Annotated in this window: 57 protein-coding genes (2 of these 57 cut by a window edge); 25 read left to right on the top strand and 32 right to left on the bottom strand. The window is 68.5% G+C overall.

Annotation, left to right across the window (positions count from 1 at the left end; all coding sequences use genetic code 11):
• Positions 1–70, bottom strand: the start of a protein-coding gene (locus tag FZ983_RS12795) for a cytochrome b/b6 domain-containing protein (protein WP_149223913.1). It extends 629 nt beyond the left edge of the window; the window shows 70 of its 699 coding nt (coding positions 1–70); it begins with the start codon at positions 68–70; the stop codon falls past the left edge of the window.
• 241 nt (positions 71–311) lie between these two features.
• On the opposite strand from FZ983_RS12795, the gene FZ983_RS12790 reads away from it, so the two are divergent.
• Positions 312–548 (top strand): DUF4170 domain-containing protein, encoded by a 237-nt coding sequence (locus tag FZ983_RS12790; protein ID WP_085090438.1) that lies wholly within the window; start codon positions 312–314, stop codon positions 546–548.
• A gap of 76 nt (positions 549–624) precedes the next feature.
• Complete coding sequence (locus FZ983_RS12785; protein WP_149223912.1) at positions 625–1,158, top strand: metallophosphoesterase family protein; 534 nt, start codon at positions 625–627, stop codon at positions 1,156–1,158.
• Here FZ983_RS12785 and FZ983_RS12780 read toward each other — a convergent pair whose 3' ends face one another.
• The 6 genes from FZ983_RS12780 to FZ983_RS12755 all read right to left on the bottom strand — a co-directional run bounded on the left by FZ983_RS12780 (position 1,159) and on the right by FZ983_RS12755 (position 7,277).
• Positions 1,159–3,540 carry a GGDEF domain-containing phosphodiesterase gene (locus FZ983_RS12780; RefSeq protein WP_149223911.1) on the bottom strand — a complete coding sequence of 794 codons (2,382 nt, stop codon included), beginning with the start codon at positions 3,538–3,540 and terminating at the stop codon, positions 1,159–1,161.
• A gap of 302 nt (positions 3,541–3,842) precedes the next feature.
• Positions 3,843–4,628, bottom strand: a complete 786-nt coding sequence (locus FZ983_RS12775) for a hypothetical protein (protein WP_149223910.1) — start codon at positions 4,626–4,628, stop codon at positions 3,843–3,845.
• A 46-nt stretch (positions 4,629–4,674) separates the two neighbouring features.
• Complete coding sequence (locus FZ983_RS12770) at positions 4,675–4,959, bottom strand: hypothetical protein (protein ID WP_149223909.1); 285 nt, start codon at positions 4,957–4,959, stop codon at positions 4,675–4,677.
• Positions 4,952–6,505: a portal protein gene (locus tag FZ983_RS12765; RefSeq protein ID WP_247883731.1), complete on the bottom strand. Its 1,554-nt coding sequence runs from the start codon at positions 6,503–6,505 to the stop codon at positions 4,952–4,954. Before FZ983_RS12765 ends, FZ983_RS12770 begins: the two co-directional genes overlap by 8 nt.
• Entirely contained in the window at positions 6,484–6,876 is a 393-nt protein-coding gene (locus FZ983_RS12760; protein ID WP_149223908.1) for a hypothetical protein, read from the bottom strand. The genes FZ983_RS12765 and FZ983_RS12760 overlap by 22 nt, the downstream gene beginning before the upstream one ends.
• Entirely contained in the window at positions 6,873–7,277 is a 405-nt protein-coding gene (locus tag FZ983_RS12755) for a hypothetical protein (protein ID WP_149223907.1), read from the bottom strand. Before FZ983_RS12755 ends, FZ983_RS12760 begins: the two co-directional genes overlap by 4 nt.
• Before the next feature lie 162 nt (positions 7,278–7,439).
• On the opposite strand from FZ983_RS12755, the gene FZ983_RS12750 reads away from it, so the two are divergent.
• Positions 7,440–8,072 carry a helix-turn-helix transcriptional regulator gene (locus tag FZ983_RS12750; protein WP_149223906.1) on the top strand — a complete coding sequence of 211 codons (633 nt, stop codon included), beginning with the start codon at positions 7,440–7,442 and terminating at the stop codon, positions 8,070–8,072.
• Between the two features lie 219 nt (positions 8,073–8,291).
• Complete coding sequence (locus tag FZ983_RS12745; protein WP_149223905.1) at positions 8,292–8,597, top strand: hypothetical protein; 306 nt, start codon at positions 8,292–8,294, stop codon at positions 8,595–8,597.
• Here the strand turns inward: FZ983_RS12745 and FZ983_RS12740 are convergent.
• Positions 8,573–9,421, bottom strand: a complete 849-nt coding sequence (locus tag FZ983_RS12740; protein ID WP_149223904.1) for a branched-chain amino acid aminotransferase — start codon at positions 9,419–9,421, stop codon at positions 8,573–8,575. The two genes, FZ983_RS12745 and FZ983_RS12740, sit on opposite strands and share 25 nt — an antisense overlap.
• A 229-nt stretch (positions 9,422–9,650) precedes the next feature.
• Between FZ983_RS12740 and FZ983_RS12735 the strand changes: the two genes are divergently transcribed.
• Positions 9,651–9,860 (top strand): hypothetical protein, encoded by a 210-nt coding sequence (locus FZ983_RS12735; protein WP_149223903.1) that lies wholly within the window; start codon positions 9,651–9,653, stop codon positions 9,858–9,860.
• Between the two features lie 68 nt (positions 9,861–9,928).
• Here FZ983_RS12735 and FZ983_RS12730 read toward each other — a convergent pair whose 3' ends face one another.
• The 7 genes from FZ983_RS12730 to FZ983_RS12700 form a co-directional block, all read right to left on the bottom strand.
• The gene (locus FZ983_RS12730; RefSeq protein ID WP_014248975.1) at positions 9,929–10,705 is read right to left on the bottom strand and encodes a succinate dehydrogenase iron-sulfur subunit; all 777 of its coding nucleotides are present in this window, start codon (positions 10,703–10,705) and stop codon (positions 9,929–9,931) included.
• A 26-nt stretch (positions 10,706–10,731) separates the two neighbouring features.
• Positions 10,732–12,516: a succinate dehydrogenase flavoprotein subunit gene (gene sdhA / locus FZ983_RS12725; RefSeq protein WP_149223902.1), complete on the bottom strand. Its 1,785-nt coding sequence runs from the start codon at positions 12,514–12,516 to the stop codon at positions 10,732–10,734.
• Between the two features lie 5 nt (positions 12,517–12,521).
• Positions 12,522–12,917: a succinate dehydrogenase, hydrophobic membrane anchor protein gene (sdhD, locus tag FZ983_RS12720; RefSeq protein ID WP_111067317.1), complete on the bottom strand. Its 396-nt coding sequence runs from the start codon at positions 12,915–12,917 to the stop codon at positions 12,522–12,524.
• 11 nt (positions 12,918–12,928) lie between these two features.
• Positions 12,929–13,318 (bottom strand): succinate dehydrogenase, cytochrome b556 subunit, encoded by a 390-nt coding sequence (sdhC, locus tag FZ983_RS12715; protein WP_149223901.1) that lies wholly within the window; start codon positions 13,316–13,318, stop codon positions 12,929–12,931.
• Between the two features lie 275 nt (positions 13,319–13,593).
• Entirely contained in the window at positions 13,594–13,857 is a 264-nt protein-coding gene (locus tag FZ983_RS12710; protein WP_149223900.1) for a hypothetical protein, read from the bottom strand.
• A 101-nt stretch (positions 13,858–13,958) separates the two neighbouring features.
• Positions 13,959–15,128 carry a 23S rRNA (adenine(2503)-C(2))-methyltransferase RlmN gene (gene rlmN / locus FZ983_RS12705; protein WP_149223899.1) on the bottom strand — a complete coding sequence of 390 codons (1,170 nt, stop codon included), beginning with the start codon at positions 15,126–15,128 and terminating at the stop codon, positions 13,959–13,961.
• Between the two features lie 77 nt (positions 15,129–15,205).
• A complete protein-coding gene (locus FZ983_RS12700) occupies positions 15,206–15,757 on the bottom strand; it encodes an invasion associated locus B family protein (protein WP_149223898.1) in 552 nt (183 codons plus the stop codon).
• 232 nt (positions 15,758–15,989) lie between these two features.
• On the opposite strand from FZ983_RS12700, the gene FZ983_RS12695 reads away from it, so the two are divergent.
• The 6 genes from FZ983_RS12695 to FZ983_RS12670 all read left to right on the top strand — a co-directional run bounded on the left by FZ983_RS12695 (position 15,990) and on the right by FZ983_RS12670 (position 21,048).
• On the top strand, positions 15,990–16,364 hold the full coding sequence (locus FZ983_RS12695; protein ID WP_149223897.1) for a response regulator: 375 nt from the start codon (positions 15,990–15,992) through the stop codon (positions 16,362–16,364).
• 197 nt (positions 16,365–16,561) lie between these two features.
• A complete protein-coding gene (locus FZ983_RS12690; protein WP_149223896.1) occupies positions 16,562–18,202 on the top strand; it encodes a DUF3369 domain-containing protein in 1,641 nt (546 codons plus the stop codon).
• Positions 18,203–18,324: 122 nt separating this feature from the next.
• Positions 18,325–18,573: a DUF1272 domain-containing protein gene (locus FZ983_RS12685; RefSeq protein WP_149223895.1), complete on the top strand. Its 249-nt coding sequence runs from the start codon at positions 18,325–18,327 to the stop codon at positions 18,571–18,573.
• 107 nt (positions 18,574–18,680) lie between these two features.
• The gene (locus FZ983_RS12680) at positions 18,681–19,316 is read left to right on the top strand and encodes a glutathione S-transferase C-terminal domain-containing protein (RefSeq protein WP_149223894.1); all 636 of its coding nucleotides are present in this window, start codon (positions 18,681–18,683) and stop codon (positions 19,314–19,316) included.
• A 75-nt stretch (positions 19,317–19,391) separates the two neighbouring features.
• Positions 19,392–20,573 (top strand): M20 aminoacylase family protein, encoded by a 1,182-nt coding sequence (locus FZ983_RS12675; RefSeq protein ID WP_149223893.1) that lies wholly within the window; start codon positions 19,392–19,394, stop codon positions 20,571–20,573.
• A 7-nt stretch (positions 20,574–20,580) separates the two neighbouring features.
• Entirely contained in the window at positions 20,581–21,048 is a 468-nt protein-coding gene (locus FZ983_RS12670) for a protease complex subunit PrcB family protein (protein ID WP_149223892.1), read from the top strand.
• Between the two features lie 183 nt (positions 21,049–21,231).
• Here the strand turns inward: FZ983_RS12670 and FZ983_RS12665 are convergent, their stop codons facing one another.
• A complete protein-coding gene (locus tag FZ983_RS12665; RefSeq protein ID WP_149223891.1) occupies positions 21,232–22,977 on the bottom strand; it encodes an EAL domain-containing protein in 1,746 nt (581 codons plus the stop codon).
• A 534-nt stretch (positions 22,978–23,511) separates the two neighbouring features.
• On the opposite strand from FZ983_RS12665, the gene FZ983_RS12660 reads away from it, so the two are divergent.
• The 3 genes from FZ983_RS12660 to FZ983_RS12650 all read left to right on the top strand — a co-directional run bounded on the left by FZ983_RS12660 (position 23,512) and on the right by FZ983_RS12650 (position 26,678).
• Entirely contained in the window at positions 23,512–24,351 is an 840-nt protein-coding gene (locus tag FZ983_RS12660) for a universal stress protein (protein ID WP_149223890.1), read from the top strand.
• A gap of 326 nt (positions 24,352–24,677) precedes the next feature.
• Positions 24,678–25,598, top strand: a complete 921-nt coding sequence (locus tag FZ983_RS12655) for a replication protein RepA (protein WP_063635493.1) — start codon at positions 24,678–24,680, stop codon at positions 25,596–25,598.
• A 309-nt stretch (positions 25,599–25,907) separates the two neighbouring features.
• Positions 25,908–26,678, top strand: a complete 771-nt coding sequence (locus FZ983_RS12650; protein WP_149223889.1) for a sulfite exporter TauE/SafE family protein — start codon at positions 25,908–25,910, stop codon at positions 26,676–26,678.
• Between the two features lie 19 nt (positions 26,679–26,697).
• Here the strand turns inward: FZ983_RS12650 and FZ983_RS12645 are convergent, their stop codons facing one another.
• Positions 26,698–27,597: a methyltransferase domain-containing protein gene (locus tag FZ983_RS12645; protein ID WP_149223888.1), complete on the bottom strand. Its 900-nt coding sequence runs from the start codon at positions 27,595–27,597 to the stop codon at positions 26,698–26,700.
• 112 nt (positions 27,598–27,709) lie between these two features.
• Between FZ983_RS12645 and FZ983_RS12640 the strand changes: the two genes are divergently transcribed.
• From FZ983_RS12640 to FZ983_RS12625, 4 genes are all read left to right on the top strand, one after another.
• Positions 27,710–27,976, top strand: coding sequence for a flagellar biosynthetic protein FliQ (locus FZ983_RS12640; protein WP_149223887.1), 267 nt, complete (start codon positions 27,710–27,712; stop codon positions 27,974–27,976).
• 13 nt (positions 27,977–27,989) lie between these two features.
• Positions 27,990–28,745: a ComF family protein gene (locus FZ983_RS12635; RefSeq protein ID WP_149223886.1), complete on the top strand. Its 756-nt coding sequence runs from the start codon at positions 27,990–27,992 to the stop codon at positions 28,743–28,745.
• A gap of 117 nt (positions 28,746–28,862) precedes the next feature.
• Positions 28,863–29,126, top strand: a complete 264-nt coding sequence (gene grxC / locus FZ983_RS12630; RefSeq protein ID WP_109152413.1) for a glutaredoxin 3 — start codon at positions 28,863–28,865, stop codon at positions 29,124–29,126.
• The gene (locus FZ983_RS12625) at positions 29,123–29,977 is read left to right on the top strand and encodes a carbon-nitrogen hydrolase family protein (protein WP_149223885.1); all 855 of its coding nucleotides are present in this window, start codon (positions 29,123–29,125) and stop codon (positions 29,975–29,977) included. The genes grxC and FZ983_RS12625 overlap by 4 nt, the downstream gene beginning before the upstream one ends.
• Before the next feature lie 120 nt (positions 29,978–30,097).
• Here FZ983_RS12625 and FZ983_RS12620 read toward each other — a convergent pair whose 3' ends face one another.
• From FZ983_RS12620 to FZ983_RS12600, 5 genes are all read right to left on the bottom strand, one after another.
• Positions 30,098–30,589, bottom strand: coding sequence for a DNA polymerase III (locus tag FZ983_RS12620; protein ID WP_149223884.1), 492 nt, complete (start codon positions 30,587–30,589; stop codon positions 30,098–30,100).
• A gap of 7 nt (positions 30,590–30,596) precedes the next feature.
• Entirely contained in the window at positions 30,597–32,462 is a 1,866-nt protein-coding gene (locus FZ983_RS12615) for a DUF294 nucleotidyltransferase-like domain-containing protein (protein ID WP_149223883.1), read from the bottom strand.
• 267 nt (positions 32,463–32,729) lie between these two features.
• Positions 32,730–34,403, bottom strand: a complete 1,674-nt coding sequence (locus tag FZ983_RS12610) for a cation acetate symporter (RefSeq protein ID WP_149224047.1) — start codon at positions 34,401–34,403, stop codon at positions 32,730–32,732.
• Between the two features lie 50 nt (positions 34,404–34,453).
• Positions 34,454–34,756 carry a DUF485 domain-containing protein gene (locus tag FZ983_RS12605; RefSeq protein WP_149223882.1) on the bottom strand — a complete coding sequence of 101 codons (303 nt, stop codon included), beginning with the start codon at positions 34,754–34,756 and terminating at the stop codon, positions 34,454–34,456.
• 367 nt (positions 34,757–35,123) lie between these two features.
• Positions 35,124–35,723, bottom strand: coding sequence for a DUF1178 family protein (locus tag FZ983_RS12600; RefSeq protein WP_149223881.1), 600 nt, complete (start codon positions 35,721–35,723; stop codon positions 35,124–35,126).
• A 200-nt stretch (positions 35,724–35,923) separates the two neighbouring features.
• Here FZ983_RS12600 and FZ983_RS12595 point away from each other — a divergent pair, with 200 nt between their 5' ends.
• Positions 35,924–36,484, top strand: coding sequence for a methyltransferase domain-containing protein (locus FZ983_RS12595; protein WP_149223880.1), 561 nt, complete (start codon positions 35,924–35,926; stop codon positions 36,482–36,484).
• A gap of 8 nt (positions 36,485–36,492) precedes the next feature.
• Here the strand turns inward: FZ983_RS12595 and FZ983_RS12590 are convergent, their stop codons facing one another.
• Positions 36,493–37,077, bottom strand: a complete 585-nt coding sequence (locus FZ983_RS12590) for an RNA methyltransferase (RefSeq protein ID WP_149223879.1) — start codon at positions 37,075–37,077, stop codon at positions 36,493–36,495.
• Between the two features lie 78 nt (positions 37,078–37,155).
• Between FZ983_RS12590 and FZ983_RS12585 the strand changes: the two genes are divergently transcribed.
• Both FZ983_RS12585 and FZ983_RS12580 read left to right on the top strand, forming a co-directional pair.
• Positions 37,156–38,274, top strand: a complete 1,119-nt coding sequence (locus FZ983_RS12585) for an asparaginase (protein WP_149223878.1) — start codon at positions 37,156–37,158, stop codon at positions 38,272–38,274.
• 81 nt (positions 38,275–38,355) lie between these two features.
• Entirely contained in the window at positions 38,356–39,582 is a 1,227-nt protein-coding gene (locus FZ983_RS12580; RefSeq protein WP_149223877.1) for a class I SAM-dependent methyltransferase, read from the top strand.
• A 30-nt stretch (positions 39,583–39,612) separates the two neighbouring features.
• On the opposite strand, the gene FZ983_RS12575 is transcribed toward FZ983_RS12580, so the two are convergent.
• Positions 39,613–40,995, bottom strand: a complete 1,383-nt coding sequence (locus FZ983_RS12575) for an aspartate aminotransferase family protein (RefSeq protein WP_149223876.1) — start codon at positions 40,993–40,995, stop codon at positions 39,613–39,615.
• 224 nt (positions 40,996–41,219) lie between these two features.
• Between FZ983_RS12575 and FZ983_RS12570 the strand changes: the two genes are divergently transcribed.
• Complete coding sequence (locus FZ983_RS12570) at positions 41,220–41,855, top strand: glutathione S-transferase N-terminal domain-containing protein (protein WP_149223875.1); 636 nt, start codon at positions 41,220–41,222, stop codon at positions 41,853–41,855.
• Between the two features lie 157 nt (positions 41,856–42,012).
• Here the strand turns inward: FZ983_RS12570 and clpB are convergent, their stop codons facing one another.
• Positions 42,013–44,616 (bottom strand): ATP-dependent chaperone ClpB, encoded by a 2,604-nt coding sequence (clpB, locus tag FZ983_RS12565; RefSeq protein ID WP_149223874.1) that lies wholly within the window; start codon positions 44,614–44,616, stop codon positions 42,013–42,015.
• Between the two features lie 304 nt (positions 44,617–44,920).
• Here clpB and FZ983_RS12560 point away from each other — a divergent pair, with 304 nt between their 5' ends.
• The gene (locus FZ983_RS12560) at positions 44,921–45,496 is read left to right on the top strand and encodes an NUDIX domain-containing protein (protein WP_149223873.1); all 576 of its coding nucleotides are present in this window, start codon (positions 44,921–44,923) and stop codon (positions 45,494–45,496) included.
• Positions 45,497–45,627: 131 nt separating this feature from the next.
• The gene (locus FZ983_RS12555; protein ID WP_149223872.1) at positions 45,628–46,389 is read left to right on the top strand and encodes an MOSC domain-containing protein; all 762 of its coding nucleotides are present in this window, start codon (positions 45,628–45,630) and stop codon (positions 46,387–46,389) included.
• Between the two features lie 32 nt (positions 46,390–46,421).
• Here the strand turns inward: FZ983_RS12555 and FZ983_RS12550 are convergent, their stop codons facing one another.
• Together FZ983_RS12550 and prmC are read right to left on the bottom strand one after the other, a co-directional pair.
• On the bottom strand, positions 46,422–46,862 hold the full coding sequence (locus FZ983_RS12550; RefSeq protein ID WP_149223871.1) for a DUF4167 domain-containing protein: 441 nt from the start codon (positions 46,860–46,862) through the stop codon (positions 46,422–46,424).
• A 283-nt stretch (positions 46,863–47,145) separates the two neighbouring features.
• Positions 47,146–47,994, bottom strand: coding sequence for a peptide chain release factor N(5)-glutamine methyltransferase (gene prmC / locus FZ983_RS12545; protein WP_149223870.1), 849 nt, complete (start codon positions 47,992–47,994; stop codon positions 47,146–47,148).
• A 98-nt stretch (positions 47,995–48,092) separates the two neighbouring features.
• Between prmC and FZ983_RS12540 the strand changes: the two genes are divergently transcribed.
• Positions 48,093–48,491, top strand: coding sequence for a DUF559 domain-containing protein (locus FZ983_RS12540; protein WP_149223869.1), 399 nt, complete (start codon positions 48,093–48,095; stop codon positions 48,489–48,491).
• Between the two features lie 22 nt (positions 48,492–48,513).
• Here FZ983_RS12540 and prfA read toward each other — a convergent pair whose 3' ends face one another.
• From prfA to ptsP, 5 genes are all read right to left on the bottom strand, one after another.
• Positions 48,514–49,587 (bottom strand): peptide chain release factor 1, encoded by a 1,074-nt coding sequence (gene prfA, locus FZ983_RS12535; protein ID WP_149223868.1) that lies wholly within the window; start codon positions 49,585–49,587, stop codon positions 48,514–48,516.
• Positions 49,562–50,908: a glutamyl-tRNA reductase gene (gene hemA, locus FZ983_RS12530; protein WP_149223867.1), complete on the bottom strand. Its 1,347-nt coding sequence runs from the start codon at positions 50,906–50,908 to the stop codon at positions 49,562–49,564. The genes prfA and hemA overlap by 26 nt, the downstream gene beginning before the upstream one ends.
• Positions 50,909–50,945: 37 nt before the next feature.
• Positions 50,946–52,115, bottom strand: a complete 1,170-nt coding sequence (gene ispG / locus FZ983_RS12525) for a flavodoxin-dependent (E)-4-hydroxy-3-methylbut-2-enyl-diphosphate synthase (RefSeq protein WP_149223866.1) — start codon at positions 52,113–52,115, stop codon at positions 50,946–50,948.
• 161 nt (positions 52,116–52,276) lie between these two features.
• Positions 52,277–53,554, bottom strand: coding sequence for a helix-turn-helix domain-containing protein (locus FZ983_RS12520; RefSeq protein ID WP_149223865.1), 1,278 nt, complete (start codon positions 53,552–53,554; stop codon positions 52,277–52,279).
• Between the two features lie 189 nt (positions 53,555–53,743).
• On the bottom strand, positions 53,744–54,681 hold the 3' portion of the coding sequence (gene ptsP / locus FZ983_RS12515; protein ID WP_149224046.1) for a phosphoenolpyruvate--protein phosphotransferase. The gene runs 1,342 nt beyond the window's last position; 938 of the gene's 2,280 nt are visible here — the last part of the coding sequence; its start codon lies beyond the right edge, outside the window; the stop codon is at positions 53,744–53,746.

Below are 54,681 nucleotides of genomic sequence, written 5' to 3'. Positions count from 1 at the left end.
GGGTCGGTAGGTCCCAGACCCGAACCTCACGCCCATGTTTCTCCCGAGTCGCGGTATGACCACTTGCCATCGCTCGATCCTCGCAGTGTTCAGCCGTATTTCTGGCGCTTGTCATCTGCGGCAAAGGGACGGATTCTTTGTCCTGATCCTGGAAACGCCGCAGTCCCGTGGTGGCATCGGTCGAATGGCCTGTCAACAGGCTTGAAGCACCGCCCGGCCGGCGGATATGAGAATGCGACGCATCAGCCGGCCTGCCGGCGCAAAGACAGCCGTAATTCCCCTTCACCCCCGGTTACAAGGACTCATAGGCCATGCCCGACAAACAGCTCCTCCACCTCGTGTTCGGCGGCGAACTCGTGCGTCCGGACACGGACCAGTTCGTCGATCCGTCGAAGCTGCACATCGTCGGCATCTTCCCGAGCTACGAGGACGCCTACAAGGCATGGCGCGGCGCAACCGGCCAGACCATCGACGATGCCCACACCCGCTACTACATCGTCCACCTCCACCGCTTCCTCGATCCGGCGGCGGACGATCACAAGCACTGAAGCCTTCGAACCGGCGCGCGGCGGGTGAGACCCTGGTGCAGGGAACCGCCCGCCGCGCAGCGGCGTTGACCGGTCGATGACCGTCTATTTCACCTCCGACACCCATTTCGGCCATGGCGGCGCCCGCGGGCGCTTCCGCCGCCCCTTCGACTCCACGGCCGAGATGGACGCGGCGATGGAGGCCAACTGGAACGCCACCGTCGGCCCCGATGACGAGGTCTGGCACCTCGGCGACTTTGCCCTGCACATGCGGCCGGACGCCATGGCGGACCTGCTCGGCCGGCTGAACGGCACCAAGCATCTGATCGCCGGCAACAATGACGGTGCGGCCACGCTTGCGCTGCCGGGCTGGGCCAGCGTGCGGCATTACGCCGAACTGACGCTGGACGGCATCGATCTGGTGATGTGCCATTACGCCTTCCGCACCTGGAACGGCATGCACCGCAAGGCGTTGAACCTGCACGGCCACAGCCACGGCCAATTGAAGCCGCAGCCGCGGCAGATCGACGTCGGCGTCGATGTCTGGAATTTCCGCCCCGTCACCCTGGTCGAATTGACGGTCCCGCGTCCGCGGCGCAAGAAGGCGCCTGAAGAGCAGCCGCTCCCCTGACTACGCGGTCTGGCGCAGCCGCTCCGTCAGCAGGCCGCAGGCGGCGTCCGCCGGCACCGGACGGCCGGTCAGCCAGCCCTGGACCTGGGTGCAGTTGTGGTGGCGCAGGAAATTGGCCTGCTCGGTCTTCTCCACCCCTTCGGCGACCACATGCAGGCCCAGCATGTCGGCCATGGCGATGATGGTGGACACGATGCCGGCATCCTCGCGCTCGTTCGGCACGCCGTTGATGAAGGAGCGGTCGATCTTCAGCGTGGTGATCGGCAGCCGCTTCAGATAGCTCAAGCTGGAATGGCCGGTGCCGAAATCGTCCACCGCCACCCGGATGCCCATCGCCTTCAACGCCGCCAGCACCCCCAGCGCATGGTCGAGGTCCTGCATTACGGCGCCCTCGGTGATCTCCAGTTCGATCAGGCCGGGAGGCAGTCCATGGCGGTCGATGATGCGGCGGAAATCCTCGGCGCTGCGGTTGCGCAGATGCTTGGGCGAGATGTTGACGGCGACCGGCACCGGCTCCATGCCCGCATCCAGCCAGTCGCGCATCTGCCGGCAGGCCTCGTCCAGCACCCAGTCGCCAAGCGGAACGATGAAGCCGGTCTCCTCCGCCACGGGAATGAACTCGCCGGGCGGGATCATCGTTCCCCGCTCTTGCCCCTGCCCCGGCTTTTCCCAGCGCAGCAGCGCCTCGAACCCCTCCAGCGAGAAGTCGATCAGCGACACCTTGGGCTGGTAGTGCAGACGGAACTGCTTCAGCGCCAGCGCCGCGCGCAGGTCGCCGTCCAACGCCAGCTGGCGCCGCGCCTGTTCGGCCAGCTCGGGTCGGAAGAAGGCATGGCGGCGCCCGCCCATCCGCTTGGCGGCGTAGAGCGCCGTTTCGGCGGCGCGCAGCAACGCCTGCGGATCCATGACGTCCGCCGCCGCGTCCCAGCCCGCCGTCCCCGCCAGATCGTCGGGATAGACCGCGATGCCCACCGCCGGGCGGACATAATGCTCGCAGCCCGGCAAGGTGACCGGGGCGTCGAAAGACTCGAGGATTCGGTCGGCGATGGCCGCAGCCTCCGGGGCACCGCGGATCTCCTCGACGATCACGGCGAAATCGTCGGTGCCGATGCGACCGACGGGATCGTCAGGGCGGACGGCGGCGGCGACCCGCCGGGCCACCTCCTGCAACAGCGCATCGCCGGCCTGATGGCCCAGCGTGTCGGTGATCAGCTTGAAGCGCGACAGGTCCAGGCACAGCACGGCGAAGGGGCGGCGGTCGCGATGGCTGCGCTCCACCGCCGTCTCCAGCAGCGATTCGATCATCGCCCGGTTGGGCAGTCCGGTCAGCCGGTCGCGGGTGGCCAGCCTCATCAGCTCGCGCTCATGCCGCAGCCGGTCGGTCACGTCGGCCAGCGCGCAGACGAAGCCGCGGCGCCCCCGCACCACCAGCGGCGAGACGCTGAGCGAGGCGTCGATGCGGTCGCCGCCTCCGGGACGTTCGATCCCCAGCGCATGCTCCCGCACCGGCGCCGCAGTCTCGGCGTCACCGATAAGGTCGACAGCCATATCGGCCAGCAGCGAATCGATCCGGGCGCGATCGGGGGCGGCGAACAGGCTCGACAGCGGACGCCCGCGCAGGTCTTCGGCTGGAACGCCGAGCAGGGCGACGGCGGCGGGATTGTGCTCCTCGATCCGGCCGCGGGAATCGACCAGCAGGATCGCCTCGCTGACATTGTTCATGATGCCGGCCAGCCGCTCGTCCCGTTCGATCAGGGCAATGGCGGCGCGGCGGAAGAACTCCATGGCGCGGGCCATCGCGCCGAATTCGTCGCGGCGCTCGCGGCCGGGAATGTCGATATCGGTCCGACCCTCCGTCAGCAGGCGCATGCGGTCGGACAGCATTTCCAGCGGACCGACGACATGTTGGGACAGGAACAGCGATCCGGGCCAGCTCAGCACCAGCAGCACCGCCAGGAACAGCAGGAATCCCGACGCCTCCACCAGGAAGGCCCGGTCGAGATCGCCGACGTCGCCGGCGGCGGCGATGGCCCAGCCCCAGGGCTCGAACCGGCCTTCGGCGGTCACGGAGCGATCCATCGGCGGCCAGCCGGGCGGGACGATGCCGTCGGTGAAGATCGTGACATGGAAAGGCTTGGCGGCCAGCGCCCGCAGGGCCGTCCGCGCCCGGTCGCGCGCCTCCTCGGCCGACATGGCGCCCGACGCCGCCGACCGGTCCAGGTCGCGTAGAAGCCCGCCTGCCGAATCCACCAGCGCGGCCGCGACCTGTTCCCGCTCCGCGATCATGCCCTGGCGCAGCAGGTAAAGCGCCGGGATCGCCGCCATCAGGCAGCCGATCAGGCCGATCCAGGTCAGCCAGCGAATCTTGCGGCGCAGCGTCATCGTGCCTGGCGTCGCTCTCTTGTCCGTTAAGTTAACGGACGGTTAGTCGTTTGTGGAAAGTGGCGACTTCATTTCAATCGCGCAATGCAATTTTTTCTTCGCATGCGCAACAGACAGCTGTCCAACCGATACGAAGGTTGCAGACTGCGACGCTTTGCCCCACAGGCAGCATTATTACCGATCATGGGAAGCGATGTTTCAAGCGGACTTGCCCGGCCGTCTCCTCCCGCGAAAGCGGAAAAACGGCCGGGCAAAAGGCGATCGGCATTGATGGTCAGAGCCTTACCGGTCCGACCCTCGGCTCATCCCTGGCTGGGATAGAGTCGCTGGAAGCCTTCGGTGACACGGGCGATCAGCGCCGGGTCACGGTCGCGCCAATAGCGGGGATCACGCATCAGGGTGCGCAGTTCCGCCTCGCCATCCCCGCCACCGGGGCGGGCTCCCGCCATCGACAGGGCGGACGGCTCGCTGCCGGTCATCATCGAATAGAGCGCCATGACACCTTCGTAGGAGGTCGCCAGCCCTTCGACCGCGGCCGGCGGCAGGGTCTTGCCGGCCCAGGCCAGCAGCTGCCGCGACACCTCGCGCCAGCGCTCCTCGCCGCCGAAGCGGGCGACCAGCCGTTCGACCTCCCGTTCCGCCTGGAACTCGGCGGCGACGGTCTGGATCAGCGGGACCATCCGCTCGGCCGCGAGATCGTACAGAAGCTGGGCCTGCGCCGGGGTGTAGCCGGCCTCGAACAGGCGGCCGTTGATCTCCGGGTCCGGCTGGAACAGGCCATGATCGCAGGCGATGCAATAACCCTCCGCCGACTCCGGCGCCCCCATCAGACGACGAAGCTGCGCCGGATCGAGGCTGGCCGGATCGAAAGCAGCCGGTTCGGGGGGCGCCGCCAGGCCGGCCGTCTGCGCCGAAGGCTGCTGGGACAGCCGCCGCTCAAGCTCCAGATAGGATTTCAGCAGCGCCTCGACGCGCAGTTCGCCGGTCTTGGGATCCCTGAACTTTTCGGGGATCGGCAGCGGCGGGACCGCATCGGCGGCGGGTGCGGCGGCGGGTGCGGGCGTCTCGGTCAGCAAAGTGTCGGCCATCATCAACTCCTGCAGGATAGGGAAAGGGGGAAGGGCATGCCGCCGGTCAGCCCGCCCGCCCGCGCGCGACGAGCGCGAGGATGGTGGCGACCAGCTGGCGCTGTCCTTCGAGGTGGCGCAGTGCCGCCTCCGGCGCGTCGGGTCCCAGCGCGCGGTCGAGCGTCATCGCCCGCAACACCGCCAGCACCCGCGCGCCGTCGGTCCCGGCGAAGCAGCGGGCGAAGCTGGGCGCCGGATCGGTCCCGGCCGCCGCTGTGGGGATCGGACCGGTCAGGGGCGGCGCCTCCAGCCAATCCCAGCCGGCCCGTTCGACCATCGGCGGCTCAGCCATTGGACAGCTCGGCATTGGACAGCTCGGCATCCGGTGCCGCCGCTGGCTCCGCCCGCATCAGCTTGGCCGGCACGCCGAAGGCCTCGCCCAGCCAGCGGGCCGTCGCCGCCGCATCCACCGCGGTCTCTGCCTCCGGCCCCAGCGCCTTGACGCTGTCCAGCCAGCGCAGGGTCGCCTGGACGTCGCGCTGGGCCTGTGCCTGGGCAAGCGGGGAGCGGTGCTGCAACTCCACCAGACGGCCATCCACGGTGATGTCGGGGATCTCGCCGCGCCGGCACAGAATTGCCACCGCCCGCAGCAGGAGCGGCGTCATCAGCTCCGCCTGCAACCGGCCATAGGTGGCGCCAAGCAGCCGGGCCATCTCCACCGAACGCTCCAGCACTTCGGTCGCGGTCATGCGCGCCGACTCCACCGGACCCAGCCGATCGACCAGCAATGCGTGACGGATGCGCCCGCGCAGGTCGTCCAGCACCAGCTGCGACACGTCGAACCGGCCGGGATTGGCCAACGGCGTCAGCCCGGCCGACCCCATCGCCTTCGGGATGATGGTGCCGGGCACCAGGCGGATGGTGGCGGGATTCAGCACCCCGTCATCCTCCGCCTGCCAGATGCCGGTGACGGCGATGGAGGCGTTCTTCAGCACCAGCTCCACCACCTTGTTGGCGGTCTTGATGTCGGGCAGCGCCTTCATCACCGGCGACCGGCCATAGGTTTCCCCCGGCGCCTTCAGCCAGCGGAAATTGACGAAGGGCGACTGGGCGAAGCGCCCCTGTGCGAGCCAGGACGGCTCGGTCAGCCCGCTGTCCAGCACCACCCCCCAGCGATAGGCCGTACCGTCGGGCAGCACCGCCTCGACCAGAGGGAAGCGGCTGTCGGGTTCGTCGGCCGCCTGTTTGCGCAGCTCGTCGGGCAGGTCCGCACCGGGGAAGCGCTGGAGGATTTGGGCCAGCGTCGCCTCGCTGCGCCGGAAGGTGGCGTCGAGCCGGCCGTCCGGCCCCTCCTCCAGCACCGCCTCGGCCAGCGGCACGGCGGTAAAGCGCAGGCTGGACGGGGCGCCGGGTGCGGCCTCCTCCATCAAGAGGCTGGCGGTGCCGACGGTGACGAGGTCGAGGAAGGCCTGATGCACCTCCACCGCGAAGTTGGAGCGGTCGAAATGCGCCTGCACGATCCCGGCGGCACGGTCGAGCAGCGGAGCGATGCGGTCGCGCTCCGCCCCCACCAGCGCCGGACCGGGCTGGAAGCCGAACCAGCGCGACCAGGGCGGTGTCAGCTCCGACAGCAGGCTGGCCGCCAGCTGTTCCACCGCATCGGGGGCGGTGCCGTCGAACAGCCGGTCGACGCGCCGCTCTCCCGGCGTTCCGCCGCCGCGGAAGGGCCGGCCGTTGGGCAGCGCATGGTCGTAGCAGTCCTGCCAATGGCTCTCCCAGACGGCCCGGCTCTCGCGGGCGACGCGGTAGCGCTCCAGCAGGGCTTCCGGCTCCGACAGGTCCTTCGTCCTGCCTGCCGACCTGCCTGCGGCGGGTTTCACGGCTGCGGATGCAGGCATTCGCGGGTTCCTCCGGTCAGGTGGCGATGCAGTTGCCAGGGGGTCAGCACCCAACGGGCGCGCAGGCCGATCAGGCGCTTGACCGCCTCGACGCAGGTGAAGGGGCCCCAGGGGGCGGGGCCGGCGGGGCGGCGCAGCGGGGCGGGGTCCACCGTCAGCCCCTGGGCGCGGTACCAGCCCGGCAGGTCGAAGTCGGCCGGCAGGTCCAGCACCGCCACGTCGGTGAAGCCCGCCAGCGGATCGACCGCCACCCAGCGCCGCCCGTCGTTCAGCAGGGCCAGGCAATGGCGGAAACCCGGCTTCAGCAGACGCAGCCACCACAGCGGCGCCTCTCCCCGGTACACCACCCAAGCGATCGGGGCGGCTGTCATCGGGCGATGCCCTTGTCGCGCAGGGCCGGTGCGATGACCTCGAAAGCCTCCTGCCACAAGGAATGGGCGCGCTGCTCGCGGAAGCGGTCGGGCGCCGGCGCGCTCTGGCGGCGGCCGTAATGGACCAGCACATGCAGATGGTCGCGCAGCAGCTTGCGCGTCCGGTACAGCCGGTCGACCACCCGCAGCACGTCCTGCGGCTCGCAGGGTCGCTCGACCAGCCCACGCCCGGCGACGACGCGGGCGCCGGCCGCCTTGGCGTCCTGCGCCTGCACCGCCCAGAACCACGCCTCTTCCGCCCCGGCGAAGGGCTCGCCATCGGCGCGGTAAGGCTCGGCCTGCAGCCGAACGACATGGGACGGGCGGGTGGCGGGCAAAGCGGGGGCGGCCGGACTCAGCATGCTGGTCTCCTTGCGGCTTCGGATTTTTGAAAGAGAGCGGCGCCGGGCCAGGATTGCGGCCGCGCCATCTGTTTGCGTTATGTTCCGGCCCGCGGGCGCGGTCAACAGGTTTATGAAAAAGTTCCTAGGGACGCTGTCGCCGCTTTATGAGATTATCGTCCCATGCTGAAACATACGGACATCTGGCGGGCCATCGACCGCCTCGCGGCACAGCACGGGCTCTCCGCCTCCGGGCTGGCACGGCGCGCCGGACTGGACCCGACCACTTTCAACAAGAGCAAGCGCACGACCAGCGACGGCAAGCTGCGCTGGCCATCGACGGAAAGCATCTCCAAGGTGCTGGACGCCACCGGCGCTTCCCTGTCGGAATTCGTGTCGCTGGTCGGCGATGGCGCCGGCACCACCCCGCTGCAGCGGGTTCCGGTGATCGGCTATGCCCAGGCCGGTTCCGCCGGCTATTTCGACGACGCCGGCTTCCCCGCCGGCAGCGGCTGGGACGAACTGCTGTTCCCCAGCCTGGGCGATCCGCACGCCTATGCGCTGGAGATTTCCGGCGACAGCATGGAGCCGGTCTATCGCGACGGCGACACCATCATCGTCTCCCCCGCGGCACAGATCCGCCGCAACGACCGCGTCGTCGTCCGCACCAAGGGCGGCGAGGTGATGGCCAAGCAACTGATCCGCGAAACGGCGACCAAGATCGAGCTTCTGTCGATCAACCGCGCCCACCCCGACCGCAGCATTCCGATGTCGGACGTCGCCTGGATGGCGCGGATCATCTGGGCGAGCCAGTGAGGTAAGTTTTCGCGTCGGGTGCCCCCTCCCCATCCCTCCCCCTCTTCGAGGGAGAGGGGGTAGGACGCTTGCGGGAGTTATCCAACGGAGCGGCGGCAGTTCCCTCTCCCGCGACAGCGGGGGAGGGTTAGGGAGGGGGCAAATGCCTCTCGCACGCCCAACTCTTCCTAGGAAAATTTCCCTTTACCGTCCACCCCGGCAGGGGCTATCGTCCATTCCATGGATCGCGCCGCAAGCCTGGACAGCCTTCACCGCACCCATGACGCCCGACCGCCGACGCCCGAGTTGCGTACCGCTTTGCTCGGCGGTGCCGCCCGCGCCAACGCCGTCAAGCGCGCAGCAACGCTCCGCCTGCACAGCGACCTCGCGGCCGAGGCGCGCCTTGCGGCTTCCCGACGCCGCGGCAGCCTGACCGCCACAACCTGCAGGACCGACGCGTGGCTGGCCCGTTTGGCCGCCACGCTGGCCCATCACCGCCGGGCGGCGGTTGCTCTGCTCGATCAGCGGAACGCGTATTCCCAATAGAGCGCCCGCGCCCGCTGGAAGAGCGGACCGGCCGCGAAGCTGCGGTCCTCCACCTTGGTCACCGGCACGCATTTGGCGTGGTTGCCGGTGGAGAAGACCTCGTCGGCCTCCAGCAAGTCCTTGGGCGTCAGGGTGCATTCCTCCACCGTGACGCCGTCGCCCCGCAGCAGGGCGATGACGCGCTGGCGGGTGATGCCGTTCAGGAAGCAGCCGTTCGGCACCGGGGTGCGCACCACGCCGTCCTTGGCGATGAAGATGTTGGACGTCGCGAACTCCGCCACATTGCCGATGGCGTCCAGCATGATGGCGTTCTGGAAGCCGCGCTTGCGCGCCTCGGTCAGTGCCAGCCCGGCATTGGGATAGAGGCACGCCGCCTTGGCTTCGGTCGGGGCCATGGTCGGGATCGGGCGGCGGCGGGTGGAGATGCAGGCCGCGAAGCCGGTCGGCTGCGGCAGCGGGTCCTCGTAGATCGACAGGACGAAGCGCGTGCTCTCCGGCGCCGGGGCGACGAAGCCGTCATCGGCGTAGAACATCGGGCGGATGTACAGCTCCGCGTCCTTGGGGAAGCGGCGGATGCCGTCCCAACACAGCTCCTCGATCTCGCCGGCGGTGACCATCGGCTCCAGCCCCAGCACCTGGGCCGAACGGATGGCGCGGGCGCAGTGCAGGTCCAGGTCGGGGGCCACGCCCTGGAAGGCGCGCGCGCCGTCGAAGACCGTCGAAGAGAGCCACAGCGTGTGGGACAGCGGTCCGACGATCGGCGGATTGCCCTCCACCCATTCGCCCTGGATCCAGCTCCACGCCTGGCCTGCCATGCCGCCCATGATTGGTCCTTCCCTAGGATAGAAATGTGTTTGCCCGCTGGGCGACGCCGGTTCGCGCCGCCCATTGGTGGTTCGTCGTCGTTGGTGATCTCCGAAGAGCATACCCCCTCGCCGCCGCCGGTCAACCGGTCCGCACGCAATTGTCCCGTGCGATGGAGCGGATTGCGGACTCGCCCGTTGATAGGGGAGAGCAAGCAACCGCCAACGACCCGCAGAGGGGAAGCATTCCATGCCGACCACCGCCCCCGGCCTCAGCGCCACCCCGTCCATCCTGTCCGCCGGCCCGTTCCCCGGCCCGCACGAAGATGCCCCCGTCGTCGACGTGCCGGTAACCGATGCCCCCGACCTGCCCGATCCCGGCGGCCCCGGCACCACCGACAGTCCGGCCCCCGGCAACGACCTGCCGCCGTCGCGCCCGACCGATCCCGACTTCGTCTGACGCGCCCAAACAAAAAAGGCGCCCCCGAAGGGGCGCCTTTTCCGGTGTCGCAAGTCTCGTGTCCGCGATCAGCGGCGCACGACCATCAGCTTCTTGATCTCGGCGATGGCCTTGGCGGGGTTCAGACCCTTCGGGCATGCCTTGGTGCAGTTCATGATGGTGTGGCAGCGGTAGAGGCGGAACGGGTCCTCGAGGTTGTCGAGGCGCTCGCCCGTCATCTCGTCGCGGCTGTCGACGATCCAGCGATAGGCCTGGAGCAGGATCGACGGGCCGAGGTAACGGTCGCCGTTCCACCAGTAGCTGGGGCAGGAGGTCGAGCAGCAGAAGCACAGGATGCACTCGTAGAGGCCGTCCAGCTTGGCGCGGTCCTCCGGCGACTGCAGCCGCTCGCGGCTCGGGGCCGGGGACTGCGACTGCAGCCACGGCTTGATCGATGCGAGCTGGGCGTAGATGTGCTTCAGGTCGGGGACCAGATCCTTCACCACCGGCATGTGCGGCAGCGGGTAGATCTTGACGTCGCCCGGAACCTCGTCGATCGCCTTCAGGCAGGCCAGCGTGTTCGTGCCGTCGATGTTCATCGCGCACGACCCGCAGATGCCCTCGCGGCAGGACCGGCGGAAGGTCAGGGTGCTGTCGACCTGGTTCTTGATGTAGATGATCGCGTCCAGGATCATCGGCCCGAACTTGTCGAGATCGACCACATAGGTGTCGACGCGCGGGTTCTGGCCGTCGTCCGGGTTCCAGCGGTAGATCTTGAAGCTCTTGGCCCGCTTGGCGCCGTTCGCGACGTTGACGGTCTTGCCGACGCCAACCTTGGAGTTGGCTGGCAGGTTGAATTCAACCATGGCTGATTTCCTTTATCCGGCGGGCCTTAGTACACGCGGGCCTTGGGCGGGAAGACCTCGACCTCGTCGGTCAGGGTGTACATGTGGACCGGGCGGTAATCGATCTTCGTCTCGCCATTGTCCGCGACCCAGATGACGGTGTGCTTCATCCAACCTTCGTCGTCGCGGTTCGGATAGTCCTCACGCGCGTGCGCGCCGCGGCTTTCCGGACGGTTCTGGGCGGAATGCAGGGTGGCGACCGCCTGGCCCAGCAGGTTGTCCAGTTCCAGCGCCTCGACCAGATCGGAGTTCCAGACCAGCGAGCGGTCGGAGATGGCGATCTCGCCCTTCTTGGCGTAGACCGCGTCGATCTTCTTCACGCCCTCGTCCAGGACCTCGCCGGTGCGGAAGACGGCGCAGTTGTTCTGCATCGTCCGCTGCATGTCCAGCCGCAGGTCGGCCGACTTGATCGAGCCCTTGGCGTTGCGGATGCGGTCGAACCGCTCCAGCGCCTTGTCGCAAGCATCCGGCTTGACCGACGGGGCCTTGCCCGGCTGGACGATCTCGGCGGCGCGGATGGCGGCCGCACGGCCGAACACCACCAGATCGAGCAGCGAGTTGGAGCCCAGGCGGTTGGCGCCGTGCACCGACACGCAGGCCGCCTCGCCGATGGCCATCAGGCCCGGAACCACCTGATCCGGGTTCTCCGCGGTCGGCGACAGCACCTCGCAGTGAACGTTGGTCGGGATGCCGCCCATGTTGTAATGGACGGTCGGCAGAACCGGGATCGGCTCCTTGGTGACATCCACGCCGGCGAAGATCTTGGCCGTCTCGGCGATGCCGGGCAGGCGCTGGTGGATGATCTCCGGCGGCAGATGCTCCAGGTGCAGGTGGATGTGGTCCTTGTGCTCACCCACGCCGCGGCCTTCGCGGATCTCGATGGTCATCGAGCGGGACACGACGTCGCGCGACGCCAGGTCCTTGGCCGACGGGGCATAGCGCTCCATGAAGCGCTCGCCGTTGGAGTTGGTCAGGTAGCCGCCCTCGCCGCGCACGCCCTCGGTGATGAGGCAGCCGGAGCCGTAGATGCCGGTCGGGTGGAACTGCACGAACTCCATGTCCTGCAGGGGCAGGCCGGCGCGCAGGATCATGCCGCCGCCGTCGCCGGTGCAGGTGTGGGCCGAGGTCGCCGAGAAATAGGCGCGGCCGTAGCCGCCGGTCGCCAGCACCACCAGCTGGCCGCGGAAGCGGTGCAGCGTGCCGTCGTCCAGGTTCCAGGCCAGCACGCCCTTGCAGACGCCGTCCTCCATGATGAGGTCGAGCGCGAAGTATTCGACGAAGAACTCCGCCTCGTGCTTCAGCGACTGCTGGTAGAGGGTGTGCAGGATGGCGTGGCCGGTGCGGTCGGCGGCGGCGCAGGTGCGGTAGGCCTGGGTCTTGCCGTACTGCGCGGTCATGCCGCCGAAGGCGCGCTGGTAGATCTTGCCTTCCGGCGTGCGCGAGAACGGAACGCCGTAATGCTCCAGCTCGATGATCGCCGGGATGGCCTCGCGGCACATGTACTCGATGGCGTCCTGGTCGCCCAGCCAGTCCGACCCCTTCACGGTGTCGTACATGTGGTAGCGCCAGTCGTCCTCGCCCATGTTGCCGAGCGCGGCCGAGATGCCGCCCTGCGCCGCCACGGTGTGGGAGCGGGTCGGAAACACCTTGGTGATGCAGGCGGTCTTCAGGCCCTTTTCGGCCATGCCGAAGGTGGCGCGCAGACCGGCGCCGCCGGCGCCGACGACGACGACGTCATAGGTGTGGTCGATGATGTTGTAGGCGGTCGCCATGGTCGTCAGGCTCCGATGAAGATCTTCACGACGGCCAGCACGCAGGCGGCCGCCAGGGCGAAGGACAGGAACTTGACGCCGATGATCAGCGCCATCTTCTGCCATTCGACATGCACATAGTCTTCGATGACCACCTGCAGCCCGGACTGCGCATGGTGGAAGGTGACCACGGCGGTGAGGACCATCATGACCGCCGAGAAGGGCGACTTCATCCAGGCGACGAAGGCGGCGTGATCGGCACCCAGATGACCGATGACCCCGAAGACGAACCAGACGGTCAGCGGGACCAGGGCGATCGCGGTCAGACGCTGCGACCACCAATGTTCGGTACCATGCTTGGCGGAACCCAGACCGCGCGCGACCTGCAGCGGCGAACGGAGGGTCTTGCTATTGGACGCCATGTCTTATCTCCTCACCACACGGCCAGGCCGACGATCCAGGTCAGCACGGTCAGCACCGCCGTCGCGCCGAGGATGATCTTGTTGTTCCGGTCGGCATCGGTCAGCTCGAACGACTTGCCGGCGTCCCAGACCAGATGGCGGATGCCGTTGCACAGGTGGTAGTACAGCGCCGCCGACCAGCCGAACATCAGGAGCAGGCCGAAGAAGGAGCCGATGAAGCCCTGCGCGCGCGCAAACGCCTCCGGACCGGCGGCGGCGGCGACCAGCCACCAGACCAGCAGAAGCGTGCCCACAGCCAGCCCGACGCCCGTGATGCGGTGCGTGATGGACATGACTGCGCTCAGCGGGAGTTTGTAGACTTGAAGGTGCGGGGAGAGCGGCCGACCGCTGCCGTTTGCCATTGCGTCGTCCTCTGTTCGCGGCCGGGCGCGGCGCAACATGACGATTGCCGCGGCGGCTGGGTGGTGCGTGCCCTTTTGGGACGGCTGTCCGTCCTATTGGTTGGCGCAATGAATTACGCTCCCGCAGCAGCCGAGTCAACGGCGGGGGGTGGCCGAAAGTGCTGGTGTGACGATTTTGGCGCAGCGCGGGAAGTGGCTGAAAAGAAACGGCCTTCGGGTCCTGTGGTAATACCAGCGAATGAGGTCAGTCGGAGGCTGTCCAGCTTGAGCCGCCGCTACTTGTCGAAGCGGCGCACGTTCTCGACCATCATCGAGTACATCTGCGTAATCAGTTCCGCCGGACGAAGACGGCCGAACGGAATGTTGTCCTTGGCCCATTCGACCAGCCCCGGCGGCGGCTTCACCGGCGCCACCTCGTACCCCGCCTTTTTCAACGCCGTGATCACCGCGTGGGCCTGCTTGGCATAATCCTCGTTGAAGAAGGACTTGTCGGCGTCCTTGATCGCCTTGGCGATGATGTCCTCGATGGGGGCGGGCATGCCGATGCTGGGGCCGGGGCTGTTGGCGGAAGTGCCGACACCCTGTCACAGCACGACGCCGTCCGCAATTCCCGGGGGACCGTCCCCCGGCAAACCCAACGTCACGACGCCAGCGCCGCGTCCTTCTCCGCGATGACGGCGGCGATGGCGGCGCGTTCGGCGGCGGTCATGCGCAGGCTGGCGCTCTTCAGCTGGCCGCAGGCGGCCATGATGTCCTCGCCGCGCGGGGTGCGCACGGGGCTGGCATAGCCGGCATTGTTGACGATGTCGCCGAAGACCTGGATCGCGCGCGCGGTCGACCGCTCGTAGGGAGCGCCCGGCCATTCGTTGAAGGGGATCAGGTTGATCTTGGCCGGAATGCCTTCCAGCAGCTTCACCAGCGCCCGCGCATCGGCCGGCGTGTCGTTCACGCCCTTCAGCATCACATATTCGAAGGTGATGCGCCGGGCGTTGGACAGGCCGGGATAGTTGCGGCAGGCCTCCATCAGGTCCCGCAGCGGGTATTTGCGGTTGATGGGCATGATGAGGTTGCGCAGTTCGTCGGTCACCGCGTGCAGGCTGACCGCGAGGTTGACGTTCAGCTCCTCGCCGCAGCGCTCCATCATCGGCACGACGCCGGAGGTCGACAGCGTGATGCGCCGCTTGGAGATCGAAATGCCGTCGCCGTCCATCACGATCTTCAGCGCCTTGGCGACGTTGTCGTAATTGAACAGCGGTTCGCCCATGCCCATCATGACGATGTTGGACAGCATGCGCCCGTCGGGCGGCGCCGGCCATTCGTTCAACATGTCGCGGGCCAGCATCACCTGCGCCACGATCTCCGCCGAATCCAGGTTGCGAACCAGACGCTGCGTGCCCGTATGGCAGAAGCGGCAGGTCAGCGTGCAGCCGACCTGCGAGGAGACGCAGAGCGTGCCGCGATCCTCCTCGGGAATGTGGACGCTCTCCACCTCCTGCCCGTCGGGCATGCGCAGCAGCCACTTGCGGGTGCCGTCCGCCGATTTCAGGTCCTTCACCACCGTCGGCCGCGCCACGATGTAGGCGTCGGCCAGCTTTTCCCGCACCGGCTTGGCCAGCGTGGTCATTTCGGTGAAATCGGTGGAGCCGCGGTGATAGATCCAGTGCCAGAGCTGGCGTGCCCGGAACTTTTCCAGGCCAACGGCCAGCATCTCGGCTTCCAGCTCTTCGCGGGACAGGCCGACAAGGTTCTTGCGTCCGTCGGCATCGGTCGCCGGCAGAACGAAGGCGGAGGCATGATTGGAGGCGCTCATGGCCCCATTACATAGGGCCATGAGCGTTCGGAGTCAAAAGACTCGAGGGAAAAAACCCGAGTAAACCGCTGCGGCGATCAGCGCTTCACGCCGCAGGCCTCGTTGATCGCATCATAGGCCTGTCCGACGCCGGCAAGGCTGTAGGTGTCGGTGGTCCTGGTGCCGCGGCCGGACACGCCCTTCACCACCATCTGCCTGCCGTCGCGAAGCGCCGCCGTCACCGCGCGGTCGCTCTCGGCATCGCGGGCCCAGGCGGTCTCGCCGTCGGTGAACAGCTTGAACTCCTTGCCGTCGACCGAGACCTCGGCTTCGCTGCCCTTCTTGAACGGATAGCCGACAATGATGCTGACGACGTCCAGGGTCTTTTCCGACGGGCGGTGAGTCACCAGCGCGTAGATGTCGCCGCGCTTGGCCTTCGGCTCCGTCTTCTTGGGCTGGCTGGAGATGTAGCAGACCTTCTGCCCCTTCTCCTCGAACGCGAAGGCGTTCCAATCCTTGAAGGTGCCGAGATGGCGCGGGTCGGCGGCGGCGGCCGGCGCGGCCGTCAGGCCGGCGGCAAGAAGCGCGGAGAGGACAGAACCGGCAAAGGCGGCCCCGGCAAATCGGCGGACGGCGTTGGGAAGCAACATCGGTCTTGCGTCTGCTCGTTGTTGGTCCGTGGGGTGCGGGCGGACACTACCCCAAACGGACAGACCATTCCAAGACCGGCAGGCCCGAACAGGCCCGTTTCTCACAGCCGGCAGCGCACGCCTCGTGACACTTCGACACGCTTGAGGACAATGAGGGGTCACAAACTTGCCGCTGGCGTAACCTGAGGTTCACGCTATACCTGCGTCCGGCATGAACGCGACGGGGACTGGCATGGCCAAGCTACTGGTGGTGGACGACGACCCGGTCACGCGCAACCTGATCCGCGCGATCCTGACCCGCGATGGTCATGAACTGACCCTGTGTGCCAGCGCCCCGGAAGCCATCGGCATCCTCTATGTGGAAAAGTTCGACCTCGTCCTGACCGACATCATCATGCCGGATCATGACGGGTTCGAGGTCATTCAGGCCGCGCGCACCCTGCGTCCGGAGATGCCGGTCGTCATCCTGTCGGCCATCGAGGACAAGGTTCCGTCCGAGTTGGCCGCCGCCGCCTTCGCCAGGCTGGGCGTGACGCGCGTCATCTCCAAGCCCGTCAACCCGACCCTTCTCGCATCGGAGGTGGTGGCCGCCATCGTCGCGGGGTGAGGGCGCGGGCCGACGTCTCCGGTTGACGTCTCCGGCTGACATTTCCGGTCGGGCGGTACGGCACGGCGCCGCGGGCGTGGCTACATCGTCGCAGGCATGGATATCGCCGGCCGACCTTTCGTCATCGGTTGAATGAATGGTCGTATGGGATTACTTTGGCGAACGCGCAGCACGCACGCGCAACCGCTGAGAATGCCATGCTCCACGACGATGCACGGCCGGAGATGGCCGGTCCGGTCGCCAAGCCGCCCTTCAAGGTCCTGGTCGTCGATCCCGACCCGTCGCTGCTGGCGACATCCCGGTCGGCGCTGGACGGGCTGTCCATCGAAGGCGCCGGCATCGCGCTGCTGGGCGCCGCCTCCGCCGCCGAGGCGCGCAACGCGCTGCAGCAGTATCCCGACACCGCCCTGATCCTGCTGGAGATCGCGCTGGAAAGCGAACGGGCCGGGCTGGATCTGGTGACCCATCTGCGCCGCGATCTCGGCAACCAGCGCACCCGCATCCTTGTCTGTGCCGGCAATCCCGGGATGACGGCGGAGGACGAGGCGATCGCCGCCAACGACGTCGGCGACTGGCGCGTGAAGGCGGAACTGACGCCGCGAGCGCTCCGTGCCGCCGTGGCCGGACAGCTGCGCACCTTCGCCAGCCTCCAGGCACTGGCCGCCGGGCGCAAGGGGCTGGCCCGCATGTTGGTCGCCACCACCGGCCTCCTGGAGATGCGCACGCCCGACGTGCTGTTCCCCAACATCCTGCCGCGCGTGGTCGGGCTTCTCGGCATCGGCCACCATGCGCTTTTGTGCATCCAGGGCGACACGCTGCCCCGCGACCGCAAGATCCGCGTGCGCGCCTCCACCGGCCGTTTCGCCAAATGGAAGGACGTGGAGGTGTCGGCGCTCGGCGAGCCGCGGGTGGAGGCGGCGCTGGAACGGCTGTCGCCCAGCAGCGAAACCATCATCGAGCCGGATTTCTGCGCTCTGCGCCTGCGCGCCAACGGCGGCATCACCGGCATGATCTATGTCGAGGGCCGCAACGACGGCACCGCCCGCGAATGGCAGTTGCTGGAGCTGTTCCGCAACAAATGCTCCATCGCCTTCGAGAACGCCCTGCTGATCGAGGAGCTGAACACCTCGCAGAAGGCCACCGTCCTGGCGATGGGGGCGCTCGCCGAATACAAGGACAACGCCGCCAGCGGCCATTTGCAGCGCATCGAGAGGCTGGTGGGGTCCATCGCCCGCGAATTGCACCAGCGCGGCAAGTTCGGTGACGAGCTGGACGCCGATTTCGTCGAGAAGGTCGGGCTCGCCGCCTTGCTGCACGATGTCGGCATGCTGAGCGTGTCCGACGAGACGCTGGGCATGCCGGGCGAACTGACCGGCATCGACATGCAGATGATCCAGCGCCACACCGAGATCGGCCACCGCATCCTGGCCGAGGCGGCGGTGCCCCTGCGCGGGCGGTCGCTGCTGTCGATCGCGGCGGAAATCGCGCGCTACCACCATGAACGCTATGACGGGTCTGGCTATCTGGAGGGGCTGAAGGGCAACGCCATTCCCATCGGCGCCCGCATCATGGCGGTGGCGGACGTATTCGACGCGCTGATCACCAGCCGCCAGTACCGCAGCGCCTGGGCGGTGGAGGACGCGATCTCCTGGATCGTCGAACGGGCCGGGCGCGACTTCGATCCCGACGTGGTCGATGCCTTCGTCCATGTCATCCGCCGCTTCCAGACCGACGATCCCGGCTGGTTCCCCAAGGCCGGCGGCGGCCACGGCATGCTGGGCGGCATCATCGGCCGCAAGCTGCGCGCCCTCTTCGGCCGCCGGGCGGAGGCGATGTGATTCCTCCGGGGGAGGGCGCATCGCTTTTGGCAGGATCTTCACGTCCGTCGGCAGCCGCGCCACTCTCCATCCGCCGTGTCCGCGGCTATCCTCGTGGCGCATCCCACACCGGAGACCGCGCCATGCTGGACCTGCGCCCCAACTGCGAATGCTGCGACCGCGACCTGCCACCCGCGGCGGAGAACGCCTATATCTGCTCCTTCGAATGCACCTTCTGCGCGGATTGCCGTGCCCGGCTGCCGGGGCAGCGCTGCCCGAACTGCGGGGGCGAGTTGGTACGGCGGCCGATCCGTCCGGCGTCGAAGCTGGCGGCCAACCCGCCCTCGGCCACCCGCATCGTGAAGCCGGACGGCTGCGCGCCTCTGTTCTGAGTTCCCGAATTGCCCGCGCTGTCGCTGGCGTTCGCCGCGCAAATCGGCCAGACTGTGCCATCGCTCGCGGGGAACCGCCCCGTGCAGAGCGCAGGGACCGTCACCGCATGCTTACGCTCTACAGCTTTCCCACGCCCAACGGTCGCAAGGCCTCCATCCTGCTGGAGGAGTTGGGGCTGACCTACGCCGTCCATCGCGTCGATCTGGCCGCCGGCGAGAACAAGCGGCCGGATTTCCTGGCGATCAGCCCGATCACCAAGATCCCCGCCCTGGTGGAGGAGTTGCCGGGCGGCCGGGTGCGGCGCCTGTTCGGCTCCGGCGCCATCCTGCTGCATTTCGCCGAGCGCACCGGCCGCCTGCTGCCCGAGGACGAGGACGAGCGGGCGGAGGCGATGAGCTGGTTCATGCTGGGCGTCAGCGACCTTGGCCCGACCGCCATCGACATGCAGCGCTTCGCCGCCCGCGCCCCCGACCGCATCCCCCACGCCATCGACCTGTACAAGGGCGAGTTGATGCGCTGCTATTCGGCGCTGGAGGACCGGCTGGGCGTCGCGGAGCATCTGGGCGGCACCACCTACTCCATCGCCGACATCGCCTGCTTCCCCTTCATCGCCGCCGCGGCGGTGGCCGGCGGCGGGCTGCTCGACCGCTTCCCCCACCTGAAGCGCTGGCACGACGCCATGGCCGGCCGGCCGGCGGTGCGGCGCGGCATGGCGGTTCCCGAGATGGCCGTTCCCGGCTAGTCGTTGCGTTCCCGTCACGATCCTTCCACCAGCTTCCCCGAACGGCATCCGGCCGTTCCAACCAGTGTTAGAGACATGCCGATCAACAACCGCATCGCCGCTTTCCAGGACGACATGACCGCGTGGCGGCGCGACATCCACGCCCACCCGGAACTTGGGTTCGAGGAGGAGCGCACCTCCGACATCGTCGCCGCGAAGCTGGCGGAATTCGGCATCACGGTGCATCGCGGCCTGGGTGGAACCGGCGTGGTCGGCACGCTGAAGGGGCTGGGCACCGGCAGCGGCCGGGCCATCGGCCTTCGCGCCGACATGGACGCGCTGCCGATGCCGGAGGCGAACGACTTCGACCATGCCTCGCGCCATGCCGGCAAGATGCACGCCTGCGGCCATGACGGCCACACCGCCATGCTGCTGGGCGCCGCCCGCTATCTGGCGGAGACGCGCAACTTCGACGGCACCGTCCACTTCATCTTCCAGCCGGCCGAGGAAGGGCTTGGCGGTGCGAAGCGGATGATCGACGACGGCCTGTTCAGTCAGTTCGACTGCGAGCAGGTCTATGGCCTGCACAACTGGCCGGAGTTGCCGGCCGGCCAGATCGCCGTCCATCCCGGCCCGGTGATGGCGGCGGCCAACCAGTTCGAGATCCATGTGACCGGCCACGGCGCCCATGCCGCCATGCCCCATCGCGGCATCGACCCGGTCCTGGTGTCCGCCCACATCATCACCGCGGCGCAGAGCCTGGTCAGCCGCGGCACCAACCCGGCCGACAGCGCGGTGGTGTCGATCACGGTGGTGGAGGCAGGGACCGCCGCCAACGTCATCCCCGATGGCGCGCGGATGCTCGGCACCATGCGCACCTTTACGGAAGAAAACCACCGCCGCATCCAGGAGCAGTTCGCCCGCCTCGTCTCCAGCATCGCCGAAGGGCTGGGCGCCAAGGCCGAGTTGCGCTTCCGCCCCGGCTACCCCGCCACCGTCAACAGCGAGCCGGAGGCGCGCGTCGCTGCTGCGGCGGCGGCCAAGGTGGTGGGCGATGGGAATGTGGTCTGGGCCCCCGCCCCGACCATGGCGGCGGAAGACTTCGGCTATATGCTGAAGGAGCGGCCGGGTGCCTACATCTGGCTCGGCCATGGCGGCCACCGCGGTCCGTCCTGCCGCCTGCACAACCCGCATTACGATTTCAACGACGCGATCCTGACCACCGGCGCCAGCTATTGGGCCTCGCTGGTCGAGACGATCCTGCCGCGGAGCGCCTGACCGTCCCATGAAGCTGCCGTCCCGTCTGCGCCTGATCCCGCTGGTTCTCGCCCCCGCCCTTGTGCTGACCGCCTGCCAGAGCGGCACCGACCGCGCCGGGGGCAACCTGCTGCCGGCCCAGGCGGAGGCCGGCACCGTCTGGCAGGGCAACCACAGCAGCGCCGCCGAGCGCGCCTATGTCGTCGCCCGCGACGGCGCCGAATGGACGGCGCTGTGGGCGCGCGTCGGCGAACCGGCCCCGACCTCCCTGCCCGGCGGCCGGATGGCGGTCGCGGTGTTCCTTGGTCCCCGCGACACGGCGGGCTACGGCGTCACCATCGACAGCGTGCAGCAGAAGGGGGCCGATCTGGTCGTCGGCTACCGCGAGACGGTTCCCGGCCCGGCCCAGGCGGTGGCGCAGATGCGCACCAGCCCCTACGCCGTCCGCCTGCTGCCCAGCGCCGCGGGAACGCCGAAGTTCGTCCGGGGGAAGTGAGTTCGGGGGTGGTGGAGCGCATTGCCCCCTCCCCATCCCTCCTCCTCTTCGAGGGAGAGGGGGCAGGACGCTTGTTTGCGTAACGTAAATGCCGAAGCGGCGGCAGTCCCCTCTCCCCTCGGCCGGCCGCAGGCCGGTCCGAAGAGGGGGAGGGTTAGGGAGGGGGCACCGCTAAACCACCCCTCACCGCGGCATCTGCCAAGGCAGCTCCCCGCCCACCAGCTTGCCCGCCTCGTCCGGCGGCAGCGGGCGGGCGAAGTGGTAGCCCTGACCATAGTCGCAGGCCAGCGCCCGCAGAAGATTGGCGTCGGCGCTGGTCTCGATGCCCTCGGCGATCACGTCGAAGCCCAGCAGGCGCGCCAGATCCATGATGATGCGGACGATGGCGCGGTTTTCCTCCGACTGGTGCATGGCCGAGACGAAGGAACGGTCGACCTTCAGGCTGTCGATGGGCAGCTTGTGCAGGTAGGACAGCGACGAATAGCCGGTGCCGAAATCGTCGATCGACAGCTTGATGCCCAGCGCCCGCAGGTCGCGCAGCAGCCGGATCGACTGCTCGGCCTTGTCCATGACGGCGCTTTCCGTCAGCTCCAGCTTGATCCAGGACGGCTCCACCCCGGTCTCGCGCAGGACCTCGCGCACGACCTGGACGAAGTTGGGGTCGGACAGCTGGTGGGTGGACAGGTTGACGCTCATGAACAGCGGGGCGGAGCCCGGTTCGCGCCGGTCCTGCCACTCCGCGATCTGCAGGCAGGCCTGCCGCAGGACCCAGGTGCCGAGCGACACGACAAGGCCGGTGCTCTCGGCGATGGGGATGAAGATGCCGGGCGGGATGTTGCCGCGTTCCGGGTGGTTCCAGCGCATCAGCGCCTCGAACCCGGCAAGCCCGCCGGTCACCATCTCCACGATCGGCTGGTAGGCCACCCACAGGTCGCTGCCGCTGGCCAGCGCGCCGCGCAGGTCATGCTCCAGCCGGACCTGCTCGACCACATGGGAATGCATCGCCGGGTCGAACCAGGCCTGTCGGCCGCCGCCCTGTTCGCGGGCGCGGGCGGTGGCGATCTCGGCGTCGCGCAGCACGTCCTCCGGCCGCTCGTGGCCGGGCTGGGCCTCCACCACGCCGATGCTGGCCGACAGGAACACCGTACCGCCGGAGCTGGAGCGGGCGGAGCGCACCACCGCCGCCAGCTCGTCGATGGCGGCCTCCAGCGCCGGCCGGTCGCAGGTGCCGCCGGCCAGCAGGGCAAAGGCATGGTCGCTGACCCGCGCGATCAGGTCGAAGGCGGCGGCCTGCGCCCCCATCCGCTGCGCCAGATCGTCCAGCAGCTCGTTGGCGAAGCCCTGGCCCATGCTGCTGCGGATTTCGGCGAATCGGTCGATGTCCAGGATGACCAGCGTGAACGGCTCGCCCATGTTGCGGTAGTCCGCCATGTGCTTCAGCAGCATCAGGCGGTTGGCCAGCCCGGTCACGGGATCGTAATAGGCGAGGCGGAACAAGTCGTCCTGCACCTGCCGGCGTTCGGTCATGTCCTGCAGGATGACGAAATAGCCGGTGATGGCGCCATCGTCCGTCCGGTGCGGAGCATGCAGCCGCGTCACGTAGCGCTGCTGCCCGTCGGCCTGGGTGATCCATCCCTCCGTCTGCACCGTCTCGCCCGACAGCGCCCGTTCGGCCAGCGCCTTGGTGCTACGCTGCAGTTCCAGTCCCAGATGCTGACCGATGGTGGTGCCGACCGCCTTGTCCAGGCTGGTCCCCATCATCTCCAGATAAGCGCGGTTGGCGTAAATGTGCCGCCGCTGCGGGTCCATCAACGCCACCCTCACGGTCATGGCGTCGAGAATCTGACGCAGGGCGTCAAGCCCCGGCGCACCGGAGGCGGCACCCGACAGAGCGTCGGCCAGCGCGGAGATTCGGGGATCTGGACTCATGGCGAGGTTAGAGCGGGGTACTCATCAGGAAATCGATACCCAACACTTACGCGAAGTGTCACCCGCACGTCAAAACCAAAGGCGCCCGGCAGCAGCAGAGCTTGGAGGTTTCTACAGCCGGTGCGACGAAGACACAGCCGCATATTATAGTATTCACTCAAGTCCGGGTTGCAGGATGAATCGAACCACAATCCCGGCTTTTTGTTTCGTTGGGCGCATTCGTTCGGGGCGGATGAATATATGGCCTGCGCTCCTTGCCATCTTCCTTGCGGCCTGGGATTGTATCCTTGTACAGCCATCCGCTCCGAAGTCGTTTGTGTGCAGTGCAGGAACGCGAAGAGGGCATGGCTGTGCCCTGTAAAGGAAAGACATCGGCAACCGTCGACGGCTTTATACTGCCAAGGCAAGTGGGGCCAACGCGTGCGGGCCACTGCAAGTGAGGTTATCCCGCCCGGCACCGCCCCGCCCGTGCATCGCCCCTGCTTCGATTGGCGATGGCGGCAACGATCACAATCAATGGGCAGGAATTACGTCATGGCTCTCAAGGACATTCTGGTGGTCGTCGACGATACGCCCGCGTCCGCAGCGCGTCTCGACCTCGCGGCCCAGCTCGCGGCCCGGTGCGATGCGCATCTGACCGCGCTCTACGCCTTCACCGACGTCGTGTTCCCCGGCTATATCGAATCCCAGTTTCCGCAGGAACTGCGTGAGAGCCGCCGTCAGTCGCGCAACGACCAGACGGCCCAAATGGCTGCGGCCTTCAACGACGCCATGCGCCACCATGGCCTGAGCGACCGTTCGGAATGGCTGGTTCAGGAAGGCGACCCGACCATTGCCGCCGCCGTGCGCGGCCGTTACGCCGATCTGGTGGTGGTCGGCCAGCCGGCTCCGGACCGCGACCGCGACCAGCCGGTCGCGCAGCCGGCCGACCTGCTGTTCGAATGCGGCCGGCCGCTTCTGGTCGTGCCCTATGCCGGACGCTTCTCCTCCATCGGCGAACGGATTCTGGTCGGCTGGAACGGCAGCCGCGAGGCTGCGCGCGCCATCGGCGACGCCATGCCCCTGCTGTCCACCGCCAAGCGGGTCGTGGTGATGGCCGCCAATCCGAAGCGCGGCCCCGATGGCCTGGGCGACGAACCCTGCGCCGACATCGCCCGCCACCTGTCCCGCCACGGCTGCCGCGTGGAGGCCACCCACGTCGCCACCGACGTGGTGGAACCCGGCGACACCGTGCTGAACATGGCCGCCGACGAAAGCTGCGACCTGCTGGTGATGGGCGCCTATGGCCGCTCCCGCTTCCGCGAACTGGTGCTGGGCGGCATGACCCGCTTCATGCTGCAGCACATGACGGTTCCGGTGCTGATGAGCCATTGAGGGGGATGGGGCGTCGCCCGCCGACGCCCCCACCCGTGGGGTTAAGCGACCACCCGCCTCCCGAGTCCCTCCGCAACCGTCGCGAGTCGCCCCTTGCCGCCCGTGGGGAAAAGCGACCGCCCTCATTTGTCCACCCCGTTCCCCGTGGGGCAAAGCGGCGGATTCGTGGGGAAAAGCGGCGCGACTCGGGCTTTCCCCATGGGGATAAGCGGCGACTCAACTAATAAGTCTAACAACTAACCGTCGACTAGCACGGTCGCCTAACCCCACATTGACTCCGGCGCCCGCCGCTCACCAGGATGCCACAACATCTGGGCGGGGCGGCGATGGGCGACATACACAGGCTGGTGATCGAACATGGGCGGGACAAGGCGCGCGCGCTGGTTCGGCCCGAGGATCGGACGCTGGTGGACATCGCCGCCGACATCCTGGCGGACGAGAACCAGCATCTCGGCATCACCTACAGCGGCTTCTGCCTGACCAGCCTGCCGCACAAGAAGCTGGCCGACGACGCACCCTGGGAAAAGCGCGGCCATCAGGTGACGCTGCTGGTCGAACCGGGACGGCTGAAGGTAAACGGCAAGGTGAAGCTGTTCGGCGTGCCCTATGGCGCGCGGGCACGGATGATCCTGATCTATCTGCAGACCCAGGCGGTGCGCACCGGCCGGCGCGAGGTGGAACTCGGCCGCTCCATGCGCGACTGGCTGACCCGCATGGGCATCAGCGTCGGCGGCGAGACCTTCCGCGGCTTCCGCGAGCAGTCTCTGCGCATCTCCGCCTGCACCCTGAAATTCTTCTGGGACGGCGAGAATGCCGACGTGTTCGAGAAGGGCGGCATCGTCAAGCGCGGCCTGATCTTCCACGACGACCTCGGCGACGACCGCCAGGGTACGCTGTGGAACGACGTGGTCCAATTGGACGAGACCTTCTTCCAGGCCCTGCGCGACCATCCGGTCCCGCTGCTGGAGGAAGCGGTGCGGCAGTTGAAGGACCGCTCGCTCAGCCTCGACCTCTATGTCTGGCTGGCCTATCGTCTGCATTCGCTGAGCCGGCCGCAGCCGATCTCCTGGCCGTCGCTCTATGCCCAGTTCGGCGCCGGCTACGACCAGATGAAGCACTTCAAGCCGCGCTTCGTGCAGGCCCTGCAATACGCCCTGGCCGCCTATCCGGACGCCAAGGTCGAACCGGCCGACGACGGCGTCGTCCTCCACCCCAGCCGTCCGCCCATCGCCCGCCTGCTGGCCTGACGGCGTGGGGTTAAGCGACCGTGGTTGATTAGGTCGTTGCTACGGTCGCCCCCACCCTAACCCTCCCCCACCTTCGGTGGGAGAGGGAACTCCGCCGCTCCGGCGATCAACCTCACGCCCACAAGCATCCTACCCCCTCCACCGCGAAGCGGGGGAGGGATGGGGAGGGGGCAACTGCAGCAACCACCACCCCCCGGTCGCTTCCCCCCACACCCCCAAAGCGCGCCGGATCCATTGACACACGTCATTGGACCGCCCTCCCCTCCCCCTTAAGATCGCCGCCAGTTCCCGATTCGGAGAGGCTCTGCCTTGGACGCCCTGTCGCTGCTGGATGCCGGACTGAACCAGTGTGCCGTGGTCATCGACCGTGACGGCGGACTGTTGCTGGCCCTGCTGACCGCCGGGCTGGTCGGCGGAACCACCCATTGCACCGGCATGTGCGGCCCCTTCGTGCTGGCGCAGGTCTCGGCACGGCTGGAGCGGGTGCCGCTGTCGGCGATGTCGGAGTTCCGGCGCCTGACCGGGGCGGCCGTGCTGCCCTACCATGCCGGCCGGGCGACGACCTATGCGCTGATCGGCGCGCTGTCGGCCTCGGTCGCCGGCCATATCGGGGCGCTGCCCGGACTGCGCTGGCTGTCGGTGGCGCTGCTGGCGCTGGCGGCGCTGTTCTTCCTCGGCTACGCCGCGCGCAGCGTCCTGTCCTGGTTGCCGAAAGCGCCGTCGCTCGGCAAAGGCCGGCTGCAGAGCTGGTGGGGGAACCGGGTGTCCGGCCTCGCCCGGCCGCTGTTCGGCAACCCGACCGGCTGGCGCGGCTATGGGCTGGGGGTGGCGCTGGGCTTCATTCCCTGCGGGATGCTCTATGGCGCCATCGCGGTCGCGGCGGCGAGCGGCAGCGCGCTGACCGGTGCGCTCGGGATGACCGCCTTCGCGCTCGGAACGGTGCCGAGCCTGCTGGCGGTGGGGCTGGCCGGTCATGTCGCCGGCCGCACCTGGCGCACCGCCGTCGCCCGCATCGCCCCGGCGATCATGCTGGTGAACGCCGGGGTGCTGGGCTGGATGGCCTGGAAGCTGGTTGCGTAAACCAGCCCCTCAGCCTGCTTCAGTGAATGCCGCCGCCCTTCAGCGCGTCGCCGAGCGGAATCTGCCCGCTGCCGGGCTTCAGCGGCTGCTGCTGGCTTTCATGCGGCGACCAGCCGGCGAGATAGAGCACCTCGAAGGTCACCGGGATCCGCCCGTCCGGCTCGGCGTAGAGTTGGGCATAGCGTTGGGCCGCATCGAACAGCATGGCGCGCGTGGCGGGAACCTTGCGCCGCGCCAGCACGGCGTTGGTCTCGCCCATGCCCCGCAGTTCGCGCATCAGGGCGAAGGCGTCGGAATAGGTCACGGTGATGACGTCGCTGTCGACCACTGGCAGGGCGAAGCCGGCACGTTGCAGCAACCCGCCGGCATCCTTGATCTCGGCGAAGGGCGACACGCGGGGGGAGACGCCGCCAGCCACCTCCATCTCCGCCTCGTACAGGCAGCGGCGCAGCTCGGCCAGCGTCTGGCCGCCCAGCATCGAGGCGCAGAAGAAGCCATCGGGCTTCAGCGCCTGCCTGATCTGCACCAGGGCACCCGGCAGGTCGTTGACCCAGTGCAGGCTGAGATTGCTGACCACCAGATCGAAGCTGCCGGGGGCGAAGGGCAGAAACTCCTCATCGGCGGCGATTGCGGGGTTGCCCGGACCGCCGGCGGCACGGGCGAAGTCCGGCGACAGGTCGCAGGCGACCAGCCGTTCGATGCCCTTGCGGCCTTTCAGGATGCGGCCCATCGCCCCGTCGTGGCAACCGACATCCAGCGCCAGCGGGAAGGGACGAATCACGTCCTCCAGCCGGTCGGCCAGCCGGTCGGCGATCTCCTCGAACAGGAAGGAATGGTCGGAGAATTCGGCGACGGCGCGGTCGCGGCGGCGGCGGACCAACGCGCGGTCGAAGACGGTCATGCTGTCGGGGCTTGTCATGGCCGCACTATACCCCAGCCCGGCGGCACCACAACCGTGCTACACTCGCAGCCCAGCCACCATCTCCACGGCACCACCCCCGAACGGGTCGGCAAACCGGACAGGCATCAGCATGGGCATCGATGAGGCCATCGCCGTCAGCCACGAAGCGCTGATGGTCATCCTGAAGATCTCGCTGCCGCCGCTGGGCATCACCGCCCTGCTGTCGACGGTGCTCATGCTGTTCCAGAGCGCCACCCATATCAACGAGCCCTCGCTGCAGCAGGACACCAAGTTCTTCGCCACGCTGCTGATCCTGTTCGTCACCGGCCCGGCGATCTATCTGGCTCTGCGCGACTACACCGGCGTGATCTTCGAACGCATCGCCATGTTGCAGTGACGGGACCGGTCGGATGCAAACACCTGCCCATCTTGCCGGATTGGGCCGCGCCGCCGCCGGTGCCGCCGCCAGGCTGCTGGACGCGCTACTGCCGCCGCGCTGCCTCAGCTGCGGCGAGGCAGTGGACCGGCAGGGAGGACTGTGCGCGCGCTGCTGGAGCGGCCTAACCTTCATCGCCCCGCCGCTGTGCGCCTGCTGCGGCCTGCCCTTCGAATATGAGGCGCAGGAGGGCGCCCTGTGCGGCGCCTGTGTGGCCGCCCGTCCTCCCTTCGCCCGCGCCCGCGCCGTGCTGGTCTATGACGACGGCAGCCGGCCGCTGGTGCTGGGCTTCAAGCATGGCGACCGGATCCATGCCGCCAAGGCCTACGGCGTCTGGCTGGCCCGCGCCGGGCGGGAGTTGCTGGAGGACGCCGACCGGCTGGTGCCGGTGCCGCTGCACCGCGGCCGGCTGTTCCACCGCCGCTACAACCAGGCCGCCCTGCTGGCGCAGGCGCTGTCGCGGCACAGCGGCGTGCCGGCCATCCCCGACCTGCTGGAGCGGCGGCGCGCCACCCCGACCCAGGGCGGGCTGGACCGCCAGGGACGCCACCGCAACGTCAAGGGCGCCTTCCGCCTGCGGCCGGGGCAATCGGTAACGGGTCAGCGGCTGATTCTGGTCGACGACGTGCTGACCACCGGGGCGACGCTGGCGGAATGCACGCGCGTCCTGCTGCGCGCCGGGGTGGCCCGGGTGGACGTGTTGACGCTGGCCCGCGTGGTGCACCGCTGACGCTTGAAAAGGGCCGGGTTCGGCGATGCTGACCGGCGTTGCGCGCGGGCTGCAACGTCTGGCGCCCCTCGTGGGTTGACCTTATAGTTTCCCAACGTCCAAAAGGAGCCCAGTGGCATGGCCGACGTCGTCATCTACACCACGCCCTTCTGCCCCTACTGCATGCGGGCCAAGAGCCTGCTCGACGGCAAGGGCGTGAAATACGAGGAAATCGACCTCTACGCCCAGCCGGGCCGCCGCAGCGAGATGATCGAGCGGTCGGAAGGCCGGACCACCGTCCCGCAGATCTTCATCGACGGGAAGCCCTATGGCGGCAGCGACGACATCCACGCGCTGGACCGCGCCGGCAAGCTCGATCCGCTGCTCGGCATCGCCGCATGAGCGAAGCCATCCTCGGCAGCGGCATGCTGAAGGCCGCCTGCGTCCAGGTGAATGCGGGCACGGAGCTTGAGCCGAACCTGCTGGCGGCGGGCGACCTCGTCCGCCGCGCCCGCGATGCCGGGGCAGCCTTCATCGCCCTGCCGGAGAATGTCGGCTGGATCGTCCAGGGCCGTGACAAGACGATGCAGCGCGTCCGCAGCGAGGCGGAGCATCCCGGCATCCCCTTCTTCGCCGATCTGGCGCGGGAGACCGGGGCCTGGATCCTAGGCGGCACCCTGCATGTCCTGCTCGACGACGGGCGCGCGGCCAACCGCAGCTATCTGTTCGACGCCGACGGTCGGATCGTCGCCTCCTACGACAAGATCCACATGTTCGACGTCACGCTGAAGAACGGCGAGTCCTATCGCGAATCGGCCAGCTTCCGGCCGGGCGAGCGGGCGGTGGTGGCGTCCAGCCCGTGGGGCGGCATCGGCATGACCGTCTGCTACGACGTGCGCTTCGCCTATCTGTACCGGGCGCTGGCCATGGCGGGGGCGTCGATCCTGACCGTGCCGGCCGCCTTCACCGTGCCGACCGGCCGCGCCCACTGGCACACGCTTCTGCGCGCCCGTGCCATCGAGACCGGCTGTTTCGTGATCGCCCCGGCCCAGACCGGCAGCCACGACCAGGGCCGCCAGACCTACGGCCATTCCCTGCTGATCGCGCCGTGGGGCGAGGTGCTGGCCGATGCCGGCACCGATGTCGGCTTCATCACCGCCGACCTCGACCTCGACCGGGTGGCGGAAGCCCGCGGCATGGTCCCGTCGCTGACCCACGACCGTAGCTTCGAGGTGGAGCGGGTGGGGTTCTAGAGTCTGTCTGGTGCTTATTGAAGCACCAGACAGACTCTAAGCTTATGGTTTTCCGTGTGATTCACGCCTCAAGCGATTCCGCTTGAACCGATCACACTCTAGGGCATCGGTTCCGATTCCTCAGCGCCCCTCCTGGGTCAGCCGCAGCCATGCCATCGCCACGGCCAGCGCGGTGCCGATAGCCCCCTCGGGGCGGACCGGCAGGTCGAGATCGCGGATCATGCTGTCCAGCCGCAGGTCGACCGCATGCTTCACCGCGTTGCGGATCTTGCGGTCGTAATAGAGGCCCGACACCTCCACCCGCTCCTGCGCCATCGGGCGGCCGGTCAGGCGTTCCGCCATGGCGACGGCGAAATCCAGGTAATAGCCGACCAGCGGCCGGTCGCCGATGAAGGCGTGCAGCCGGTCGCCGGCCTCCCCCAGCCCGCTGTCGCTGCCGGGATGGAGCAGCAGGGCGCTGCCGGTCAGGATGCGCGGCCCGCGAATGCGGATGGCGGCGAAGACCAGCGGCCTTGCAGTCTCCAGGTCGAAGCTGGTCGCCTCGCAATGGATCGCCACGCGTTCGCGCCTGTCGCTGTGGCGGTCGATGTCGGTATGTGCGGACTGGACCATCGCCGCCTCAGTGGTTCAGGCGGAAATGATGGGCGATCAGCTCCTTGAAGCTTTTCACCAGCGCCAGACAGTCCTTGAACTGGTCATGGTCGAGCTTGCCCAGCCGGTCGGGATAAACGAGGTTGTCGATCGCCAGCTCCGCCCCCTCCTCCGATCCGGGCTCCGGAAGATCGACGCGCGCCTTCAGCCGGATGGTCGACAGGATGGTGAAGGCCTCCACCAGATCGCCGGCCATCTTGCGGTCCAGCGCACCCAATTCGGCCAGCACCTGGATGCGCTCCACCGTGTTGGTCTCCGCCCGATGCTTTTCCAGGGCCAGCGCCCGCACGCCATGGACGATGGGGAAGATGCCGGCCTTCTTGATGTCCACCGGCTCCCCCCGCCGCCGGTCGAAGAGGGCGGCGAACAGGCCGCTCGGCGTGTCGAAGGACAGGGTCGGGCGGGCGAACTGGGTGAAGAACATCTGGTTGTCCTGCAGCCGGCCCAGCAGATAGTCCTTCGCGTCCTGCAGCAGCGTGGCGTCGCCGGCCACCGGGGCGGCGTCGTAGAAGATGGCGAGGTTCATCTGCGCCGCTTCGTCCGGGCGGTGGATCCAGCTGAAGATCGCATCCTTGTAGCCGGCGAGCGGCCGCGTCCACTCCGGGTTGGACAGCATGATGTTGCCCGGACAGGGCGGATAGCCGAACTCCACCAGATGGCGGGTGAACTCGGCGGCGATGCGAGGCAGATCGGGACAGTCGAAGCCGTCGCGCAGGATCAGGCCGTTGTCCTGGTCGGTCTTCAGCAGCTGCTCGCCGCGCCCTTCGCTGCCCATCACGATCAGGCAGCTGTTCGCCAGCAGCTCCGGCGGGGCCAGCAGTTCGAACAGCTTGCGGAAGATGCGGCGGTTCAGCTCCGTCACCAGATCGGCGATGAAGGACACCTTGACCCCGGTGGCGTGCAGGGTGCGGATCAGCTCGACGATGGAGCGGCTGGCCCGGCGCAGGTCGTCGGGCCCGGTCGCATGCTCCACCTGCACGCCGATGACCTGGGAATGGTTGGACAGCACCGCCAGCAGGTCGCTTTGCCCCAACAGCCCGACGACGGCCCCGTTCTCCGTCACCACGACGCGGCGCACCGCATGCTTGGTCATCAGGACCAGCGCGTTGAACAGCAGGTCGTCGCGGTCCAGCGTCAGCAGGCCGTAACGGGCGAGCGGCCCGACCGGGTCGGTCACCGGCCGGCCGTCCAGCACCACCAGATCGCGCAGGTCGGTGCCGGTCAGGATGCCGGTCTGCCCGTCCGCCCCGCGCACCAGGACGCTGCTCGCGCGGTTCTGCCTCATCGCCTCGGCCGCGTCGCGCAGGCTGGCGGCGGCCTCCACGAACAGCGGCGGGTGCAGGTAGGCCTGCCGGATGCGGGCCATGGTCAACGCCGCCATCTCGCGGTTGGACCGCTCGGCCGCCAGATCGCGCATGCGCTGGGCGAAGTCGCCGAGGATGGCGGTGCCGAAGGCGGAATTCTCGGCGGCCAGCGCCTCCAGCGCCGCGCGCGGGATCAGATGGCAGACGCACTCCTCGACCGCGACGAAGCGGCGGGCGCCGGCGCCGATGCCGTCGCCTCCCACCGAGCCATACAGCGCCTGCAGGCCGAAGCGGTCGCCCGGCCCATGGAGCGCCGCCACATCGCCGCCGCGGCGTTCCTGCACGGTCCCGCGCAAGACGACAAACAGCGAGTCGGTCGGCTCCTCCCGGCAGAGGATCACGGCCTCGCGCGGATAGAGCGCGATGTCCAGCGCGCCGGCCAGCGCCGCGCGCTGATCCGCCGTCAGCAGATTGAAGGGGTGCCGGCCGAAATCGAAGTCGGGGGAGGCGGTCGGCGTCGCGTGCTGCACGGGCGGGCTCCGTCACAGGAGGGCGGGGCATAAAAAAGCGCCCCCGGATCGCATCCGGAGGCGCTTTTCAGGATACACCCGCCGGGCGTGATGCCGGAAGCGGGTGCGACATTTGGCGGCGTGGTTCGCTCACCGCACGGGCTGGAGCGTTTTCCCGGAGGGGAAGGGATGCCTCCCCCGGTGGGAGGAAGGGATGCGGTGCGAGACGCGATCCCTTCCGTTCTTCTTCTTGGCGCTTTGCCCGTTTTCTTCGTTCGGCAGGTGGCCTTAGTGGGCGGAGGCACCCTCGGCACCCAGGCCGGTCTGCGACCGGATGTACTGGGCTTCGAAGTCTTTGCGCTCCTTCTGGGCCTGCGCGCTGTTGTCGGTGATCGAGAAGAACCAGATGCCGACGAAGGCGATGATGATCGAGAACAGGCCGGGGTTGTCGTAGGGGAAGAGCGCGGCCGGGTTGCCCAGAACCGCCTTCCACACCGTCGGACCCAGGACCAGCATCGTGACCGCCGACACCAGGCCCAGCGTGCCGCCGATGACGGCGCCGCGGGTGGTCATCTTGTTCCAGAACATCGACATCAGCAGGATCGGGAAGTTGGCCGAGGCGGCGATGACGAAGGCCAGGCCGACCATGAAGGCGACGTTCTGGTTCTCGAAGGCGATGCCGAGGACGATCGACAGGATGCCGATGACGACCGTGGTAATCTTCGAGACGCGGATTTCGTCGGCCTCGTTCACGCGGCCCTTGGCGAAGACCGAGGCGTAGAGGTCATGGGAGACCGCAGAGGCGCCGGCCAGCGTCAGACCCGCGACCACCGCCAGGATGGTGGCGAAGGCGACCGCCGAGATGAAGCCGTAGAACAGGTCGCCGCCGACCGCATGGGCGGTGTGGATGGCCGCCATGTTGGTGCCGCCGATGACGTTGGCGATCACCGCCTTGGCGCCGGCCGCCGGGGCCGCCGTCAGGAAGGGATAGGCGCCGGTGGCGTCGGGGGCCAGGATCATCAGGATGGCGCCGAAGCCGATGATGAAGGTCAGGATGTAGAAGTAGCCGATGAAGCCGGTGGCGTAGAAGACCGACTTGCGGGCTTCCTTGGCGTCGGCGACGGTGAAGAAGCGCATCAGGATGTGCGGCAGGCCGGCGGTGCCGAACATCAGCGCCATGCCCAGCGAGATCGCCGAGATCGGATCGCTGATCAGCGCGCCCGGCGACATGATCGCCAGACCCTTCGGGTGAATGTCGACCGCGGCCTTGAACATCGCCTCGGGGCTGAAGCCGAACTTCGCCAGGATCATGAAGGCCATGAAGGAGGCGCCGGACAGCAGCATCACCGCCTTGATGATCTGCACCCAGGTGGTCGCCAGCATGCCGCCGAAGGTCACGTAGCCGATCATCAGCACGCCGACGATGATGACGGCGACCAGATAGTCGAGGCCGAACAGCAGCTGGATCAGCTTGCCGGCGCCCACCATCTGGGCGATCAGGTAGAAGGTGACGGTCGCCAGCGAGCCGCAGGCCGACAGGGTGCGGATCGGCGTCTGCTGGAAGCGGTAGGAGGCGACGTCGGCGAAGGTGTACTTGCCGAGGTTGCGCAGCCGTTCCGCGATCAGGAACAGGATGATCGGCCAGCCGACCAGCCAGCCCACCGAGAAGATCAGGCCGTCGAAGCCGTTGGCGTACACCAGGCCGGCGATGCCCAGGAAGGACGCGGCCGACATGTAGTCGCCGGCGATGGCCAGACCGTTCTGGAAGCCGGTGATGCCGCCGCCGGCGGCGTAGAAGTCCTTGGCCGACTTCGTCCGGCGGGCCGCCCAGAAGGTGATGCCCAGCGTCAGGAGGACGAAGATCAGGAACATGATGATGGCGGACCAGTTCGTCGCCTGCTTGGTCACCGCGCCTTCGACGGCGGCGGCGTAAGCGGAGGCGGGAACCAGCGCGCCCGCCATGGCGGCCAGGGCGGCAGCCGGGGCGGCGATGCGGGTGGTGGCTGCGCGGATCACTTCGATTCCTCCAGGATCTGGCGGTTCAGCTCGTCGAATTCGCCGTTCGCCCGGTAGACGTAGATGCCGGTCAGGATGAAGGCGGACACGATGGTGAAGACGCCGACCGGAATGCCCCAGGTCGTGACGCCGGAGCCGATCGGCGTGCCCAGGAAGCTCTTCCCGAACGCCACCAGCAGAATGAAACCGAAATAGATGACCAGCATGGCAATCGACAAAGTCCAGGCGAAGGCGGACCGTTTCGCCACCAGCTCCTGGAACTTCGGATTGTTCAAAATCCGTTGTGCGCTTTGATTCATGTGCGTCCCCTCATCGAGTGCCGGCAATTGTTCGGCTGTCCTTCAGACACCGTCTGCGGGACATGCGGGCATTTGCCGTCCGGGCGGTCGCGTCCGGGTTTCTCCCCGTAATTCGTACGCCCTTGACCTGCCCAATTGTTTGATACAGATCATTGTTGGGCGCACCCCCTACCTTGGTCGATGGGATGGTGCGCCAACCGGGGACGATCCCCCGGAAATCCCCGGAAATCCAGGCCCCGGCCAGGGCTGCGGCGGCATACGAGAAAGGCGCCCCCGTTTCCGGGCGCGCCTTACAAACAGTCAGCTTTTCAGATGGTTTCGTTGGGAATCAGTGGTGCCGCCGCATCCGGCGCGGCGGCCGCAACCCTCAGGAGTCGCTTCGCGGAATCCACGGAATGCGGTGAAATGTCACACCTTCCTCGTGGAGTTCGGCGACCTCGTCGTCCGACGCCTCGCCATAGATGCCGCGGGGGTCGGTCTCGCCGTAATGGATGCGCCGCGCCTCTTCGGCGAAGCGGTCGCCGACATAATCGCAGTTCTTCTCCACGCTGCGCCGCACCTCGGTCAGCTGCCGCATCACCTCGGCCACCGCCTCGCGCTGGGCGTCGTTCAGGCTGGGCGGCAGGGCGGCGACCATGTCGGCGGCGCTGGGCAGCGGAACCGGGGCGGGAATCGGCGCCGGCAGGGCGGCGGGCGCAAGGGAAGGGGCATGGCCGGGAATGGCGGCGGAAACGGCCGCCGGCGGGGCGTCGGCCGCGACGGCTTCGGCCTGTTCGCGCGCACGGTCGGCGGCCTTGGCGACGCCCTTGGCGATGCGCGGGGCCATCGGCGCCTTGCCGACGACGGTGTCGCCGCAGATCGGGCAGGCGATCTGGTGCGCCGCCGCCTGTTCGTCATAGGCGGCACCGTTGCGGAACCATGCCTCGAACCGGTGGTCGGCCGAGCATCTCAACGCGAAGAGGATCATATCCCCACAAGCCCCAAACTAACCCGCAGCAGGAAGGTCCGCCCCGGTGCGCCGGTCCGGGTTGCGGCGCGACTCGGGATTTGCCCTAATTCAGCACGGCCGGGCCGCGCCGTCAAACGCCGCCCGGTCCTGTCGTCCATACCACCTGTGATATCGTTTCCGCGACCGCCAAAGGAAAGTCCGCGAAGGGAAATCCGACCATGCCCACGCCCCACCCGCTTTCGCCGCCCTCCCCCTGGGTGGAGCGCTTCGCCCCGCTGGTGCGGGCGGGCGGTCCGGTGCTCGACCTCGCCTGCGGCGGCGGACGGCATCTGCGGCTGTTCCACCGGCGCGGCCATCCGGTCGTCGGTCTGGACCGCGATCTCGGCGGCGTCGCCGACCTGGAAGGCAGCGCGGGCGTCGACCTGATCCAGGCCGATCTGGAAAGCGGCGACTCGGGCGCCGCTCCCGATTCCCTGCCGATCGACGGCCGCTTCGCCGGGATCGTCGTCACCAACTACCTGTACCGCCCGCTCTTCTCCGCCATCCTGACGGCGCTGGAACCCGGCGGCGTGCTGATCTACGAGACCTTCGCCGACGGCAACGCCCGCTTCGGCCGCCCGTCCTCCCCCGACTTCCTGCTGCGCCGGGGCGAGTTGCTGGAGGCGGTGCGCGGCACGCTTCAGGTGGTCGCCTTCGAACAGGGGGAGATATCGCTGCCCAAGCCCGCGGTGGTGCAGCGGATCTGCGCCGTCGCCGGAGACGATCCGCTGCCGCTCTGACCCTATGCTTACTCGTCGCTGTCGTCCGCGGCGGGCTTCTGCTCTCCGCGGATGCGGCGGCGGCGGTCGGCGTTGCGCATGATCTGTCGGCCATGGCGATGCTGGGCCGGCGCCTCCAGCGGGCCGCCGGGACGCACCGGGCGCTCGGCGAAGCGGCCGAGCGAGATCATCCGGTCATACATCACCAGCGCCCCGGCGACGCCGACATTGATGCAGAAGGACATCGGGATCTTGACCACATGGTCGCAGCGCGCCAGCAGGGCCGGTGACAGGCTGTCGCGCTCCGGCCCCAGCACATAGGCGGCGCGGGACGGGTGGCGGAAGCTGGGCAGTTCCACCGCGTCGTCGGTCAGTTCCACCCCGACCAGCATGCAGTCCCTGGGCAGGGTAAAGTCGGCGACCCGCTCGTGGATGTAGAGCGGCAGGTGCAGCGTGGCGCCCGAGGTGTCGACCAGCTTCGTCTCCCGCAGATCCGGTTCCGGATCGATGGCGAAGAAGAAGGAGGCGCCGAAGGCATGGGCGGTGCGCATCAGGTTGCCGACATTGCCCGGCTTGCTGATCCGCTCCACCCCGATTCCGAAATAACCACGCATGAAGAACCCACACATCGAAGCCAAAGATAACCGGGCGGGAGCTTGCCGCCACCGTCCGCCCGAGGCAAGCTTGCCGGCATGAGCCAAGACCATACCCACGACCATTCCTGCTGCGGTGGGGATCACCACCACGGCCATTCCCACCACCATGGCGAGAGCGCCGAGGGCCGCGCCGACCTGTCCGGTCCTGCGGAAAGCCCGATCACCGTCGAGGTGACGCGCGGCAGCCTGGTGGAATCGGTCCACCGCGCCCGCGCCTGCATCGTCGATGCCGGCGGCCATGTGCTGGCGCGCTGGGGCGACATCGACGCGCTGGTCTATCCGCGCTCCGCCATCAAGTCGCTGCAGGCGATCCCGCTGGTGGAAAGCGGCGCGCTCGACGCCTTCGGGCTGGGGGACGAGGAACTGGCGCTCGCCTGCTCCTCCCACAATGGCGAGCCGCGCCACACCGAACTGGTGCGATCCTGGGCGGAGCGGGTCGGGCTGACGCTCGACGACTACGAATGCGGCGCGCAGATCCCCTACGATCCCGCCACCGCCGAGGATCTGGTCCGCCGCGGCGAGGCGCCGACCGCCTTCCACAACAACTGCTCCGGCAAGCACAGCGGCTTCCTGACCACGGCGAAGCACAAGGGCGAGCGGCTGAAGGGCTATGTCCGCTACGAACACCCGGTGCAGCAGCGCATCCTGGGCGTGATGGAGCAGATGACCGGCCAGGATCTGTTCGGCGCACCCTGGGGTGTGGACGGCTGTTCCATCCCGACCGTCGGCATCCCGCTGGGCGCCATCGCCTATGCCATGGCCCGCATTGCCGACCCGGTCGACCTGCCCGACGCGCGGGCCGCGGCCGTCACCCGCATCGCTGCCGCTTGGGGCAAGCACCCCTTCCTGATCGGCGGCACCGGCACCTTCGACACCGCGCTGATGGAGGCGGCCGGCGGCGCCGTCCTGGTCAAGGGCGGGGCCGAGGGTGTCGGCTGCGCCGTGATCCCGGACCAGGGCATCGGCATCGCGCTGAAGATCGAGGATGGCGCCGCCCGCGCCCGCGAGGTGGCTCTGGCCGCGCTGATCCGCTCGACCAAGGCGCTGACCGATGCCCAATGGGCGCGCGTGCCGCAATTGCTGACTGCCCCGCTGCTGAACCGCGCCGGCACGCGGGTGGGCGAGGTACGTGCCGCGGCGGGCTGGCCGGGCTGAGAAAGGCCGTCATCAGGCGGATGCAGCGGGTGCGGCTGCGGTGCTATGGTCGCCGCGCCCGTCCCTTATGAGCAGCCCCCCATGAGCATCGACGACCTGCGCGCCCAGTACGAAGCCTATCCCTACCCGGCGCGCAACCCGGCCGACGAGTCCAAGCGCCTGATCACCGGCTCGCCCAGCCATCTGGACGAGCTGGTCCAGCATGTCTTCGGCGGCCGGATCGACCATTCCCGGCCGCTGCGCGTGCTGGTGGCCGGCGGCGGCACGGGGGACGGCACCATCATGCTGGCGCAGCAGATGGCCGATGCCGGCAATCCCGGCCGCATCACCTACATCGACCTGTCCGACGCCAGCCGCGCCGTCGCCGAGGCGCGGGCCAAGGCGCGCGGTCTGACCAACATCGACTTCCGCCGTGGATCACTGCTGGAACTCGATGGAATGGGGCCGTTCGACTACATCGACTGCTGCGGCGTGCTGCACCATCTGGACGATCCGGCGGCGGGCTTGCGCTCTCTGGCCGGCGCACTGGCGCCCGGCGGCGGCATTGGCATCATGGTCTACGCCCCCTATGGCCGCACCGGCGTCTACCCGATGCAGGAGGCGCTGCGCGGCATGACCGAGGGGCTGCCGGCGGCCGAGAAGGTGGCGCTGGCCCGCCGGCTGATCCAGGCGCTGCCGCCGACCAACTGGCTGCTGAACAACCCGCATATCAGCGACCACCGGCTGGCCGACGCCAACCTCTACGACCTGCTGCTGCACAGCTGCGACCGGCCCTACAGCGTGCCGCAGCTGGCGGAACTGGCGGACAGCGCCGGGCTCGCCATCGCGACGCTGATCGACCCGTTGCGCTACGAACCGTCGCTGTGGGTCAAGGACGCCCGCGTGCTGAAGCGGCTGGAGGCAATGGGCATGCTGGAACGCGCCGCCTGGACCGAGCGCATCACCGGCGCCTTCACCAAGCACATCGCCTATCTGCTGCGTCCCGCCGATCTGGAGGCCGCCCGCATCGCGCCGGACGGGCCGGACGTTATCCCGGTCCTGCGCGACATCGACGGCCCGATGGTGGCGAAGACCGTGCCGCCCGGTGGCAGCCTGGAATTCGACCTGATGGGCAGCATCGTGGCCCTGCCCCTGCCGCGGCTGGCCGGGCCGATCCTGTCTAGGGTCGACGGCAGGACCAGCCTGGGCGCCCTGCACGCCGCCATCGAGCCGACGACGAAGGCGACGTGGGAGCAGTTCCTCACCCAGTTCCGCCAGCTGTTCGACGCACTGGGCGGCCTGGGCAAGATGCATCTGCGGAGGGGATAGGGCGCGAAGCGCCCCACCCCCGGCCGAATCTCACCCGCGCAGAACCGGCACCGCGGCGTCCAGCGCCTTGGTCAGCCGGTCGAAGGTCTCGCGAATCTCCGCCTCGGAGATCACCAGCGGCGGGCACAGCGCGATGGAATCGCCCATGGCGCGGACGATCAGGCCGTTCTCCTGGGCAAGGCCGTTGACCAGTGCGCCGGCGCGGCCGGGCGGGTCGAAAGGCACCTTGGTCGCCTTGTCGGCCACCAGTTCCAGCGCGCCGATCAGGCCGATACCGCGGGCCTCGCCGACCAGCGGATGCTCCGCCAGCGCCTTCAGACGGTTCTGGAACGCCGGAGCGACCCCGCGGATATGGCCGACGATGTCGCGCTCCTCGTAGATCTTCAACGTTTCCAGCGCCACCGCCGCCGCCACCGGGTGGGCGGAGTAGGTGTAGCCATGGCCGAAGGTGCCGATCTTCCGGCTCTCGTCGACGCAGGCGCGATAGACCGCGTCCGACACCATGACGGCGGAGATCGGCAGATAGCCCGACGACAGCTGCTTGGCGCAGGTCAGGATGTCCGGCTGCATGCCCATGGTCTGGCTGCCCCAGAAATTGCCGGTGCGGCCGAAGCCGCAGATCACCTCGTCGGCGACCAGTAGGATGTCGTATTTCTTCAACACCGGCTGGATCTTGGCGAAGTAGGTCGCGGGCGGCACCACGACGCCGCCGGCACCCATGATCGGCTCGGCGAACATGGCGGCGATGGTGTCCGGCCCCTCGGCCAGGATCAGCGCCTCCAGCTGTTCGGCCAAGCGGGTGGCGAAGGCTTCCTCGCTCTCGCCCTCAAGGGCGTTGCGGTAGTGGTGCGGGCAATCGCCATGGATGATGCGGGCGATCGGCAGGTCGAAATCGCGGTGGTTGTTGGGCAGCCCGGTCAGGCTGGCGGTCGCCACCGTCACGCCGTGATAGGCACGCTGGCGCGAGAGGATCTTCTTCTTCTCCGGCCGGCCGAGCGCGTTGTTGTAGTACCAGATCAGTTTGATCGCGGTGTCGTTGGCTTCCGAACCCGAATTGGCGAAGAAGACCTTCGACATCGGCACCGGCGCCAGTCCGATCAGCTTTTCCGCCAGATCGATTCCCGGCTCATGCGACTTGTGGCCGAAGATGTGATAGCTGGACAGCTGCCGCATCTGCTTGGTCGCCGCCTGGACCAGCCGCTCCTCCCCCCAGCCGAGCGAGACGCACCACAGGCTGGCCATGCCCTCGATGTAATCCTTGCCGCCGTCGTCGAAGACGCGGATGCCCTCGCCGCGCTCGATGATCATCGGCCCCTGCGTCTCGTGGACGTCAAGGTTGGTGTAGGGATGGAGGATGAAGGCCTTGTCGCGGCTGGCGGCGGAGTTGCCGACGGTGCTGCCCGGAGCGGTCATGGAAAGGGTCTTCCTGTTCGGTCTTGTCGGGTTCGCTCCCCCCGCCGTCCGGTCGAGGTCCGCCGGGGGTGTTCGATTTGTTAAACAGTACCGCCGATCATACGCACAGTTCGGCCACTCCACAAACCTGCTTCCTGGTCATCCGTGCCATGCACGCAAGGCGCTGGCGGGAGGCCGGGCCCGATGGGACAGCTTGACCGGAACGACGAGAGGGAGAGACCGCCTTGCCCACGCTTTACGGCATGCCCAGCACCGCCGCGATGGCGCCGCACATCCTGCTGCGCGAGATCGGCCGGCCCTTCGATCTCGTGCTGCTCGACCGTGACAAGGGGGAGCACAAGAGCGCGGCCTATCTGGCGCTGAACCCGCACGGCCGGGTGCCGACGCTGGTGGACGGCGATCTGGTGCTGTACGAATCCGCCGCCATCTGCCTGCATCTGGCCGACAGCCATCCTGAGGCGAAGCTGGCCCCCGCGGTCGGCACGGCCGAGCGGGCGGAATTCTACAAGTGGCTGGTCTACCTGACCAACAGCGTCCAGGCCGAGATGCTGCTGTACTTCTACCCCGAACGCCATGTCGAGGGCGCGGAGGCGCAAGCCGCCTTCAAGGCGGCCACCGAAGCCCGGCTGAACGGCCATTTCGATGGGTTGGACCGGGCGCTGGCGGGGCGTACGTGGCTGCTGGGCGACACGTACAGCGCGGTCGACCCGTACCTGTTCATGCTGTGCCGCTGGACCCGCTTCATGGGACGGCCGGCACGTACGCTCACCAACCTGGGTCCGTACCTCGCCCGCGTGCTGGAGCGTCCGGCGGTGAAGGCAACGTTCGAGGCGGAAGGGTTGGGCGCGCCGTGTTATTGAGGTGACCTGCCGGAATACCCCCCTCTCCCCCCCGGGGAGAGGGTCGGGGTGAGGGGGATGCACATGGGTGGATTTTCGAGAATCCTCGCCTTGCGTCCCCCCCACCCTAACCCTCTCCCCAGGGGGGAGAGGGGACTTGAGGGAAGCGGTCTACCGGTCACCCCCGCCGAACCAGCCCGCTGACCGGCTGGCCGTCGATGGTCAGCGATCCGCCTTCGGCGCCAACCGCCACGGTCTGCCCGTCCTTGATCCGGCCTTCCAGGATCAGGGTCGCCAGCGGGTTCTGCAGTTCGCGCTGGATCACCCGCTTCAGCGGACGGGCGCCGTACACCGGATCGTAGCCGGCCTCGGCCAGCCATTCCGTCGCGGCCTCGTCCACCGTCAGCGTGATCTCGCGATCGGCGAGCATCTTCGTCAGGCGGCCGAGCTGGATCTTGACGATCCCGCCCATATGCCGGCGGTCGAGCCGGTGGAACAGCAGGATCTCGTCCAGGCGGTTCAGGAACTCTGGCCGGAAATGGGCGCGGACGGCCTCCATCACCTCCTCGCGCACGGCAGCGCTGTCCTCGCCCTCCGGCTGCTCGGCCAGCGCCTGCGAGCCGAGGTTGGAGGTCATGATGATGACGACGTTGCGGAAATCGACCGTGCGGCCCTGCCCGTCGGTCAGGCGGCCGTCGTCCAGCACCTGCAGCAGCACGTTGAAGACGTCGGGGTGGGCCTTCTCCACCTCGTCGAACAGCACGACCTGATAGGGCCGGCGGCGCACCGCCTCGGTCAGCGCCCCGCCCTCCTCATAGCCGACATAGCCCGGAGGCGCGCCGATCATGCGGGCGACGGAATGCTTTTCCATGTATTCCGACATGTCGAGCCGGACCATCGCCGTCTCGTCGTCGAACAGGAATTCGGCCAGCGCCTTGGTCAGCTCGGTCTTGCCGACGCCGGTCGGACCCAGGAACAGGAAGGAGCCGATGGGGCGGTTCGGGTCCTGCAGCCCGGCCCGCGCCCGGCGCACGGCGTTGGACACGGCGACGATCGCCTCGTCCTGGCCGATCACCCGGCCGCGCAGCTTGTCTTCCATCGCCAGCAGCTTCTCGCGCTCGCCGGCCAACATCTTGTCGACCGGCACGCCGGTCCAGCGGCTGACCACCGCGGCGATGTCGCCGTCGCGCACCTCCTCGTTCAGCATGCGGCTGCTGGCATGCTCCTCGGCCTCCTTCAGCGCCTTTTCCAGGCCGGGAATGACGCCGTAGGCCAGTTCGCCCGCGCGGCCCCAGTTGCCGTCGCGCTGCGCCGTCTCCAGTTCGGTGCGGGCCTTCTCCAGATCCTCCTTGATCTTCTGCGCGCCCTGCAGCTGGTCCTTCTCGGCCTGCCACTTGGCGGTCAGCTCGGCCGACTCCTGCTCCAGGTCGGACAGCTCGCGTTCCAGGTTGACCAGGCGGTCGCGCGACGCGGAGTCCTGCTCGCGCTTCAGCGCTTCACGCTCGATCTTCAACTGGATGATGCGGCGGTCCAGCTCGTCAATGGCTTCCGGCTTGCTGTCCACCGCCATGCGCAGGCGGCTCGCCGCCTCGTCGATCAGGTCGATGGCCTTGTCGGGCAGGAAGCGGTCGGTGATGTAGCGGTTGGACAGGGTCGCCGCCGATACGATGGCGCTGTCGGTGATGCGCACGCCATGGTGCACCTCATACCGCTCCTTCAGGCCGCGCAGGATGGAGATGGTGTCCTCCACCGTCGGCTCCGAGACGAAGACCGGCTGGAAGCGCCGGGCCAGCGCCGCGTCCTTCTCGATGTACTTGCGGAACTCGTCCAGCGTGGTGGCGCCGACGCAATGCAGTTCGCCGCGCGCCAGGGCCGGCTTCAGCATGTTGGAGGCGTCCATCGCGCCGTCCGACTTGCCGGCGCCGACCAGCGTGTGCAGCTCGTCGATGAAGACGACGATCTCGCCGGCCGCCGCCTGGATTTCCGACAGCACGGCCTTCAGCCGCTCCTCGAACTCGCCGCGATACTTGGCACCGGCCACCAGCGCGCCGAGGTCGAGCGACAGCAGTTGCTTGTTCTTCAAGCCTTCCGGCACGTCGCCCTTGACGATGCGCTGGGCCAGCCCCTCGACGATGGCGGTCTTGCCGACGCCGGGCTCGCCGATCAGGACGGGATTGTTCTTGGTGCGGCGGGCCAGCACCTGGATGGTGCGGCGGATTTCCTCATCGCGGCCGATCACGGGGTCGAGCTTGCCGTCGCGCGCCGCGGCGGTCAGGTCGCGCGCATACTTCTTCAGCGCGTCATAACCCTGCTCGGCACTGGCGCTGTCGGCGGTGCGGCCCTTACGGATGTCGTTGATGGCGGTGTTCAGCGCCTGCGGCGTCACGCCGGCGGACTTCAGCGCCTTAGCAGACGGGGTGCCGTCGGCCATGGCCAGCGCCAGCAGGATGCGTTCGGCGGTGACGAAGCTGTCGCCGGCCTTCTCGGCGACCTTCTCCGCCTGTTCGAAGACGCGGGAGAGTTCGGGCGTCAGGTAGAGCTGACCGGCGCCGCTGCCTTCCACCTTCGGCAGCTTGTCCAGTTCTGCATCGACCGCCGACAGGGCCGCCTTGGGGTCGCCGCCCGCTGCACGGATCAGGTTGGCGGCAAGGCCTTCCTTGTCGTCCAACAGGGTCTTCAACAGATGTTCCGGGGTCAGGCGCTGATGCCCGCGGCGCACGGCCAGGGTCTGCGCGGCCTGGATGAACCCGCGGCTACGCTCGGTGTACTGCTCGAAATCCATGATGCTCCCCTCATCTCCCGTCGACCGTCCGCGAGGCAGCCCGGTCAACTCGATCCACATGACAGTGCGATCCGCAAGGATGCTGCGAGAGATGTAGGCAGGGCCGGAGGTCATGCAAGACCATCGGCGTAGAAAGGTTATCGGGAGAGAAAAGCCGCCACACCCCCATCGTCCCGACCGCGTAGGACCGTAAGAAAGGGGTAGTGCGTGACCCGCCGATTGCCCCCCTACACGGCGCCTGCCCGCCCCGGCTAGACTGCCGCCAGCCTGCCTTCCGCCGGCCTCCCCGCCCCGGACTCCCATCATGACCGATCTGGCCAGTTCCGCCACCCGCCCCACCACGCGCACCGCCTCCGATGTGAAGCCCGCAGCAACGCCCGCGGGCCAAGCCATGCCGCGGACCATGACGGCGCGGCTGCTGCGCCTCGCCTGGAGCATGCGCGGAATCTGGCACCGGATCGCGCGCCCGCTGACCATGGGGGTGCGGGCAATCATCGTCGACGAGTCGGACCCGGCAGCCCCGCGCGTGCTGCTGATCCGCCACAGTTATGTCGGCGGCTGGCATCTGCCCGGCGGCGGCGTCGGGCGAGGGGAGACGTTGGTCGACGCCATGCGCCGCGAGGTGCGGGAGGAGGTCGGGCTGATCGCCGACCGGCCCGCTCAGCCTTTCGGGATCTATGCCCGCTTCCGCAACGGGGCGAGCGACCATGTGGCGGTCTTCGTGGTGCGCGGCTGGAGCGGCACGCCGAAGGCGGACGGAGTGGAGATCGTCGAGACCCGCTTCTTCCCGATCGACCGGCTTCCGGCGGATTTGTCACCGGCCACCGGGCGGCGGCTGGAGGAATTTCTCGGGAACCACCCCGTCGCCGAACGCTGGTAGCGGCACCAGATCATTGCGGTGGAGTTGGCGGTCCCGGGATACCCCCCACCGCCTTTCCCCCAGCCGTAGCGTGAGAAACAGGCACCGCATCGGTTGACAGGGACGCTCCGGCCCTTTCATTGTGCAGTGCAATGAACGCCACACTGACCGCCATCCGCCGCTATCCCGTCAAGGGCATGAGCGGCCAGGACCTGACCGCCATCGACCTGACCGCCGGACAGGCGATCCCGCTCGACCGCCATTACGGGCTGCTGCACGGCCCGGCCGCGCTGGACACCGAGACGGAGGGCTGGCGCCTGCCGTCCGATTTCTTCACGCTGGACCGCACGGAAAAGCTGGCGGCGCTGCAGACCGAGTTCGACGAGGAGACGCGCGCGCTGATCATCCGGCGCGGCGGCCGGCAGGTGTCGCGCGGCCGGCTGGACCAACCGATGGGCCGCACGCTGCTTGAACAGTTCTTCGCCGCCTATCTGGCCGGCATCGTCCCCGGCATGCCCCGCCTGATCGAGGCGCAGCACGGCGCCTTCGGCGACAGCGAAGAACCGTCGGTCACCCTGCTGAACCTCGCCAGCCTGCGCGATTTGGAGGAGCGGATCGCCAAGCAGCCGGTCGATCCCCGCCGCCTGCGCGCCAACCTGCTGCTGGACGACATCGATCCGTGGGCGGAACGCGGCTGGATCGGCCGGACCCTGACCATTGGCGGCGCAACGCTGGAGGTGGTGGAGGCGCTTGACTGCACGCCCGGCAACGATGTGAACCCGGACAGCGGCGTCGCCGACCTCAGCCTGCCGAACATCATGGAGCGGGGGTACGGCCACAGCCAGATCCTGCTGCGCGCCCGGGTGACCGGCGGCGGCCGGATCGCGGTGGGCGACCCGGTCACGCCGGACTGAACTTTCAGGTATCCAAGCTCAAACGCAGGGCGTCAGGCGTTGACGGCCGCCCGTTCCTCGCCGTCCGTCTCGTCCTCGCCCTGCTGGTCGTCATCGTCGCCGACCTGCGAGGAACCCTGCGACTGGTGACCGTGCCCGATGCTCGGCTGGCCGCCGCGCTGGCGGTTTTCCGATTCCTGGATCTGGTTGATGATGCGCAGGTAATGCTCCGCATGCTGCAGGTAGTTTTCCGCCTGCACGCGGTCACCGGACGACATCGCGTCGCGGGCCAGCGCCTGATACTTTTCCTGCACCTGCCACGCATTGCCGCGGATGCGGACATCCGGGCCGTTGCTGTCGAAGGTCTGGTGACGCAGCGGAACGTTCTGGCGCCGGCCGGCACCACCGCCGCCCCCGCCACCACCGCCGCCGCTGCCCCCGCCGCCGCTGTTGCCACGACCACGCGAACGCCTGGAGTTCGGTCCCTGTCTCATTCGGCTCTTAAGGCCCCATGCAAGAGAAGTGCAGTCCCCGGAACGCTCCGGCGGCCATCCGGCCTTGCGGCCCGGCCACCGAGCCCGCCATGGACGATTTCCATGGGTCGCTCACGGGGTTCAAACGACGCGTCCGCATCGCGTGCGGCGGGCCATGGCGGTCAGCGCTCGGCAGAAAACCATCCGAGATTCTTGCTCCGCAGGCCGTAGGTTCGCGGTCGTGTACCGCACACTACCCGGCAAAGGCCGGCGATCCAACCGTTTTTTTGGATAAGCGGCCGGTTCACAGCACCTTTCGTGCCCTGACGCAGCGCTTTACCCCACCGAGGTCACACAGGATCGCGGTCTCCCCCAATCCCTGCGCCTCGACCAGCGCCGCCACGTCCTCCGCCTGACCCTGCCCGACCTCGAAGGCGGCCAGACCGCCGGGAACCAGCAGGCGCGGCAGCTCGGCGGCGAGGATGCGGTAGGGCGCCAGCCCGTCCGGCCCGCCGTCCAGCGCACGGAGGGGGTCATGCTCCCGCACCTCCGGCTCTAGCGTGGCGATGTCGGCGCTGGGGATATAGGGCGGGTTGGACACCACGATGTCGAAACGTTCCTTGATCCCCTTGGCCCAATCCCCAGTCTGGAAGCGGGCGCGCCCCGCCAGCCCATTGCGCTCGGCGTTGCCGGCCGCCCCCTCCACCGCCAGCGGGCTGAGATCGACGCCGACACCGGTGGCGTTCGGCAGTTCCGACAGCAGCGCAAGCAGGATGCATCCCGTTCCGGTTCCGAAATCGATCAAGCGCAGCGGGGCCTTCCGGTCGGGAATGGCGGCCAGCACCGCCTCCACCACCGTCTCGGTGTCCGGCCGCGGCTCCAGCGTGTCGGGGTTGAGGGCGAGGTCGATGGTCCAGAACTCCCGGTGCCCCAGGATGCGCCCCACCGGCTCCCGCGCGGCGCGACGCTCGACCAGCGCCAGGGCACGGGCGGCATCGGCGGCGGGGATGACTTGTTCGGCTTTCGTAACGAAGTCGGTGCGGGTGAGCGTCAGCGCATGTTCGAGCAGGTAGCGGGCGTCGAGCTCCGGCGTATCGACACCGGCCTCGCGCAGCCGCGCCTCGGCCTGGGCGCGCAGGGTGCGGAGGTTCATGATTGTACTCCTCTCCTCCGCGACAACTCATCCCCTCCCCCGCCCAGCGGGGGAGGGTTAGGGTGGGGGCAAACTCCCCACACATCCGCACTCACCCCATGCGCGGCCCCGTCCTCAAGCACCGAGCCCGCGGCATGCGCACGCTGCCGACGGACGCCGAGCGGCGCCTGTGGCAGTACCTGCGCAACGGCCAGCTTGGTGGCTGGCGGTTCCGGCGTCAGCATCCGGTCCCTCCCTATATCCTTGATTTTGCCTGCCTGGAGGTCTGTCTCGCGGTCGAAGTCGATGGCGGGCAGCATGCCGACTCCGGCTATGACGAGGCGCGCACGAAGTTCCTGATGGAGCGCGGCTGGCGGGTACTCAGGTTCTGGAACAACGATGTTCTTCGCAATCCGGAGGGCGTGGCGGCGAGCGTGCTGGCGGCTTTGGGAGGAGTTCGACGTGCGGACACTTGCCCCCACCCTAACCCTCCCCCGCTGGGCGGGGGAGGGAATTAAGGCGCACGCCGCGTGAAGCCCCTCACCCCAACTCCGCCAGCCGGGCGGCCTCGTCCTCGGACACCAGCGCGTCGATCAGTTCGTCCAGCGCCTCGCCAGCCATCACCTTGTCGATCTTGTAGAGCGTCAGGTTGATGCGGTGGTCGGTCACGCGCCCTTGCGGGAAATTGTAGGTGCGGATGCGTTCCGAGCGGTCGCCGCTGCCGACCTGGTTCTTGCGGTCGGCGGCGCGGGCGGCGTCCTTCTCGGCGCGTTCGCGGTCGTACAGGCGGGCGCGCAGCACCTTCAGCGCCTTGGCCTTGTTCTTGTGCTGCGACTTCTCGTCCTGCTGGCTCACCACCAAGCCGGTCGGCAGGTGGGTGATGCGGACCGCGCTGTCGGTGGTGTTGACCGACTGGCCGCCGGGGCCGGAGGAGCGGAAGACGTCGATCCGCAGATCCTTCTCGTCGATGTGGATGTCCACCTCCTCCGCCTCGGGCAGCACGGCGACGGTGGCGGCGGAGGTGTGGATGCGGCCCTGCGCCTCGGTCGCCGGCACGCGCTGGACGCGGTGGACGCCCGACTCGAACTTCAGCCGGGCGAACACGCCGCGGCCGGTGATGTTGGCGGTGGCCTCCTTGTAGCCGCCGATGCCGGTCTCGCTGACGTCCATCGCCTCGAACCGCCAGCCATGCAGGCCGGCATAGCGGCGGTACATCTCGAACAGCTCGGCGGCGAACAGGGCGGCCTCGTCGCCGCCGGTGCCGGCGCGCACCTCAAGGATGGCGTTCTTCTCGTCCGCCTCGTCCTTGGGCAGAAGCGAGATCTGCACCTTGCGCTCCAGATCCGGGATGCGCTTGGTCAGGAGGTGGAACTCCTCCTCCGCCATCGCCTTCATCTCGGGGTCGGCGTCGGGAGCGGCGATCATCTCCGCCAGATCGGCGGCCTCGGCGCGGCCCTTCTTCAGCTCCGCGATGGCCTCGGCGATCGGGGTGAGGTCGGCATATTCCTTGGACAGCCGGGCGAAGTCGCCGGACTCGGCAAGGCCGGCCGCAAGCGTGTCGCGCAGCTCGTCGTACCGGGCCATCACCTTATCGAACTTCTCGTCCAGGCTCACGTTGCTCGTCCTTATCCCGTTCAGTCTCTTCGGCCCCATCACAGGCCATGCCGTCCCGCCCGAACCTGTCCAGCCCGAACAGCCGGAACATCAGCCGTTCGGCCGCGGCCCGTTCGGCCAGCCCCTCACCGCTGCCATCGGCGGCCAGCGCGCGCAGCGCTTCCGACGGGGCGTGCAGCAGCCGGTTGACCAGCAGCCGCGTCGCCGACGCCGCGTCCAGATCGCCGTGCCCGGCCAGCAGGCGCCGCCGTTCCGCCTCGAAATGGCTGCGCAGCGCCGCCACGGCAGGCACCGCGGCACGTTCCGCACGGTCGCGGGCGAAGGCGGAAACCGCCTCGTCCACGATCATCCAGGCCGCCTGGGTCGCCGCCTCGCGCCCGACGCGGCCCTGCAGCGCCACCCGCTCCAGATCGGCCAGATCATAGACGAAGGCGCCGTCCATGCCCGCCACCGCCGGATCGACGTCCGCCGGGATGGCGGCATCGACCACGAAGACCGGACGGCGGCGGCGGCGTTTCAGCACCGCCTCCATCATCGGAGCCGTGAGGATATAGCGTCCAAGGCCGGCCGCGGCCACCAGGATATCGGCGCCGGTCATCGCCGTCTCCAGATCGGCCCAGGGGGCGAAATGCCCGTCCAGCCGCCGCGCCGCCGCTTCCGCCCGCCGGTCCACCGGGGCTGCGACCGTCAGCCGCGGCAGCCCGGCATCGCGCAGCCCCTCCAGCACCAGGGCGCCCATATCGCCCAACCCCAGCAGCAGGGCGCCGCAGCGCCGGATGTCGCCGTGCAGGTCGCGCGCCACCTGGATGGCGGCGGCGGCCAACGAGGTGGCGCCCTCCGCGATCGGCGTCTCGCTGCGCACCCGCTTGGCGGCGGCATAGGCGGCCTGCAGCACCGCCTCCAGCTCCGGCCCGGTCATCCCGGCGCCGGCGGCGCTGCGGTGGGCGGCCTTCAACTGGCCCAGGATATGCGGTTCGCCGACGATCTGGCTGTCGAGCGAGCAGGCCACCGCGAACAGGTGGCGCACCGCGTCGATGCCGGTGCGGGTGTAGAGCTGCGGCGCCAGATCGGATGTCGGCAGCCCGACGCGGTCGGCCATCGCCTCGGCGATTGCCAGCGCCGCCTCGTTCGGGCGCTCATGGACCGCCTGAACCTCCACCCGGTCGCAGGTGCTGAGCCACAGCGCCTGCCCCACGCCTGCTGCGCGCAGCCGCTCCAGCATGCCCGCCACTTCCGCCTCGTCGGTGGACAGGCGGTCGCGGACCGCGCCGGAACAGGTCCGGTGGCTGGCGCCGATGACGAGGTAGGAGGTGGTGGTCACGCCGTAGATCGCTGTCCCTGCTTAAAACGGGGGCAGCTTACTCCGCGGCGGGAGCCACGTCTCGGGTGGTTTCCGCTTCGGCGGCTTCCGCCGCTGCTTCCGATGCGGCCTTCGCCGCTTCGATCTCGGCGGCCTTCTTCTCGACCAGACCGACCAGATGCTGGACGATGTCCTGGTCCTTCAGCCGGTGGTCGGTGACGCCGGACAGATAGACCTGATGGGTGTTGTTGCCGCCGCCGGTCAGGCCGATGTCGGTCTCCCGCGCCTCGCCCGGCCCGTTCACGACGCAGCCGATCACCGACAGGGTCAGCGGCGTGGTGATGTGAGCCAGCTTCTGTTCCAGCAGCTCCACCGTCTTGATGACGTTGAAGTTCTGCCGCGCGCAGCTGGGGCAGGAGATGACGGTGACGCCGCGGCGGCGCAGGCCCAGCGACTTCAGGATGTCGTAGCCGACCAGGACCTCTTCCGCCGGATCGGCCGACAGCGAGACGCGCAGCGTGTCGCCGATGCCCGACCACAGCAGCATGCCGAGCCCGATCGACGACTTCACCGTTCCGGCGCGCAGGCCGCCCGCCTCGGTGATGCCGATGTGCAGCGGATAATCGCAGGCCTCGGCCAGCCCCTGATAGGCGGCAACGGCCAGGAAGGCGTCCGACGCCTTCACCGAAATCTTGAACTCGCGGAAGTCGTTGTCTTCCAGGATCTTCGCGTGGTTCAGCGCGCTTTCGACCATCGCCTCCGGGCAGGGCTCGCCGTATTTCTCCAGCAGATCCTGCTCCAGCGAGCCGGCATTGACGCCGATGCGCATCGAACAGCCATGATCCTTGGCCGCCTTCACCACCTCGCGCACCCGTTCGGCCGAGCCGATGTTGCCGGGGTTGATGCGCAGGCAGGCCGCCCCGCTCTCCGCCGCCTCGATGGCGCGCTTGTAGTGGAAATGGATGTCGGCGACGATCGGCACCTTCACCTGTTGCACGATGTCCTTCAGCGCCAGCGCCGACTCGCGGTCGGGGCAGGAGACGCGGACGATGTCCGCCCCCACCCGCTCGGCCGCCTGGATCTGCTCCACCGTCGCCTTGACGTCGGTGGTCGGCGTGTTGGTCATGGTCTGGACCGAGATCGGCGCGTCGCCGCCGACCAACACGTTGCCGACGCGAATCTGGCGCGATTTGCGGCGAAGGATCTGGCGGTAGGCGCGCACGGTCATCTCAGGTCAGCCTCTGGACAGCGAAACAATCCCGGGAATGGGGGCCGGAAGCCGCATCCTAGCGCAGCCGGCGTCAGGCCAGAAGTGCGGTCCGGCGCCCCGGTTTCAAGATCGGGTATTCAAGCCATGCAATTAAGCGGGCCATGCAGGATGGCGCGGGCTCAGCGCCGCACCACCCCGTTGCCGTCGATGGCGACATCGCGCAGAACCTGCCCGACGGAGCCCAGCGGCGGGCTTTCGCCGCCATCGGCCATCACCACCAGACCGCCGGCATTGCCGGTGCGGATCTTCACGTTGGGCTTGTCGGGAACGCGGAAGGTATCGCCCGGCTTCAGCACGCGGGTGAAGACGATCTCGCTGCCGTCGCGCACCTGAAGCCAGCTTTCCTGGGTCGCCTTCAGGACCAGCTTCGCATTGGTGTTCAGCGTGCCATACACCTTGCCGTTGGCCGGCACCGTCGCCGTCGGCGCGGCCGGTGCGGCTGGCGGATTGGCCGCGGCGTTCAGCGGGGTCGGGTCCTGTGGCGACGCCTCCTCGTCATCCTCCGGCGGCGGAGCCGGAACGTTGACGATGGCTTGTCCGCCGGTCTGCCCAGGAACCTGCCCGGCGGCCTGGTTGGTGGATGGCGCGTTGGCGGAGGGCAGCGGCGACTGTGCCGGCGGCAGCACCGCGGGCGGAACGGCCGCGACGGCCGGCGGCTTGCCGGCAGCCGTCGAAGCGGCCGGCGCCGGAGCGGTCGGGGCGGTCCCCTGCGGCGGCTTCGCGGCGGCACCCGGAGCGGCAGCTCCCGGAGCAGGGGCGCCCGCCGCGGGGGCGGGAGCCGCCGGAGCCGCGGCAGTTGGCGGGGCGGCGGGCGTGGCCGGGGCGGTGGCGATCACCGGCGCGGGAACCGACGGCTCCGCTCCCGGCTGTGCCCCGGTGCCGGCCTGCTCGGGCGCCGGGGCGGCTGGCTTGGACGGCACGCCGTCCAGCAGCGAGACCAGCCGGTCCGGCAGGGTCGGCACCAGATCGGTCACCGTCCGGTCGGTCGCCGACAGATAATACCAGCCGCCATAGACGATGCCGGCCAGAACCAGAGTGCCCAGCAGCAGCGTCCCGCCCGAGGCGCGCCCCCCTTCGGCCGCCGGGGTCGGCAGGTACAGTTCCTGCCGGCGGACGGTGCCGGCCGCCTCGTCCTTGTAGCGGGTGACGACGGTGTCGGGATCCAGCCCCAGGCACTCGGCGTAGGACCGCAGGAAGCCGATGGCGTAGGTGCTGCCCGGCAGCTCGTCGAACCGCCCTTCCTCGATCGCCAGCAGATACGGATAACGGATGCGCAGCATCGCCGCGACATCGCGCAGGTCGTAGCCGTGCGCCATGCGCGTGGAGCGCAGGGTCTCGGAGACGGAGGGGCCGGGCGGAGCCGGGTCGAAATCGTCGAAAACCTTGCGCTTGGCCATGGGCTCGCCATCTGCTCGCAACTAGCGCGCACGCCGAAAGTCATGCGCAACCGGGGCATCCGTGCGGATGCAACAAGCGGAATGGGTACGACATGCCGCCCCCGCGGCGCAACCGCAATGACCGCGGGTCAGGGGTTGCGGGTCGTGACAAGTGGCCTGGGGAGTAGCCTTGGGGGCTAGGTTGGCCCCTCAGATCAGAACCCCGTGATCCTTGGCGAAGGTCTTCAGCTTGTCGCGCAGGCTGTGGTCGGCGCCGGTGTAGAGCCCGCTCATGTACTGCCGCAGCGCCCCGACGTCCATCGAACGCAGCATGGTCTTCACCGGACCGACCGACGGCGGCGACATCGACAGGGTGCGGAAGCCGACGCCGATCAGCGCCATGGCGTCCAGCGGCCGGCCGGCCATCTCGCCGCAGATGCTCAGCGACACCTTGTGCCTGGCGCACTCGTCCACCAGCCGCCGCAGCACGCACAGCATCGACGGCGACAGCGGGTCGTAGCGGGTGGAGGTGCGCGGGTTGCCGCGGTCGGCGGCGAACAGATACTGGGTCAGGTCGTTGGAGCCGACCGACAGGAAATCCAGCCGCGGCAACAGCGCAGGAAGTTGCCACAACAGCGACGGCACCTCGATCATCGTGCCGACGCGCAGACCGCTCGGTGGGTCGATGCCCTGGGCGGCCAGCCGCTTCAGCTCCAGATCCAGCAGGCGGCGGGCGCCGTCGAACTCCGCCACTTCGGCGATCATCGGGAACATCACCGACAGCGGCCGGCCGGCGGCGGCCAGCAGCAGCGCGCGCAACTGCTGGCGCAGCAGCGACGGGTGGTCCAGCCCGATGCGCACCGCGCGCCAGCCCAGCGCCGGGTTCTCCTCCTCGCCGCCGGTCATGTAGGGCAGCATCTTGTCGCCGCCGACATCCAGCGTGCGGAAGACGATCGGCTTGTCGCCGACCTCGTCCAGGATGCGGGAATAGAGGTCGGTCTGGGCCTTCACGTCGGGATACGACGCCCGGACCATGAAAGGGATTTCGGTGCGGTAGAGCCCGACTCCCTCGGCACCGCTGGCGGTCAGATGCGGCAGGTCGATCAGCAGGCCGCAGTTCAGCTGGATGGAGATCGGCACCCCGTCGC

Source organism: Azospirillum sp. B21, from assembly GCF_008364825.1.
Classification (GTDB): domain Bacteria; phylum Pseudomonadota; class Alphaproteobacteria; order Azospirillales; family Azospirillaceae; genus Azospirillum.
The sequence above is the reverse complement of the archived record's forward strand: the minus strand, read 5'-3'. Positions and strand labels throughout refer to the sequence as shown.

Excerpts from the sequence above, each read along its gene's own strand:
- FZ983_RS12520 (WP_149223865.1), bottom strand. The coding sequence starts at position 53,554 with ATGGCCAAGCGCAAGGTTTTCGACGATTTCGACCCGGCTCCGCCCGGC.
- FZ983_RS12785 (WP_149223912.1), top strand. The coding sequence starts at position 625 with ATGACCGTCTATTTCACCTCCGACACCCATTTCGGCCATGGCGGCGCC.
- FZ983_RS12655 (WP_063635493.1), top strand. The coding sequence starts at position 24,678 with ATGGGCGACATACACAGGCTGGTGATCGAACATGGGCGGGACAAGGCG.
- FZ983_RS12620 (WP_149223884.1), bottom strand. The coding sequence starts at position 30,589 with ATGGTCCAGTCCGCACATACCGACATCGACCGCCACAGCGACAGGCGC.
- FZ983_RS12555 (WP_149223872.1), top strand. The coding sequence starts at position 45,628 with ATGAACGCCACACTGACCGCCATCCGCCGCTATCCCGTCAAGGGCATG.
- FZ983_RS12665 (WP_149223891.1), bottom strand. The coding sequence starts at position 22,977 with ATGAGTCCAGATCCCCGAATCTCCGCGCTGGCCGACGCTCTGTCGGGT.
- rlmN (WP_149223899.1), bottom strand. The coding sequence starts at position 15,128 with ATGAGCGCCTCCAATCATGCCTCCGCCTTCGTTCTGCCGGCGACCGAT.
- FZ983_RS12625 (WP_149223885.1), top strand. The coding sequence starts at position 29,123 with ATGAGCGAAGCCATCCTCGGCAGCGGCATGCTGAAGGCCGCCTGCGTC.
- FZ983_RS12540 (WP_149223869.1), top strand. The coding sequence starts at position 48,093 with ATGCGCGGCCCCGTCCTCAAGCACCGAGCCCGCGGCATGCGCACGCTG.
- FZ983_RS12595 (WP_149223880.1), top strand. The coding sequence starts at position 35,924 with ATGCCCACGCCCCACCCGCTTTCGCCGCCCTCCCCCTGGGTGGAGCGC.
- clpB (WP_149223874.1), bottom strand. The coding sequence starts at position 44,616 with ATGGATTTCGAGCAGTACACCGAGCGTAGCCGCGGGTTCATCCAGGCC.
- FZ983_RS12600 (WP_149223881.1), bottom strand. The coding sequence starts at position 35,723 with ATGATCCTCTTCGCGTTGAGATGCTCGGCCGACCACCGGTTCGAGGCA.
- FZ983_RS12645 (WP_149223888.1), bottom strand. The coding sequence starts at position 27,597 with ATGACAAGCCCCGACAGCATGACCGTCTTCGACCGCGCGTTGGTCCGC.
- FZ983_RS12635 (WP_149223886.1), top strand. The coding sequence starts at position 27,990 with ATGCAAACACCTGCCCATCTTGCCGGATTGGGCCGCGCCGCCGCCGGT.
- FZ983_RS12560 (WP_149223873.1), top strand. The coding sequence starts at position 44,921 with ATGACCGATCTGGCCAGTTCCGCCACCCGCCCCACCACGCGCACCGCC.
- FZ983_RS12765 (WP_247883731.1), bottom strand. The coding sequence starts at position 6,505 with ATGCCTGCATCCGCAGCCGTGAAACCCGCCGCAGGCAGGTCGGCAGGC.
- FZ983_RS12640 (WP_149223887.1), top strand. The coding sequence starts at position 27,710 with ATGGGCATCGATGAGGCCATCGCCGTCAGCCACGAAGCGCTGATGGTC.
- sdhA (WP_149223902.1), bottom strand. The coding sequence starts at position 12,516 with ATGGCGACCGCCTACAACATCATCGACCACACCTATGACGTCGTCGTC.
- ispG (WP_149223866.1), bottom strand. The coding sequence starts at position 52,115 with ATGACCGTGCGCGCCTACCGCCAGATCCTTCGCCGCAAATCGCGCCAG.
- sdhD (WP_111067317.1), bottom strand. The coding sequence starts at position 12,917 with ATGGCGTCCAATAGCAAGACCCTCCGTTCGCCGCTGCAGGTCGCGCGC.
- FZ983_RS12575 (WP_149223876.1), bottom strand. The coding sequence starts at position 40,995 with ATGACCGCTCCGGGCAGCACCGTCGGCAACTCCGCCGCCAGCCGCGAC.
- FZ983_RS12780 (WP_149223911.1), bottom strand. The coding sequence starts at position 3,540 with ATGACGCTGCGCCGCAAGATTCGCTGGCTGACCTGGATCGGCCTGATC.
- FZ983_RS12775 (WP_149223910.1), bottom strand. The coding sequence starts at position 4,628 with ATGGCCGACACTTTGCTGACCGAGACGCCCGCACCCGCCGCCGCACCC.
- FZ983_RS12690 (WP_149223896.1), top strand. The coding sequence starts at position 16,562 with ATGCTCCACGACGATGCACGGCCGGAGATGGCCGGTCCGGTCGCCAAG.
- FZ983_RS12755 (WP_149223907.1), bottom strand. The coding sequence starts at position 7,277 with ATGCTGAGTCCGGCCGCCCCCGCTTTGCCCGCCACCCGCCCGTCCCAT.
- FZ983_RS12760 (WP_149223908.1), bottom strand. The coding sequence starts at position 6,876 with ATGACAGCCGCCCCGATCGCTTGGGTGGTGTACCGGGGAGAGGCGCCG.
- grxC (WP_109152413.1), top strand. The coding sequence starts at position 28,863 with ATGGCCGACGTCGTCATCTACACCACGCCCTTCTGCCCCTACTGCATG.
- FZ983_RS12685 (WP_149223895.1), top strand. The coding sequence starts at position 18,325 with ATGCTGGACCTGCGCCCCAACTGCGAATGCTGCGACCGCGACCTGCCA.
- FZ983_RS12710 (WP_149223900.1), bottom strand. The coding sequence starts at position 13,857 with ATGCCCGCCCCCATCGAGGACATCATCGCCAAGGCGATCAAGGACGCC.
- FZ983_RS12610 (WP_149224047.1), bottom strand. The coding sequence starts at position 34,403 with ATGGCGGGCGCGCTGGTTCCCGCCTCCGCTTACGCCGCCGCCGTCGAA.
- FZ983_RS12750 (WP_149223906.1), top strand. The coding sequence starts at position 7,440 with ATGCTGAAACATACGGACATCTGGCGGGCCATCGACCGCCTCGCGGCA.
- prmC (WP_149223870.1), bottom strand. The coding sequence starts at position 47,994 with ATGAACCTCCGCACCCTGCGCGCCCAGGCCGAGGCGCGGCTGCGCGAG.
- FZ983_RS12590 (WP_149223879.1), bottom strand. The coding sequence starts at position 37,077 with ATGCGTGGTTATTTCGGAATCGGGGTGGAGCGGATCAGCAAGCCGGGC.
- FZ983_RS12700 (WP_149223898.1), bottom strand. The coding sequence starts at position 15,757 with ATGTTGCTTCCCAACGCCGTCCGCCGATTTGCCGGGGCCGCCTTTGCC.
- FZ983_RS12670 (WP_149223892.1), top strand. The coding sequence starts at position 20,581 with ATGAAGCTGCCGTCCCGTCTGCGCCTGATCCCGCTGGTTCTCGCCCCC.
- FZ983_RS12740 (WP_149223904.1), bottom strand. The coding sequence starts at position 9,421 with ATGGGCGGCATGGCAGGCCAGGCGTGGAGCTGGATCCAGGGCGAATGG.
- FZ983_RS12550 (WP_149223871.1), bottom strand. The coding sequence starts at position 46,862 with ATGAGACAGGGACCGAACTCCAGGCGTTCGCGTGGTCGTGGCAACAGC.
- FZ983_RS12585 (WP_149223878.1), top strand. The coding sequence starts at position 37,156 with ATGAGCCAAGACCATACCCACGACCATTCCTGCTGCGGTGGGGATCAC.
- FZ983_RS12735 (WP_149223903.1), top strand. The coding sequence starts at position 9,651 with ATGCCGACCACCGCCCCCGGCCTCAGCGCCACCCCGTCCATCCTGTCC.
- FZ983_RS12580 (WP_149223877.1), top strand. The coding sequence starts at position 38,356 with ATGAGCATCGACGACCTGCGCGCCCAGTACGAAGCCTATCCCTACCCG.
- FZ983_RS12770 (WP_149223909.1), bottom strand. The coding sequence starts at position 4,959 with ATGGCTGAGCCGCCGATGGTCGAACGGGCCGGCTGGGATTGGCTGGAG.
- sdhC (WP_149223901.1), bottom strand. The coding sequence starts at position 13,318 with ATGGCAAACGGCAGCGGTCGGCCGCTCTCCCCGCACCTTCAAGTCTAC.
- FZ983_RS12605 (WP_149223882.1), bottom strand. The coding sequence starts at position 34,756 with ATGAATCAAAGCGCACAACGGATTTTGAACAATCCGAAGTTCCAGGAG.
- FZ983_RS12675 (WP_149223893.1), top strand. The coding sequence starts at position 19,392 with ATGCCGATCAACAACCGCATCGCCGCTTTCCAGGACGACATGACCGCG.
- FZ983_RS12695 (WP_149223897.1), top strand. The coding sequence starts at position 15,990 with ATGGCCAAGCTACTGGTGGTGGACGACGACCCGGTCACGCGCAACCTG.
- FZ983_RS12680 (WP_149223894.1), top strand. The coding sequence starts at position 18,681 with ATGCTTACGCTCTACAGCTTTCCCACGCCCAACGGTCGCAAGGCCTCC.
- FZ983_RS12790 (WP_085090438.1), top strand. The coding sequence starts at position 312 with ATGCCCGACAAACAGCTCCTCCACCTCGTGTTCGGCGGCGAACTCGTG.
- FZ983_RS12660 (WP_149223890.1), top strand. The coding sequence starts at position 23,512 with ATGGCTCTCAAGGACATTCTGGTGGTCGTCGACGATACGCCCGCGTCC.
- FZ983_RS12745 (WP_149223905.1), top strand. The coding sequence starts at position 8,292 with ATGGATCGCGCCGCAAGCCTGGACAGCCTTCACCGCACCCATGACGCC.
- FZ983_RS12730 (WP_014248975.1), bottom strand. The coding sequence starts at position 10,705 with ATGGTTGAATTCAACCTGCCAGCCAACTCCAAGGTTGGCGTCGGCAAG.